Raw genomic sequence first — 41,271 nt, 5'->3', positions numbered from 1 at the left:
CCCCCAACCGTCGCCCCACCCACCAATCCCCACGAACACAGTCGGATTTGGTCAAAATTTGTGCTATATTCCGCGCCCGCGATTTCCCTGCACACCAGAACCGGTCACTGACATGCAAGCAGCCAAACCACTCTACGACTATCCCAAGTACTGGGCCGAATGCTTCGGGCCAGCACCTTTCCTGCCGATGAGCAGGGAGGAGATGGATCTGCTCGGCTGGGATTCCTGCGACATCATCATCGTGACCGGTGACGCCTACGTCGATCACCCGTCGTTCGGCATGGCCATCATCGGCCGACTGCTGGAGGCCCAGGGCTTCCGCGTGGGCATCATCGCCCAGCCGAACTGGCAGTCGAAAGACGACTTCATGAAGCTCGGCGAACCGAACCTGTTCTTCGGCGTGGCCGCCGGCAACATGGACTCGATGATCAACCGCTACACCGCGGACAAGAAGATCCGTTCCGACGATGCCTACACCCCCGGTGGCCTGGCCGGCAGCCGCCCGGACCGCGCCAGCCTGGTGTACAGCCAGCGCTGCAAGGAAGCCTACAAGCACGTGCCGATCGTGCTCGGTGGCATCGAGGCCTCGCTGCGCCGCATCGCCCACTACGACTACTGGCAGGACAAGGTGCGCCATTCGATCCTGATCGACGCCAGCGCCGACATCCTGCTGTTCGGCAACGCCGAGCGCGCGGTGGTCGAGGTGGCCCAGCGCCTGTCCAACGGCGAGAAGATCGAGACCATCACCGATGTGCGCGGCACCGCCTTCGTGCGCCGTGACACCCCCGAGGGCTGGTACGAGATCGACTCCACCCGCATCGACCGCCCGGGCCGGGTCGACAAGATCATCAACCCGTACGTGAACACCCAGGACACCCAGGCCTGCGCCATCGAGCAGGCCAAGGGCGAGGTGGAAGACCCGAACGAAGCCAAGGTGGTGCAGATTCTCGACAGCCCGCGGGTGACCCGCGACAAGTCGGTGATCCGCCTGCCATCGTTCGAAAAGGTGCGTAACGACCCGGTGCTGTACGCCCACGCCAACCGCGTGCTGCACCTGGAGACCAACCCGGGCAACGCCCGCGCCCTGGTGCAGAAGCACGGCGAAGTGGATGTGTGGTTCAACCCGCCACCCATCCCCATGAGCACCGAAGAAATGGACTACGTGTTCGGCATGCCGTACGCCCGTGTGCCGCACCCGGCCTATGGCAAGGCGCGCATCCCAGCCTACGAGATGATCCGCTTCTCGGTGAACATCATGCGTGGCTGCTTCGGTGGCTGCACCTTCTGCTCGATCACCGAGCACGAAGGCCGCATCATCCAGAACCGCTCGCACGAGTCGATCCTGCAAGAGATCGAGGACATGCGCGACAAGGTGCCGGGCTTCACCGGCGTGGTCTCCGACCTTGGTGGCCCGACCGCCAACATGTACCGCATCGCCTGCAAGAGCCACGACATCGAGAAGCACTGCCGGAAGCCGTCGTGCGTGTTCCCGGGCATCTGCGAAAACCTCAACACCGACCACAGCTCGCTGATCGAGCTGTACCGCAAGGCCCGTGCCTTGCCGGGTGTGAAGAAGATCCTGATCGCTTCGGGCCTGCGCTATGACCTGGCGGTGGAATCGCCGGAGTACGTCAAGGAGCTGGTCACCCACCACGTCGGCGGTTACCTGAAGATTGCCCCGGAGCACACCGAGCGTGGCCCGCTGGACAAGATGATGAAGCCGGGCATCGGCACCTATGACCGCTTCAAGCGCATGTTCGAGAAGTTTTCGAAAGAGGCGGGCAAGGAGCAGTACCTGATCCCGTACTTCATCGCCGCGCACCCGGGCACCACCGACGAAGACATGATGAACCTGGCCCTGTGGCTGAAGGGCAACGGCTTCCGCGCCGACCAGGTGCAGGCGTTCTACCCGTCGCCGATGGCCTCGGCCACGGCCATGTACCACTCGGGCAAGAACCCGCTGCGCAAGGTGACCTACAAGAGCGAAGGGGTGGAGATCGTCAAGAGCGACGAGCAGCGGCGCCTGCACAAGGCGTTCTTGCGCTACCACGACCCGAAGGGCTGGCCGATGCTGCGTGAAGCACTGCAGCGCATGGGCCGTGCCGACCTGATCGGGCCGGGCAAGCACCAGCTGATTCCGGCGCACCAGCCGCAGACCGATACTTACCAGAGTGCGCGCCGCAAGAACTCGACCCCGGCGGGTAGCCACAAAGTGGGCAAGGAGCAGAAGATCCTTACTCAGCACACCGGTCTGCCACCACGTGGTAGCGATGGCAGCAAGCCTTGGGACAAGCGCGAGAAGGCCAAGGCCGAGGCGTTTGCCCGCAACCAGCAGGCGGCCAAGGAGCGCAAGGAAGCGGCCAAGGGTGGCAAGGGCAACAAGAAGCCGCGTCAGCCAGTTATCCCGCGCTAACTGGGTGATTTTTGGGGCTGCTTTGCAGCCCATCGCGACACAAGGCCGCTCCCACATTGATAGGCGTACGCAGTGCCTTTGTGGGAGCGGCCTTGTGTCGCGAAAGGACCGCAACGCGGTCCCAAAAATCTCAGGATCAGTCGGGTTTCTTGTCGACCCACTTCGGCACCACTGGCGCGACAAAGCTGTCCATCCCGTCCAGTAGCTCATCCGGCTGCTGTCCCAGCAGCAACATCGCCCGATGTTGCGGTCGCACGAAGCCTTCTTCGACGATATGGTCGAGGAACCCGCCGAGTTTTTCATAGAAACCATTCACATCGAGCAGGCCCAGCGGCTTGGCGTGGTAGCCCAGTTGCCCCCAGGTCCATACCTCGAACAACTCTTCCAGCGTGCCCAGCCCACCCGGTAGGGCGATGAAGGCATCGCTCAGCTCGGCCATGCGGGCCTTGCGTGCGTGCATGCCGTCCACCACTTCCAGGCGGCTCAGGCCCTTGTGGCCGATTTCGGCATTCATCAGGCTTTCTGGGATGATCCCGATCACTTCGCCGCCCGCCGCCATGGCTGCGTCGGCGACGGTGCCCATCAGGCCGACCGCGCCACCGCCATAGACCAGGGTCAGGCCGCGGCGGGCGATAGCCTGGCCAAGCGCGACGGCCGCTTCACGGTAGGCAGGGTTGGCGCCGATGCTGGCGCCGCAGAACACACAAATGGAACGTACGGGCATTGCTCATCTCCTGTCACTCAGCGTGACAGGGTACGGCGCATGCCCGTCGCTTCCAAGCCCGGGTTCATTCCGGGCGGGAGAATTCGCAGATGGCACCCGTGGCACCGTGGGCATAGGCGGCGAGCAGGCTGTTCAAGAGGCTGGAGATGGGCATTTGGTATTGCTCCTAAATGAGAGGTTGTCCCATCGTCTAATAAAAGGGCATGATGTGCCCTTGAATTGGTTGTATACAATCGATTAAACAATTCTACTGGCTGGCCACTTGACACCCCCTTGACTCACATCAGCAAGGGGCTGAACGGTTTCAGGCAGTCTCGCAATTGATAAAACCCTGCCAAGGAGATTCATGATGTTTGCGAAAGCTGTAGCGGTATCCCTGCTGACCCTCGCCAGCGCGTCTGTCTTCGCAGCCGAGTGCTCGGTGACTGTCGACTCCACCGACCAGATGTCGTACACCACGAAAGAATTCACCGTCGACAAGAGCTGCAAGGAATTCACCGTCAAATTGACCCACTCCGGCAACCTGCCGAAGAACGTCATGGGCCACAACCTGGTGATCAGCAAGACTGCCGACATGCAGGGCATTGCCACAGAAGGCATGACTCAAGGCATTGAAAAGGGTTATCTGAAAGAAGATAACGCCAACATCATCGCCCACACCGCGATGATCGGCGCGCCAGAGAAAGAAACCGAAGTGAAGTTCGACACTTCCAAGCTGGAAGCCGGTGGTGACTACAGCTTCTTCTGCACCTTCCCAGGCCACATCTCGATGATGAAAGGCAAGGTCATCGTCAAGTAATGATGGTTGTGTAGGCCATTCGGGCCTATTCGCGGGCACGCCCGCTCCCACAGGATAATCACTGTTCTCAAGGGCAGTGAAAATCCTGTGGGAGCGGGCGTGCCCGCGAAGCTTTTTATGGGGCGAACGGCAGTTCGCGCTTGTGCTGGGTCTTGCGGTAGGTGGCGACGATGATGTCGAACGCTGCCTGGTCAACCGGCTGCCCATGCAGGAAGGCATCGATCTGCTGGTAAGTCACGCCATGCGACGCTTCGTCCGGCTTGCCTGGCTCCAGGTCTTCCAGGTCGGCAGTAGGCACTTTCTCCACCAGTGACTCCGGCGCACCAAAGCTGCGCGCAATTGCCCGTACCTGGTTTTTCACCAGCCCACTGAGCGGCGCCAGGTCGCAAGCACCATCACCGAACTTGGTAAAGAAGCCCATCACCGCCTCGGCGGCGTGGTCAGTACCAATCACCAGCCCCGCGCGGGCGCCGGCGATGGTGTACTGGGCGACCATGCGGGTACGTGCCTTAACGTTGCCGACGACGAAGTCCACCAGGGTCGGCGAGCCGTTCTTCAACTCCACCACTTCCGCCGCCAATGCCCGCACCGCCGGTGCGATATCCACGGTGTGCACTTCATCGGCCTTGATCACGTCCAGGCACGCCTGGGCGTCATGCTCGTCATGCTGTACCTGGTAGGGCAGCCGCACCGCGATGAAGGTGTAGGCCTGGTCCCCGGTTTCGGCGCGCAGCTCGTTGATGGCGCGCTGGGCGAGCAGGGCGGCGGTCAGCGAGTCGACGCCGCCGCTGATGCCCAGCACCAGGGTCTTGAGCCGGGCGTTGGCCAGGCAATCCTTGATGAATGCCACGCGCCGGGCGACTTCCACATCGAGCGCGGCGGCGTCGGCGAACGGCGGCTGTACCTTCAGCGCCTGGGCAATCTCTTGCTGAACCGCTTGCATGGGTTACTCCTTGCTGGGGACTTTGAATACGTGGCGCAGGTAAGCGACGAAGTTCTCGTCGCGGCACTGGGTCTTGGCGGCTTCGTCGGAGATCTTCGCCACCGGCGCGCCGTTGCAGTCGGTCATTTTAAGCACGATGCTCATCGGGGCCACGCCCGGGATGTCGCAGGTCAGGTTGGTGCCGATGCCAAAGCTGACGTTGATGCGACCGCGCAGGGCGCGGAAGATTTCCAGCGAGCGGGTCAGGTTGAGGCCGTCGGAGAACACCAGGGTCTTGGTCATCGGGTCGATACCCAGTTTCTGGTAGTGGGCAATGGCTTTTTCCGCCCAGGCCACCGGCTCTCCCGAATCGTGGCGCAGGCCGTCGAACAGCTTGGCGAAGTACAAGTCGAAATCGCCGAGGAAGGCATCCATGGTGATGCAGTCGGTCAGGGCGATGCCGAGCAGGCCGCGGTATTCGCGCACCCAGCAGTCGAGTGCGGCGATCTGGCTGTCGATCAGCCGCGGGCCGAGTTGCTGGTGGGCCATGATCCACTCATGGGCCATGGTGCCCAGCGGCTTGATATCCAGTTTCCATGCCAGATCGACGTTGCTGGTGCCGACGAAGCGCGCCGGGAAGTCGTCGCGCAGCACGCGTACCACTTCTTCCTGCACGCGGCTGGAAAAGCGCCGGCGGGTGCCGAAGTCGGCCACTTGCAGTTCCGCCAGTTCGTCGTCGCTGGCATGCGCGCGCAGCCAGTCGAACTTGCGGTACAGCTGGTCGCGGGCTTCGGCCAGGCGCATGCGTGGGTGCAGCTGGCGGTTGCGCACTTCACTGATGATCGCCAGCAGCGGCACTTCGAACAGGATCACGTGCAGCCACGGGCCTTTCAGGCGCAGGAACAGCTGGTCGTTTTCGATGCCCAGGTGCACATAGCGCAGGTTGAAGCGGAACAGCCGCAGAAAGCGCAGGAAGTCGGGCTTGAGGAAGCTGATGCGTTCGAGGAAGGCCAACTGGCCATCATCCAGGGTGAGGTCGCTGAGCAGTTCGAGCTGGCTGCGGATCTCGCCGAGGTAGGGGCGCAGGTCCTCGCCATTGCGGCAGCGGAATTCCCATTCGACGTCGGCGTCCGGGTAGTTGTGCAACACACCCTGCATCATGGTGAGTTTGTAGAAGTCGGTGTCGAGCAGGTTGTGCACGATGCGCTCGGCGAATGCGCTCTCGCTCATCAAAGTGGCTCCGGAAGCGGCGAATGGCGGACATTGTGCCAGCCTTTTGGGGCTTGTTGTGGCTGTTGCGGCCTCTTCGCGGGCTTGCCCGCTCCCACAGGAACCTCGCTGAGCACAAGAGCGGTGCAATACCTGTGGGAGCGGGTTCACCCGCGAAGGGGCCAGAACAGCCAAAACAGAGGTGTTTTTCCGTGCACCAGCTAGCCTTGAAACGGTGCGGCCTGTAGCAGTCGCGCACCAGCGGTGTGCAGTTCGGTGACGTCTGCTGTTACAGGGCGGTTGCACGTAAACACTTGCCGGGGTTGCAATGATGGCGCTCGACGGTTGCTCCTTGTCTGTACGTGTGGTGGCGCCTGCCGCGTGGCAGACGGTTGCACGCTCAATAAAGAAAAGGCCGTCGGTCGCCTGCAGGCGACCTGCACCGTGTGTTTTCCCGGAAGACAAAACCGATGGCACGGCCCTTGCTCTGAGCACAGGGCTGAGAAGTTGTAGTGCCAACCAAAAAAACTCAAGGAGCACCACCTCATGTCGCAGACGTTTTACAAGAAAGGTTTCCTGGCTCTGGCCGTAGCTACGGCACTGGGTGTTTCTTCGTATGTTCAGGCCGACGTCAAGATCGGTGTCGCGGGCCCCATGACCGGGGCTAACGCAGCGTTTGGCGAGCAGTACATGAAAGGTGCGCAGGCAGCGGCCGACAAGATCAACGCCGCCGGTGGCGTGAACGGCGAGAAAATCGTCCTGGTCAGGGGCGATGACGCCTGCGAGCCGAAGCAGGCCGTTTCCGTGGCCAACCGCCTGGTCGACCAGGACAAGGTGATCGGTGTGGTTGGCCACTTCTGTTCCTCCAACACCATCCCGGCCTCCGAGGTATATGACGAAGCTGGCGTGATCGCCGTTACCCCGGGCTCGACCAACCCGCAGGTGACCGAGCGCGGGCTGAGTGCCATGTTCCGCATGTGTGGGCGTGACGACCAGCAGGGCATCGTTGCCGGCGACTACATCATCGACGTGCTCAAGGCCAAGAAAGTCGCGGTGCTGCACGACAAGGACACCTACGGCCAGGGCCTGGCCGACGCGACCAAGGCGCAGCTGGAAAAACGCGGCGTCAAGCCGGTGCTGTACGAAGGCCTGACCCGTGGCGAGAAGGACTTCAGTGCCGTGGTCACCAAGATCCGCTCTACCGGTGCCGACGTGGTCTACTTCGGCGGCCTGCACCCGGAAGCTGGCCCGCTGGTACGCCAGTTGCGCGAGCAGGGCCTGAAGGATGTCAAGTTCATGTCCGATGACGGCATCGTCACTGACGAGCTGGTGGCCACAGCCGGTGGCGCGCAGTACGTCGATGGCGTGTACATGACCTTCGGCGCCGACCCGCGCCTGCTGCCCGACAGCAAGGCGGTGGTGGAGGAGTTCCGCAAGGCCGGTACCGAACCTGAGGGCTACACCCTGTACGCCTACGCCTCGATGCAAGTCCTGGCCGCTGCCTTCAATGGCGCCAAGTCGAACAAGGGCGAGGATGCTGCCAAGTGGCTCAAGGCCAACTCGGTCCAGACCGTCATGGGCGAGAAGAAATTCGACAGCAAGGGCGACCTGACCGTGTCGGACTACGTGGTCTACCAGTGGGACAAGGACGGCAAATACCACCAGCTGGAAAAACAAAAATAACAACGGCCGACGGCCCGGGTGCCCAAGCCCCGGGCCAAAGCCCCGCGGTACCTGTCTTTATCCGTAGATCTGCACAGTTCTGCGCTGCGAGGGCCGCTGCATAGGCGGCCCACCGTGGTCGGCGCTCGTGCAATCTCAATAGGTGAGATTGCGTTATGGATGGTATTTTCCTGCAGCAACTGGTCAATGGCCTGACCCTCGGGTCGGTCTATGGCCTGATCGCCATCGGCTACACAATGGTCTATGGCATCATCGGCATGATCAACTTCGCGCACGGCGAGGTGTATATGATTTCCGCCTACCTGGCGGCGATCAGCCTGGCATTGCTGGCTTACTTCGGCATCGAATCGTTCCCCCTGCTGATGCTGGGCACGCTGTTGTTCACCATCGTCGTCACCGCCGTATATGGCTTCACCATCGAGCGTATCGCCTACAAACCCCTGCGCAACTCCACGCGCCTGGCACCGCTGATCAGTGCCATCGGCATTTCGCTTATCCTGCAGAACTATGCGCAGATCAGCCAGGGCGCTCGCCAGCAAGGCGTGCCGACCCTGCTTGAAGGTGCCATGCGTGTCGAGGTCGGTACCGGCTTCGTGCAACTGACCTACACCAAGATCTTCATCCTGATCGCAGCCTTCGTCGGCATGGGCCTGCTCACCTACGTGATCAAGTACACCAAGCTCGGCCGCATGTGCCGTGCCACCCAGCAAGACCGCAAGATGGCCTCGATCCTGGGCATCAACACCGACCGGGTGATCTCCTACGTGTTCGTCATCGGTGCGGTGATGGCCGCCCTGGCTGGCGTACTGATCACCATGAACTACGGCACTTTCGACTTCTACGCCGGCTTCATCATCGGCATCAAGGCGTTCACCGCCGCGGTGCTCGGTGGTATCGGCTCGTTGCCTGGCGCCATGCTTGGCGGGATCATCCTGGGTATTTCCGAGTCGCTGTTCTCTGGCCTGATCAACTCCGACTACAAGGATGTGTTCAGCTTCTCGCTGCTGGTGATGATCCTTATCTTCCGCCCACAAGGCCTGCTGGGTCGCCCGCTCGTGGCTAAGGTGTGAACATGTCCATTGCCAAAATTGCCTCTGCCTCTGCAACAAGCAAAGGCTTCGATATCAAGAGCAGCCTGATCGAGACCATCATCGCCGGCCTGCTGGCACTCATTGTCTTCGGCCCGGTCGTAGGTGTGGTCCTCGATGGCTACAGCTTCAATGCCGAACCGCGCCGAGTGGCCTGGCTGGTCGGCGCCGTGATGGTCGGGCGTTTCCTGCTGAGCCTGTACGTACAGACTGCAGGTGGGCGGCGCATGCTCGAAAGCTTCGACAGCGGTGGCTCCGGCGTGCATGTACGTGCGCCAGGCTATGTGTCGCGCTTGCGCTATATCATCCCGGCGCTGGTGGTGATCGCCATCGTCTTCCCGATCTTCGCCAACAAGTACCTGCTGACCGTGGTCATCCTCGGGCTGATCTACGTGCTGCTGGGCCTTGGCCTGAACATCGTGGTCGGCCTGGCCGGCTTGCTCGACCTGGGTTACGTGGCGTTCTATGCCATCGGGGCCTACGGCCTGGCGCTTGGCTACCAGTATCTCGGCCTGGGCTTCTGGAGCGTGCTGCCACTGGCGGCCATCGCCGCGGCGCTGGCGGGGTGCATCCTCGGCTTCCCGGTGCTACGGATGCATGGTGACTACCTGGCGATCGTGACCCTGGGCTTCGGCGAGATCATCCGCCTGGTGCTGAACAACTGGCTGTCGTTCACCGGTGGCCCCAACGGCATGCCGGCACCGTCGCCAACCTTCTTCGGCCTGGAATTCGGCCGCCGGGCCAAGGACGGTGGGGTGCCGATCCACGAGTTCTTCGGCTTCGATTACAACGCCAACCTCAAGTTCGTGTTCATCTACGCGGTCTTGTTCCTAGTGGTGCTGGCCGTGCTGTACATCAAGCACCGCCTGACCCGCATGCCGGTCGGCCGCGCCTGGGAAGCACTGCGCGAAGACGAGATCGCCTGCCGCTCGATGGGCCTGAACCACGTGCTGGTCAAGCTCTCTGCGTTCACCCTGGGTGCCTCCACCGCCGGCCTGGCCGGGGTGTTCTTCGCCACCTATCAAGGCTTCGTCAACCCATCGTCGTTCACCTTCTTCGAGTCGGCACTGATCCTCGCCATCGTGGTGTTGGGTGGCATGGGCTCGACCGTGGGGGTGGTGATCGCGGCCTTCGTGTTGACCGTGGCGCCCGAGCTGCTGCGCAGCTTCTCCGAATACCGGGTGCTGCTGTTCGGTGTGCTCATGGTGCTAATGATGATCTGGCGACCGCGTGGGCTGATTCGCATCAGCCGTACCGGTGTGACCCCGCGTAAAGGAGTGGCGCCATGAGCGACGATATCATTCTGTCGGTCGACAACCTGATGATGCAGTTCGGTGGCATCAAGGCGCTCAGCGATGTCAGCCTGAAGGTCAGGCGAAACCAGATCTTCGCCCTGATCGGCCCCAACGGCGCCGGCAAGACCACGGTGTTCAACTGCCTGACCGGTTTCTACAAGGCCACTGGCGGGCGTATCGAACTGAACGTGCGTGGCAGCCATACCAATGTCATCCAGCTGCTCGGCGAGCGCTTCCAAGTGGCGGATTTCGTTTCGCCGGCGCGCTTTGCCAACCGCCTGTACTACAAGATGTTCGGCGGTACCCACCTGGTCAACCGCGCCGGCCTTGCGCGTACCTTCCAGAACATTCGCCTGTTCAAGGAAATGTCGGTGGTCGAGAACCTGCTGGTGGCCCAGCACATGTGGGTCAACCGCAACCTGCTGGCCGGGGTGCTCAACACCAAGGGCTATCGCCAGGCCGAGAGCGATGCGCTGGACCACGCGTTCTACTGGCTGGAAGTGGTCGACCTGGTCGACTGCGCCAACCGCCTGGCCGGCGAGTTGTCGTACGGCCAGCAGCGCCGCCTGGAAATTGCCCGGGCCATGTGCACGCGGCCGAAGATCATCTGCCTGGACGAGCCGGCGGCTGGCCTCAACCCGCAGGAAACCGAGGCCCTCAGCCGCATGATTCGCGTACTGCGTGATGAGCACGACATCACCGTGGTGCTGATCGAACACGACATGGGCATGGTCATGAGCATTTCCGACCATATCGTGGTGCTCGACCACGGCAAACTGATCGCCGAAGGCGCGCCGCAGGACATCCGTAACAACCCCACGGTGATCGCCGCCTACCTGGGTGCCGACGAAGAGGAACTGGTATGAGTGCACCCATTCTCGAGCTGAAGGACCTGGACGTGTTCTATGGGCCGATCCAGGCGCTGAAAAAGGTCTCGATGCACATCGACGAAGGCGAGACGGTAAGCCTGATTGGCGCCAACGGTGCCGGCAAGTCGACCCTGCTGATGTCGATTTTCGGGCAGCCGCGGGCGGCCTCGGGGCAGATCGTATACCGGGGTACCGACATCACCCGCAAGTCGTCGCACTACATCGCTTCCAACGGCATCGCCCAGTCGCCGGAAGGGCGCCGGGTGTTTCCTGACATGACCGTCGAGGAGAACCTGATGATGGGCACCATCCCCATCGGCGACAAGCATGCCGACGAAGACATGCAGCGCATGTACGAACTGTTCCCGCGCTTGAAGGAGCGGCGTAACCAGCGGGCCATGACCATGTCCGGTGGCGAGCAGCAGATGCTGGCCATTGCCCGGGCGCTGATGAGCCGGCCGAAGCTGCTGTTGCTGGATGAACCGTCGCTGGGGCTGGCGCCGATCGTGGTCAAGCAGATCTTCTCGACCTTGCGTGAGCTGGCCAAGACCGGCATGACCATCTTCCTGGTGGAGCAGAACGCCAACCATGCGCTGAAGCTGTCGGACCGGGCGTATGTGATGGTCAACGGGCAGATTCGCATGACCGGCACCGGGCAGGAGCTGTTGGTCAACGAGGAAGTGCGCAACGCCTACCTTGGCGGGCATTGAGTTGAATTCGGGGCCGCTTTGCGGCCCATCGCAGGCGAGCCAGCTCCCACAGGTACTGCGTTGCCCTCAGAGGTTACGGGATCCCTGTGGGAGCTGGCTTGCCTGCGATGGGCTGCAAAGCAGCCCATTCCAAATGTGGACAACTTGTCTTGCACCTGCCTCCATGTACATCACCATCCCTTCCCAAGCCCTTGTTTCCACAGGCCAGATCTTTTCCACGGATAATGTGGAACCGCCTGTGGAAAACATGGTGGCATCTCACTCAAGCCCTTTAATACCAAGCCTTGCAGAGGTATGATCATTTTTTGATCACATCCCCCTTGTGGATGATTTTCCCAAGCTTTTCAATGCCCTGCATGCCTTCAGCGTACTGCGCGAATCCTGTGGATAACTCTGTTGAAAAACCTTGGACAGACCGCTACAGGCGGCATGCTTGAAAGCCTTGCGCCATCACCGAAAAGATATCCACCGACCACGGATCACTGAAAGGGTTCCGCACAGTGGACAAGTTGCCCCCAATCCATGGGGAAAGTCTTGTGGATAACATGCGCATAGCTGGCGCCGAGCCCTCTGCCACAAGGGTTTGCCGTATATGAACAAAAAATGAACAGCGGCCTGAGCAGCTTGCTGCCAGCGCCCGGCGCGGGCATGCTGCAAAGCTGCCATGACACCCTACCGTGAGGAACACAGCATGACGTCCACCGTATTCATCACTGGCGCAACTTCCGGTTTTGGCGAGGCCACTGCCCGCCGCTTCGCCGAAGCCGGTTGGAAGCTGGTGCTAACCGGTCGACGCAAGGAGCGCCTGGACGCCCTGTGCGCCGAGCTGTCGGCCAAGACCGAAGTGCATGGCCTGGTGCTCGACGTGCGTGACCGCAAGGCCATGGAACAGGCCATCGCCAACTTGCCGGCCGGCTTCGACAAGCTGTGCGGCCTGGTCAACAACGCTGGCCTGGCATTGGGCGTGGATGCGGCGCAGAACTGCAGCCTGGACGACTGGGAAACCATGGTCGACACCAACATCAAGGGCCTGATGTACACCACCCGCCTGCTGCTGCCCCGCCTGATCGCCCATGGCCGTGGCGCGTCGATCCTCAACGTAGGTTCCGTGGCGGGCAACTACCCGTACCCGGGCAGCAACGTGTATGGCGGTACCAAGGCCTTCGTCGGCCAGTTCTCGCTGAGCCTGCGTTGTGACCTGCGTGGTACTGGCGTGCGCGTCAGCAATATCGAGCCGGGCATGTGCGAGAGCGAGTTCTCGCTGGTGCGCTTCGGCGGTGACCAGGCCAAGTACGACGCCACTTACGCTGGCGCCGAGCCGATCCAGCCGCAGGAAATCGCCGAAACCATCTTCTGGATCCTCAACCAGCCGGCACACATCAACATCAACAGCCTTGAGCTGATGCCGGTGAGCCAGGATTGGGCAGGGTTCTCGATCGACCGTTCGGCCAAGGGTTAAGTCTTGGGGGCCTCTTCGCGGGTAAACCCGCTCCTACAGGGTGCTGCGCAGGTTTCAGATGCGCCGCGATCCCTGTAGGAGCGGGTTTACCCGCGAATGCGTCAGCTCAGTCGCTGCAACCCTTCCAGGCAAGTCGCCAGATGGTAGGGTGTAGTCGAAGGCATATCATGCCGGCTGACATTGCCTTCCCGATCCCGGCACTCATACCAGCCCGCCTCCCGCAGGAACCGCGCTTCCAGCACCTGCAATTGCCCAGGCAGTTTTGCTTCACCCCCGGCACGCAACACCAACGCCCGCAGGTACTCCGCCTGCGCCCAGATCCGCTGCGTAGCGTCGAGCACCTGGCCATCCACATCCAGCATCGCCAGCACCGCCCCGTCCTTCACCCCGCACTGCTCGGCAAAGCCGAAAGCCCGGTCGATGGACGCATGCAGCGGCGTGTCACGCAGTAGCGGCGAGGTATGCAGCAGGTAGAACCACTCGAACTGGTGCCCCGGCTCGAACCAGTTATCCACAGCGCCGCGTGGCTTTTCCAGCATCAGGCCGTGGGTTGGATCGATGAAGTGTGCCTCGAGCGCGTCGCACAACTGCAGCAGCGACTGCCGGGTATGTTCGTCGTCACGTACCGCCAGCACCTGCAGGAACGCCTCGGCCAGGTGCATCTGCGGGTTTTGCAGCGGGCCGCTACTCAGGTCGGCCCAGTCTTCGCCAAGGCTGGCTTCGTACAGGCCATCGTCGCGGGCGAACTGCTGGTCGATGATGCCCAGTGCGGCGTTCAGGCTGGACTCCACCAGGCTTTCGCGCACTTTGCCCCAGTAGTGCGCGCAGGCGAAGACGATGAAGGCATGGGTATACAGGTCCTTGCGCCGGTCCAGCGGCTTGCCCTGGGCGTCGATGCTGTAGTACCAGCCGCCGTGTTCGGCATCGTGGAAGTGCTTTTGCAGCGAACGGAACAACGCTGCCGCTCGCTCGGCCGCGCCGGGTTGCTCGATACGGCTGCTGAACAGGTACAGCTGGCGTGCGCAGGCCATGGCCCGGTAGCGCTGCACCGGCAATGGCTGGTGCTGGGCGTCCAGCGCCTCGTAGGGCAGGGCCATGTCGGCGTTCCAGCCCGGGCCTTGCCACAATGGCACGATGCGTTCGGCGAAGTGCTGGTTGAAGCGGGCCAGTTCGGGCAGGGTGGGGCGGGGGTCGGACATTTCGGCGCTCGTCGCTGTCGGGCAGGGCGCCATGGTAGCAGAACTGGGGTTTTCGGTAGCTTGTGCTGGCCTCTTCGCGGGCAAGCCCGCTCCTACACCGGACCACAAAACCCCTGTAGGAGCGGGCTTGCCCGCGAAGAGGCCGGTACAGGCTACCGATCAGCCCGGGTTGCCGAGCCCTTGCCAATGCCGCGCCCCGACAAAGATGAAGCGCAACTGCTGGGTGATCTTTTCCTGCGGCGTCAGCGCCTGTGGATAACCCGGCTCCGGGCTGTCGATAAGCTCGGGCAGGGTAGCGAACACGGTCTTCACCACCAGGTCGGCCATCACCGCCAGCGCGGCGCTGTCCAGATGCTGCCAGCGTTTCATGCGCGCAAGGTCGGTGGCCAGGTCGTCACTGATGTCCTGGCGCAGGCGGGCAATGGCCTGGCGTACAGCCTGCGAACCGCCGTACTGCTCGCGGGCCAGGAACAGGAACTGGGCACGGTGGGCGGCCACCACGTCGAGGAAGATACGCACCGAGGCGTCGGTGATGCCGCCAAGTTCGAATTCGTTGTGACGCACCAGGCGGATGGTCTGGCGGAAGGTGGTGTCGACCTCGGCCACCAGGGCCAGGCCCAAGGCGTCCATATCGGAAAAATGCCGGTAGAAACCGGTGGGCACGATGCCTGCGGTCTTCGCCACTTCGCGCAGGCTGATACTGCCGAAACCACGGCCACTCTCCATGAGCAGGCAGGCGGCATCAAGCAGGGCCTGGCGGGTCTGTAGCTTCTGTTCGGCGCGCGGCAGCATGGTGCGGGCTTCTGTGACGGTAAGGCTGGGCACTCTAGTTAAAAAAACAAAGCCCGGTCAATGGACCGGGCCTGGAGGGGAGCAAGCGTTGTGACAGAGGTTGTTCTTTTCGGCCATGGCGATCAGCTCACACGGCTGATTTCAACCAGGCGATCAGAGCCACCTTCGGCGACGCGGCCAGCGCGTTCGATCAGGCGATCGGAACCACCTTCGGCGACACGGCCAGCGCGTTCGATCAGGCGATCGGAGCCACCTTCGGCGACACGGCCAGTGCGTTCGATCAGGCGATCGGAGCCACCTTCGGCGACACGGCCAGTGCGTTCGATCAGGCGATCGGAACCACCTTCGGCGACACGGCTAGTACGTTCGATCAGGCGATCGGAACCACCTTCAGCAACGGCTTTCAGCGGCTGGGCGATTTCGGCAGCGCTGGAGCGCGTTTCGGCGGTCAGGTGTTGCTCGGCACCTGGCAGGGCAAAAGCGTTGGCAGCCAGGATGGACAGGGTCAGGGTCAGCAGGTGGCGTTTCATGATTTCGGTGCTCCTCTCGGGGGCTGGAAAGTGGGTACGGAGCCAATGCTACGCCGGGTAACGCCAGAGAGAAGTTCATATGGGTAATGGTAACAATTGACCGTATTGATAGAGATTCAAAACGCCTCTAGAAAGCACATTACAAGTCGAATAATGGCAATTTGATTGTGCTGTTTGCAGGTAACACGCACAGTCTGATACGTCGAATTGCTGAGCAAAAGGCCAGGAAAAACTTCGCTATCATGGCGCCATCGATAAAACCCCACGGGTTTTCGTCAGTCCGACATATTGAGTGCCACCGCTGCGCCTGTTTTGTGTCATACCGCAAGGAGAATCACGCAATGACGCGTCCCGTCAGAATCCTCGTCTGGACCCTCACCAGCCTGCTGACCCTGTTGGCGATCCTGGTGGTGGTGATCGCCACCTTCGACTGGAACCGCGTCAAGCCGCTGCTCAATGAGAAAGTCTCCGAGGCCCTGCAGCGGCCCTTCGCCATCAATGGCAACCTCGCCGTGCACTGGCGCACCGAGCCGGAAGAGGGCGGCTGGCGGGCCTGGGTGCCATGGCCGCACTTCATTGCCGAGGACCTGACCCTGGGCAACCCCGAGTGGCTCAAGGAGCCAAGAATGGTCGGCCTGGAGCGTGTCGAGTTTCGCCTGGCACCGCTGCCGCTGCTGTTCCAGCAGATCAGCATCCCGCGCATCGACCTGACCAAGCCCACCGCCAGCCTTACGCGCCTGGCCGATGGCCGGGCCAACTGGACCTTCGATTTCGGCCCCAAGGATGAAAACGCAGAACCCTCCAAGTGGCAGTTGGATATCGGCGCCATCGGTTTCGACCAAGGCAATGTCAGCTTCGACGACCAAACCCTGAAAACCAGCATGAAGGTGCAGATCGACCCCCTGGGCAAACCGATCCCGTTCAGCGACATCGTCGGCAAGGCCAATGCCGAAAAGGCCGGCGCTGCGCAGGACTACGCCTTCGGGCTCAAGGCCCAGGGCCGCTACAAAGGCCAGCCGGTGTCCGGCACCGGCAAGATTGGCGGCCTGCTGGCCCTGCAGGACGCCAGCCAGCCGTTCCCGCTGCAGGCCGACGTGCGCATCGCCGACACGCATGTGGTGCTGGCCGGTACCCTGACCGACCCGCTTAGCCTAGGCGCCCTCGATCTGCGCCTGCGTTTGTCGGGCGCTAGCCTCGGCAACCTGTACCCGCTGACCGGGGTGACCTTGCCGGACACCCCGGCCTACTCCACCGACGGCCACCTCACTGCCAATCTGCATGCTCCGCAAGGCGCGACCTTCGACTACCAGGGCTTCAACGGCAAGATCGGTGACAGTGATATTCACGGCGACCTGGCCTTCGTTGCCAGCCAACCACGGCCCAAGCTGTCCGGTAACCTGGTGTCCAACCAGTTGCTGTTCAAGGACCTGGCGCCGCTGATCGGCGCCGACTCCAATGCCGAGCAGAAGGCCCGTGGCGGTGCCAGCAAGCAGCCGACGGGCAAAGTGCTGCCGGTCGAAGAATTCCGCACCGAGCGCTGGCGCGCCATGGATGCCGACGTGACCTTTGCCGGCAAGCGCATCGTGCATAGCGCGCAACTGCCCTTCAACGACCTGTCGGCCCATGTGATCCTGGACGACGGCCTGCTGCGCCTGGACCCGCTGCGCTTCGGCGTGGCCGGCGGCAACCTGGCCTCCAACATTCGCCTGGACGGGCGCAGCGTGCCGCTGCAGGGGCGGGCCCGGCTGACGGCGCGAGGCTTCAAGCTCAAGCAACTGTTCCCCACCTTCGCACCGATGCAGACCAGCTTTGGCGAGTTGAACGGCGATGCCGACATCAGCGGCCGCGGCAACTCGGTGGCTGCCCTGCTGGGCACCGCCAATGGTGACTTGCGCATGCTGATCAATGACGGCGCTATCAGCCGCGGCCTGATGGAGATTGCCGGGTTGAACGTGGGCAACTACGTGGTCGGCAAGCTGTTTGGCGATGAGGACGTGAAGATCAACTGCGCGGCGGCCGATGTGGGCATCAAGAATGGTCTGGCGACTACGCGCCTGTTCATCTTCGATACCGAGAACGCGATTATCTACATCAACGGCACGGCCAATTTTGCCAGCGAGCAACTGGACCTGAAAATTACCCCGGAATCGAAAGGCCTGCGGTTGTTCTCGTTGCGTTCGCCGCTGTATGTGCGTGGGCCTTTCGCCAAGCCGAGCGCCGGTGTGCAGGCGGTGCCGCTGGCGTTGCGTGGCGCGGGGATGCTGGCGCTGGGCGTGGTGGCCGGGCCGGCGGCGGGGTTGCTGGCGTTGATTGCGCCCAGCAGCGGGGATGATCCCAACCAATGCACACCGCTGTTGCAGCAGATGAAGGCGGGCAAGGCGCCGGCGGCGGTGAAAGGGCGGAAATAGCAGAGGGCTGCTTTGCAGCCCATCGCGACACAAGGCCGCTCCCACAGGTATCGCGCAAACCTTGAGGTCTGTGGGAGCGGCCTTGCGTCGCGATAGGGGCGCAAAGCGCCCCCAGCAATTACAAGCCTTGCAACAAATCGGACATATCGTCCGCGTGCTCTTCCTCCTGCGCCAGGATGTCTTCGAAGATGCGCCGGGTGGTCGGGTCCTTGTCGCCAATGTACTGAATGATCTCACGGTAGCTGTCGATGGCGATCCGCTCGGCCACCAGGTCCTCCAGCACCATCTCTTTCAACGAATTGCCCGCCACGTACTGGGCATGGGAGTTCTTGGTCAGGTTATCCGGGTTGAAATCCGGCTCCCCGCCCAGTTGCACGATCCGCTCGGCCAATTTGTCGGCGTGTTCGGCCTCCTGGTTGGCATGCTCGAGGAATTCATCGGCCGCCACGCTGGCCTTGATGCCGCTGGCCATGAAGTAGTGCCGCTTGTAGCGCAGCACGCAGACCAGCTCGGTGGCCAGCGACTCGTTGAGCAGACGCAGGATTTCCTTGCGGTCGGCGTGGTAACCCTCGGTCACCGCGCCTTGCTCGACATGCTGGCGGGCACGTTCGCGCAGGGTTTGCACATCGGTCAGTTCAGTCGCATTCATGTTCGTCTCCGGAAGCATCAGGGTGGTCATGGGAATGTTCTGGAAGGCTTACGCGCCATCGACGGCGTCGCTGTCTTCTTCGCGTTGTTTGCAGGTCTTGAAGCCCTTGGCATCGACATGGCCAGTGGCATCGAAGCGCACGTAGTAGGGCTGCTGATGGCCGTCGCGGTTGAGGATGTAGTCGTTACAGGTACCGCCATGAGGCAGGTCCATCACGCTAGACGGGCTACCGCCGATCGCGATGACCTTCTGCATGGTCATGCCGTGTTCCACCTGCTTGACCAGCGGCTCCTCGCGGTAGGTGACGTAATCCACCGGGTTTTCCGGGCGGCTGCCGCAGGCGGCCAGGGTGGCGCTTGCCAGAAGGATTGCCAGGGTCTGCTTGTACATGTTCCCGCTCCTTGCAAAGGGTCTGTCTGGTTTGGAACCACAGCGCGCGCCGGGAGTTCGATTGCGATGGTCATCCTGGCCGCTGTAGTGTTGGCTGGTCGTCCATGGAAAGGGGCTGGGACAATGCAGCAGGAATTGGCCACGCGATACCCGCTGGTGCTGGTGCCGGGCATGCTCGGCTTTGTGCGGGTACTGCTTTATCCCTACTGGTTCGGTATCGTCCCGGCCTTGCGCAAGGGCGGGGCGCAGGTGTTTCCAGTGCAGGTTTCGCCGCTGCACTCCAGCGAGGTGCGCGGCGAGCAGTTGCTGCTGATCATCGAAGACATCTGCCAGCGCACGGGCGCGGAAAAGGTCAACCTCATCGGCCATAGCCAGGGCGCCTTGAGCGCGCGCTACGCTGCGGCCAGGCGGCCCGGGCGGGTGGCTTCGGTCACCTCGGTGGCAGGCCCCAACCATGGCTCGGAGCTGGCCGACCACCTGGAGCGCACGGCGCCCGGTGATTCACCCCAGGGGCGTATCCTCAAGGCTGTACTGCATGGCTTTGCCGTGCTGCTGGTGTGGCTGGAAACCGGCTGGCGCCGCGACCCGCTACCCATAGATGTGCACGCCTCGCACCAGTCGCTGACCAGCGCCGGGGTGGCGCTGTTCAACCAGGCTTATCCACAAGGGTTGCCGCAGACCTGGGGCGGGGAAGGGGACTATGAAGTCAACGGCGTGCGCTACTACTCATGGTCCGGCACCTTGCAGCCCGGCCTGACCGACCAAGGGCGCAACCGTTTCGACGGCAGCAGCCGCTTCTGCCGCCTGTTCGCGCGCAGTTTCGTCAAGGAAAAGGGCCACTGCGACGGCATGGTCGGGCGCTTCAGCTCGCACCTGGGGCAGGTAATCGGCGACGATTACCCGCTCGATCACCTGGATATCGTCAACCAGTCGCTTGGCGCGGTGGGCAAAGGTGCCGAGCCGGTGCGGCTGTTCACCGAACATGTCGCCCGGCTCAAGGCCGCGGGGCTTTAACGGCGGATCGGCGTAGTCCAGCGCTCGGCCAGTACCACGCCGGCCAGGGTCAGCAGGCCACCGACCAGGTGGTAGCTGGCCAGTTGCTCGTTGAGCACCACGGCGGCGATCAATGCGGTGACCAGTGGCAGCAGGTTGAAGAACAGTGTGGTACGGCTGGGCCCCAGGCGGTGCACGGCCTGCATCCACACCAGTGGCGCGATCATCGAGGCCAGCACGCAGGCATACAGCACCAGGCCGATGTTGCGACTGTTCAGGCCGGTCTTGTCCGACAGCAGGAACAGCGGCAGCAGCACCACGATCGCCACCAGCACTTGCAGGTACAGCAACTGCATGGGCGGCAGGCGCAGTTGCCATTTCTTCAGCAGGAAGCTGTACAGCGCGTAGGCCAGGGTGGCCACCAGCATCAGCAGGTCGCCGCCGTTCAGGCCCTGTTCCAGCAGGCTGGCGGGGTGGCCGGCGCTGACCACTTCGAGCACGCCGAAAAACGACACCATGGCGCCCAGCAGGGCACCATAGCTGAGGCGCTGGCCCAGCCAGGCGATGGACAGCGCCAGGGACATCAGCGGCATCAGCGAGAGGATGATGCCCATGTTGGTGGCGCTGGTGATGCCGGCGGCGAAGTAGGCCAGGCTCTGGTACAGCGCCATGCCCAGCACGCCCAGCACGAACACCTTGGCCAGTTGCGGGCGGATGGCTGCACGGTTGCGCCACACGGCGGGCAGCAGGAACGGGGTGAACAGCAAGGCCGCCAGCAGCCAGCGGTAGAAGCCAATCTCGGCGGGTTGGATGGCACCGGCGGACATCTTGGTGACCACGGTGTTGCCGGCCCAGATGAGGATGGCGGTTAGGGGGAACAGGTAGTTCATGGAGCGGGATACTCGTTTTGGACTGGTTGGGGCTGCTTTGCAGCCCTTCGCGGGCTTGCCCGCTCCCACTGGGATGTCACTGGCCCGGAGACCGGCGCAAATCCTGTGGGAGCGGGCAAGCCCGCGAAGGCCTGCAAGGCAGGCCCTCGATCGGTCTGTATTATCGGTTGTCCGTTCACAAGCCTATACTCCTATCCAGACAACCCGCCCCGCAAAACAGTCAGCATGCCGCGCAAATACCTCGACATCCCCCAGTTCAACCAACTCCCGGCCTTGGTGTACTTCCGCCACGACGAGTTCGGCGCCGACACCCATAGTGCCTTGCACCAGCACGCCTGGGGCCAGCTCAACTACACCGCCCACGGGGTGATGCACCTGGATGTCGCCGGCCAGCGCTTCCTGTCGCCACCGCACTACGCTGTGTGGGTGCCTCCCGACACTGTGCATGGCTGCTACAACCCGCAGGCGATCGTCTACCGTTCGATCTATCTCGACCGCAGCCTGTGCGCCGCGCTGCCGCAGCAACCCTGCAGCCTGATGATCAGCGACATTCTCAAGGCGATCCTTGCCGACTTCGCCCGGCGCGACCTCAAGGTGGCCCACGACGAACGCGACCAGCGCCTAATGCAGGTGCTGCTCGACCAGTTGTTGCTGGCGCCCACCCAGGCCTGCTACTTGCCCTTTGCGCACAGCGATGGCCTGTGCCAGGTGCTCGACGCCCTCAGCGCCGAGCCCGGGGACAACCGCCCGCTGGCCGCCTGGGCCGCCCGGGTACATGTCAGCGAGCGCACCCTGGCCCGCCAGTTCCTGCGCGAGCTGGGCATCAGTTTTGGCGAATGGCGCCTGCGCCTGCGCTTTCTGCGCGCCATCGAAGCGCTGGAAGCCGGCCTGCCGATCCAGGCCATCGCGTTCGACCTGGGCTACAGCAGTGCTTCGGCATTCATCGCCATGTTCCAGCGCCAGGCCCAATGCACGCCCGAGCAATACCGCCGCCAGGCGCGGGCAGGGCGCTGAGAATTATTGACTACACTCAGCGCGACCCCCGTGCATCGGGCGCGGAGCCAAGGAGACCACTCCATGAAATTGCTGCAAATTCCCTTGCTGGTACTGGCGGTGTTGTTCAGCGCCCAAGGCTTCGCCGCCAATACCGCTCAGCAGGAAAAGATGAAAACCTGCAATGCCGACGCCACCGCCAAGGCCCTCAAGGGCGATGAACGCAAAGCCTTCATGAGCACCTGCCTGAAGAAAGACGTGCCACAAACCCAGCAAGAGAAGATGAAAACCTGCAACGCCGACGCCACCACCAAGGCGCTCAAGGGTGACGAGCGCAAGGCGTTCATGAGCGACTGCCTGAAGAAGAAATGACCTGCGCCTATGCCTGTAGGCATAAGGCTGGCAGACTGCGGGTCTTTTCCGTTGTCTGCCGTTGAGGCTGTATGACCTTCACCCCCCGCCAGATCACCCTGGCCAGTTGGATCATCGTGTTTGCCGGTCTGTTGCTGGCGCTGCCGATGAAGTTACTGCCGAGCCTGCTGGCCGGCCTGCTGGTGTTCGAGCTGGTCAACATGCTCACGCCGCGGCTGCAGCCGCTGATTGCCGGGCAACGCGCCCGCTGGCTGGCCGTGGCCCTGCTTGGCACGTTGGTGGTCAGCACCCTGACGCTGCTGATTGCCGGCGCCTTCAGCTTTCTGCTGCACGAAGCGGAAAACCCCGGTGCTTCGCTGGACAAGTTCATGGCCTTGGTCGAGCGTGCCCGCGGGCAACTGCCGCCCTTCATCGAGGGCTACCTGCCGGCCAGCGCGGCGGAGTTCAAGGTGGCTATCGGTGATTGGATCAAGAGCCACCTGAGCGACCTGCAACTGGTCGGCAAGGGCATGGCGCACATGTTCGTCACCCTGCTGATCGGCATGATCCTCGGGGCCATCCTCGCCCTGCAGCGCATCCCCGACATCTCCCGGCGCAAGCCGCTGGCAGCGGCATTGTTCGAGCGTCTGAGCCTGCTGGTGCAGGCGTTTCGCAACATCGTCTTCGCGCAGATCAAGATCTCGCTGCTCAACACCACCTTCACCGGCATCTTCCTGGCTGTGGTGCTGCCGATGTTCGGCGTGCACCTGCCGCTGACCAAGACGCTGATCGTGCTGACCTTCCTGCTGGGCCTGCTGCCGGTGATCGGCAACCTGATGTCCAATACCCTGATCACCATCGTCGGCTTGTCGCTGTCGATCTGGGTGGCGGCGGCGGCGCTGGGGTACCTGATCGTCATCCACAAGGTCGAATATTTCCTCAACGCGCGGATCGTCGGCGGGCAGATCAGTGCCAAGTCGTGGGAATTGCTGCTGGCGATGCTGGTGTTCGAGGCGGCGTTCGGGCTGCCTGGGGTGGTGGCGGGGCCGATCTATTACGCGTACCTGAAGAGTGAGCTGAAGCGGGCCGAGCTGGTCTGATCCATCATCAGCCTGTGCCGGCCTCATCGCCGGCAAGCCAGCTCCCACAGGGACCGCACAGAATCCAAAACCTGTGCAGTACCTGTGGGAGCGGGCAAGCCCGCGAAGAGGCCGGTACAGGCTAAAGAGATGCCTCAGGCAGCGCCGTACCGCTTGCGCGCCTCGATGGCCAGGCCGCTACCGATGCTGCCGAAGATATTGCCTTCCACATGCCGCGCGTTCGGCAGCATCGCCGCCACGCTGTTGCGCAGCGCCGGAATCCCGCTGGAACCGCCGGTGAAGAACACCGTGTCGACCTGGCCTTCGCTCACGCCAGCCTTGGCCAACAGTTCGCTCACGCTACCGCGCACGCGCTCCAGCAGCCCTTCGATAGCGCCCTCGAACAGCGCCCGCGACAGGTCCACGCCCAGCTCGTGCTCGATGCGGCCGAGGTCGACGCGGCGGCTCTGCTGCTCGGTCAGCTCGATCTTGCTGGCCTCCACTTCCATTGCCAACCAGTGCCCGGCACGCTCTTCGATCAGCTTGAACAGGCGGTCGATGCCCAGGGTGTCCTCGATGTCGTAGCGCATGCTGCCCAGGGCCAGCTGCGACTTCTGCGAGTACAGGGCGTTGATGGTGTGCCAGGTAGCCAGGTTGAGGTGGTAGCTGGTGGGCATCAGTGCGCCGCTCTTCATGCGGCTGCCATAGCCGAACAGTGGCATCACGCCTTGCAGGCTCAATTGCTTGTCGAAGTCGGTACCGCCGATATGCACGCCACCGGTGGCGAGGATGTCGCTTTGGCGCTCGGCCACCTGGTGGCGCTCGGGCGACAGGCGGATCAGGGTGAAGTCCGAGGTACCACCACCGATGTCGACGATCAGCACCAGCTCTTCGCGGCTGATGCCCGACTCATAGTCGAAGGCCGCGGCAATCGGCTCGTACTGGAACGACACGTCCTTGAAGCCGAGCTTGCGCGCTACCTCGGCCAGGGTGTCCTCGGCCTCCTGGTCGGCAGCCGGGTCTTCGTCGACGAAGAACACCGGGCGGCCCAGCACCACCTGCTCGAATTCGCGACCAGCGGCGGCCTCGGCGCGCTTTTTCAACTCGCCGATGAACATGCCCAGCAGGTCCTTGAACGGCAGGGCGCTGCCCAGCACGCTGGTGTCGTGCTTGATCAGCTTGGAGCCCAGCAGGCTTTTCAGCGAGCGCATCAGGCGGCCTTCGTAGCCTTCCAGGTACTCGTGCAGCGCCAGGCGGCCATACACCGGGCGACGTTCCTCGATGTTGAAGAACACCACCGAAGGCAGGGTGATCTTGCCGTCTTCCAGGGCAATCAGCGACTCGACGCCGGGGCGATGCCAGCCGACGGTGGAGTTGGAGGTGCCAAAGTCGATGCCCAGGGCACGGGCCGGGGATACGTCAGACATGGGAAATGAGCTTCCGGAGGGCAAAACGGCCGCGCAGTGTATGCCAGTTGGCTACAGAATCAAGACCAGTCGTCTGCCATGGGGCAAAGCCAAGGCGGTCTTGAAAGGCTATGCTTGACCCCTATCTTCTGTTGCAACACGTACATTCACATTGGTGATCCATAGATGGACTTCAAAGACTATTACAAGATACTCGGCGTAGAGCCCACGGCGGACGAAAAGGCGATCAAGGCCGCGTACCGCAAGCTGGCGCGCAAGTATCACCCCGATGTCAGCAAGGAGCGCGACGCCGAGGAAAAATTCAAAGAGGCCAACGAGGCCTACGAAGTGCTGGGCGACGCGCAGAAACGTGCCGAGTTCGACGAGATTCGCAAGTATGGTGGCCAGCATGGCCGGCCATTCCAGGCACCACCGGGTTGGGAGAACCGTGGCGGTGGCGGCGGCTTCGAGGGCGGCGATTTCTCCGACTTCTTCAGCTCGATCTTCGGCGGGCGGGGTGGCAACCCCTTCGGTGGTGCTCGGCAACAGCAACGCAGTGCCGGCAGGCGAGGGCAGGACGTGGAGCTTGAACTGGCGGTATTCCTTGAAGAGACCCTGAACAAGGAGTCCAAGCAGATCAGCTTTCAGGTGCCGCAAACCAATGCCCTGGGCCAGCGCACCGGTTTCACCACCAAGACCCTGAACGTGAAGATCCCGGCCGGGGTGGCCGACGGCGAGCGCATTCGCCTCAAGGGCCAGGGCGCGCCGGGCAGCGGTGGCGGGGCCAACGGCGACCTGTTCCTGACCATTCGCATGGCACCGCATCCGCTGTTCGATGTCGAAGGTCATGACCTGATCATCACCGTGCCGCTGGCACCGTGGGAGGCGGCCTTGGGCGCCAAGGTGGCGGTGCCTACCCTGGACGGCAAGATCAACCTGACCATCCGCCCCGACAGCCAGAGCGGCCAGCGCCTGCGCGTGCCGGGCAAGGGCCTGGCGAACAAGCAGGGCGAGCGCGGCAACCTCTACGCGCAGCTCAAAGTGGTTATGCCGACGACATCCGACGAGTCTACCCGTGAACTGTGGGCCAAGCTTTCCGAAAAGGCCGCGTTCAATCCGAGGACACAATGGAGTAAGTAACCATGAGCAGCACCCTGATCGTTCAACTGGACATGCGTACCCTGTGTCAGGAGGCCGATATCACGGCTGACTGCGTGATCGAGATTGTCGAGCACGGCATTGTCGAGCCTTCCGGGCGAACGCCGGAGGACTGGCTGTTCGACGATCAGGCCCCGCTGCTGGCCAGGCGCGCGGCGAAGCTGCACCAGGACCTGGAGCTGGAATGGGAAGGGGTGGCGCTGGCGCTGGAGTTGTTGGAGGAAGTGCAGCAGTTGCGCAGTGAGAACAGCATGTTGAAGCAGCGGCTGGGCCGGTTTATCCAGATGTGAGTCAGCGCACCGGCCCATGTGGGAGCGGCCTTGTGTCGCGAAAGGGCTGCAAAGCAGCCCCGGCGATATTGAGGTGGAACAGAGATCTGGGGCTGCTACGCAGCCCTTTCGCGACACAAGGCCGCTCCCACATGGGCTCGCATTTCAGCTTGGCTCGGCGCCTGGGTTCAACAGCAGTTGCATGAAGGTCAAATCCAGCCAGCGGCCAAACTTCACCCCCACCTGCGGCATCTGCCCGGTCACCACGAAGCCCAGCCGCTCATGCAGGCGCACCGACGCCGCATTGCCACTCTCGATGGCTGCCACCATCACATGCTTGCCACAGCCCTTCGCACGCTCGATCAGCGCCGCCATCAGCAGAGGCCCCAACCCCTTGCCACGCTGGTCGCCACGAACATACACCGAATGTTCCACGGTAAGGCGAAAGCCCTCGAACGGCCGCCAGTCGCCAAACGAGGCATAGCCCAGCACGCCAGTCTCATCCACCGCCACCAGGATCGGGTAACCCTGCTGGGCCCGTGCTTCGAACCAGGCCTGGCGGTTGGCCAGGTCGACCGGGGTTTCGTTCCAGATCGCCGTGGTGTTGCGCACCGCGTCGTTGTAGATGTCGAGGATGCCCGGCACGTCGATAGGCAGGGCGTCGCGGATTTCATAACTCATGACAGCGTCTCGCAGGGTCGTTGTTTGCAGATTAAATGGTTACCAGCCCCCGCACACCTTCGGCTTGCATGTTTTCGCCGCGGCCACGCTGGACGATTTCGCCACGGGCCATGACCAGGTACTGGTCGGCCAGTTGTTCGGCAAAGTCGTAGAACTGCTCCACCAGCAGGATGGCCATGTCGCCGCGTTCGGCCAGGCGGCGGATCACTGCGCCGATTTCCTTGATCACCGAGGGCTGGATGCCTTCGGTCGGCTCGTCGAGGATCAGCAAGCGCGGGCGGCTGGCCAGGGCGCGGCCGATGGCCAGCTGTTGCTGCTGGCCGCCGGACAGGTCGCCGCCACGGCGCTGCTTCATCTGTTCCAGTACGGGGAACAGCTCGTAGATGAAGGCCGGTACTTCGCGGGCCTCGCGGGCGGGGAAGCGCGACAGGCCCATCAGCAGGTTCTCCTCGACGGTAAGGCGCGGGAAGATCTCGCGGCCCTGGGGCACGTAGGCGATGCCGGCCTGGACCCGTTGCTGGGGTTTGAGGGCGCTGATCGGCTTGCCTTCCCATTCGATACTGCCTTCGCGGGCCGGCACCAGGCCCATCAGGCAGCGCAGCAAGGTGGTCTTGCCCACGCCATTGCGACCCAGCAGGCAGGTGACTTCGCCGACCTTGGCCTCGAAGGACAGGCCGCGCAGGATGTGGCTGCCGCCGTAGTACTGGTGCAGGGTGTCGATCTTGAGCATGTTGGTGTTCCTGAAAGGGTTGCTGTGCCTGTGCTGGCCCTTTCGCGGGTGAACCCGCTCCTACATGGACCGTGTAATGCCACGGGTGTAGGAGCGGGTTTACCCGCGAAGAGGCCAGCGCAGGTTTCCATGTCTAGCGGCCCAGATACACCTCGACCACCCGCTCATCCGCCTGTACCTGCTCCAGCGACCCCTCCGCCAGCACGCTGCCCTGGTGCAGCACGGTCACATGGTCGGCAATGCTGCCGACAAAACCCATGTCATGCTCCACCACCATCAGCGAATGCTTGCCAGCCAGGCCCTTGAACAGCTCGGCGGTGAACTCGGTCTCGGCATCGGTCATGCCGGCCACCGGTTCGTCGAGCAACAGCAATTGCGGCTCCTGCACCAGCAGCATGCCGATCTCCAGAAACTGCTTCTGCCCATGCGACAGCAAGCCTGCCTGGCGCTGGGCCAAGGGCAGCAGGCGCAAGGTGGCCAGCACCTCTTCGATACGCTGGTGTTGCTCATCGCCCAAGCGGGCTGCCAGGCTGGCCCACACCGACTTGTCGGTCTTCAACGCCAGCTCCAGGTTCTCGAACACCGTCAGTGCCTCGAACACCGTGGGCTTCTGGAACTTGCGGCCAATGCCGGCCTGGGCGATCTGGTACTCGCTCATGCGGGTCAGGTCGAGGGTGTCGCCAAAGTAGGCGCTGCCAGTGTCGGGGCGGGTCTTGCCGGTGATCACGTCCATCATCGTGGTCTTGCCGGCGCCGTTGGGGCCGATGATGCAGCGCAGTTCACCCACGCCGATGTACAGGTTGAGCGCGTTTAGCGCCTTGAAGCCATCGAAGCTGACGCTGATGTCCTCCAGGCTCAGTACCGTGCCGTGGCGGGTGTCGAGGCCGGCCTTGCGGCTGTGGCCCAGGCCGATCGCCTCACGGCTGTTGCCGAGGTTGTCGAACACCGGCTCGAGCATGAATTCAGGGTGGACCGGGGGCACGCCTCTCATGGCTGGCTCCTTTTCTTCAACAGGCCGACCACGCCCTTGGGCAGGTACAGGGTGACGAGGATGAACAGCGCGCCGAGGAAGAACAGCCAGAACTCCGGGAAGGCCACGGTGAACCAGCTTTTCATGCCATTGACCAGGCCGGCACCGAGCAGCGGGCCGATCAGCGTGCCACGCCCACCCAGGGCCACCCACACGGCGGCCTCGATAGAGTTGGTCGGCGACATCTCGCTGGGGTTGATGATGCCTACCTGCGGCACGTACAGCGCACCGGCCAGGCCGCACAGCACGGCGCTCAGCACCCACACCAGCAGCTTGAAGCCGCGCGGGTCGTAGCCGCAGAACATCAGGCGGTTCTCGGCGTCGCGCACGGCCGTGAGCAGGCGGCCGAACTTGCTGCGGGTCAGGCGCCAGCACAGGTACAGGCTGGCCAGCAGCAGGCCGAGGGTGAGCAGGAACAACACCGCGCGGGTGCCCTGGGCAGCGATGTCGAAGCCAAGGATGGTGCGGAAGCTGGTGAAGCCGTTGTTGCCGCCAAAGCCGGTTTCGTTGCGGAAGAACAGCAGCATGCCGGCGAAGGTCAGGGCCTGGGTCATGATCGAGAAGTACACGCCCTTGATTCGCGAGCGGAAGGCGAACCAGCCGAACACCAGCGCCAGCAGCCCGGGCGCCAGCACCACCAGGCACAGGGCCCAGGCGAAGTGCTGGGTGCCGGCCCAGTACCAGGGCAACTCGGTCCACGACAGGAAGGCCATGAACCCCGGCAGGCCGTCACCGGCCGCCTGGCGCATCAGGTACATGCCTATGGCATAGCCACCAAGGGCGAAGAACAGGCCGTGGCCCAGCGACAGCAGCCCGGCGTAACCCCAGACCAGGTCCAGGGCCAGGGCGACGATGGCGTAGCAGAGGATCTTGCCGACCAGGGTCAGGGTGTAGGCCGAGACTTGCAGGGCATGGTCCGCCGGCAGCAGTGACAGCAGCGGCAGGGCGAGCAGGGCCAGGACGACGATGGTACCGATGGCCAGCGACAGGCGCGGCCCGGCTTTTTGCGTGGCGGTGACAAGCAGTGGCTGGTTCATCAGTCGATTACCCGTCCCTTGAGGGCGAACAGGCCTTGCGGGCGCTTCTGGATGAACAGAATGATCAACGCAAGGATGAGGATCTTGCCGAGCACGGCGCCAATCTGCGGCTCCAGCAGCTTGTTGGCGATGCCAAGGCCAAACGCCGCCCACAGGCTGCCCGCCAGTTGCCCGACACCGCCAAGCACCACCACCAGGAACGAGTCGATGATGTAGCTCTGGCCCAGGTCCGGGCCAACGTTGCCGACCTGGCTCAGGGCCACGCCGCCAAGCCCGGCGATACCCGAGCCGAGGCCGAAGGCGAGCATGTCGACGCGCCCGGTGGACACGCCGCAGCAGGCAGCCATGTTGCGGTTCTGGGTGACTGCACGCACGTTCAGGCCCAGCCGCGTGCGGTTGAGCAGCAGCCAGGTGAGCAGCACCACGGCCAGGGCGAAGCCGATGATCACCAGGCGGTTGTACGGCAGCACCAGGTTGGGCAGCAGCTGGATGCCGCCCGATAGCCATGCCGGGTTGCTCACTTCGACGTTCTGCGCGCCGAACAGCAGGCGGATGGCCTGGATCAGGATCAGGCTGATGCCCCAGGTGGCCAGCAGGGTTTCCAGCGGGCGGCCATACAGGTGACGGATCACCGTGCGCTCCAGCGCCATGCCGACCCCGGCACTGACGGCGAAGGCCACCGGCAGGGCGATCAGCGGGTAGAACTCGATGGCGCCCGGGGCGTAGCGCTGCAGCAGCACCTGGACCATGTAGGTGCTGTAGGCGCCAAGCATCAGCATCTCGCCGTGGGCCATGTTGATCACCCCGAGCAGGCCGAAGGTGATGGCCAGGCCGAGCGCCGCCAGCAGCAGGATCGAACCCAGCGACAAGCCGCTGAAGGCCTGGCCGAGCAGTTCGCCGACCAGCAGTTTGCGCTGGACCTGGGCCAGGCTGGTTTCGGCGGCGGTGCGCACGCCTGGGTTGGTTTCTGCGTCGGGTTGCAGCAGCGCTTCGAGACGGGTACGGGCCAGTGGGTCACCGGTTTCACCCAGCAGGCGCACGGCGGCCAGGCGCACTGCCGGCTCACTGGCGCCCAGCTGCAGGTTGGCCAGGGCCAGGCCCAGGGCGGCGTGCACGGCGGCGTCGGGTTCGCTGGCGAAGCGCCGGTCGAGGAAGGCCATTTGCGCCGGTTGTGCGCTTTTTTGCAGTTGCTGGGCAGCGGCCAGGCGGGTGTCGCTGTTGTCGCTGAGCAACTGGTGGCTGGCCAGGGCGTTGTCGATCAGGCCGCGCAGGCGGTTGTTCAGGCGCACCTTGCGGGTGTCGTCGGCGGCGATGCGGCCTTGGCGCAGGTTTTCCAGCAGTGGCAGGCGTGCGGCATCGGGTTGTGCTGCCCAGCTTTCGAGCAGGCGGGCCTGCTCGGCGGGCTTGGCGCTGAGGAAGAACTCGCCCTCGTTGGCCTGGGTTGCCAGGGGGATTAGCAGCAGGAGAGTGAGCAGGAGTCTGAGCATGCGGGTAATCCTGGAAATCGGCGGTGGATTCTTCGCGGGTGAACCCGCTCCTACACAGGTACGGCGCAAGGTTTGAAACCTGCGCGATCCCTGTAGGAGCGGGTTCACCCGCGAATGGGCTGCAAAGCAGCCCCAGTGCACTCAGTTACCTTTCACTGCATAGTCCGGGCGCTTGTCGTTGCCCGGAATGAACGGGCTCCACGGCTGCGCCCGCAGCGGCTGCTCGGTTTCCCATACCACGCTGAACTGCCCGTCATCCTGGATCTCGCCGATCATCACCGGCTTGTGCAGGTGGTGGTTGCTCTTGTCCATGGTCAGGGTGAAGCCCGACGGTGCCTCGAAGCTCTGCCCGGCCAGTGCCTCGCGCACCTTGTCGACGTCGGTGGACTGGGCTTTCTCCACTGCCTGCGCCCACATGTGGATGCCCACGTAGGTGGCCTCCATCGGGTCGTTGGTCACTGCCTTGTCGGCACCTGGCAGATTCTTGGCCTTGGCGTAGGCCTTCCAGTCGGCAACGAACTTCTGGTTCACCGGGTTATCCACCGACTCGAAGTAGTTCCACGCTGCCAGGTGGCCCACCAGTGGCTTGGTGTCGATGCCGCGCAGCTCTTCTTCGCCCACCGAGAACGCCACCACCGGCACGTCGGTGGCCTTCAGGCCCTGGTTGGCCAGTTCCTTGTAGAACGGCACGTTGGAGTCGCCATTGACCGTGGAGATGACCGCAGTCTTGCCACCGGCGGAGAACTTCTTGATGTTGGCGACGATGGTTTGGTAATCGCTATGGCCGAACGGCGTGTACACCTCTTCGATGTCCTTGTCGGCCACGCCCTTGCTGTGCAGGAAGGCGCGCAAGATCTTGTTGGTGGTGCGCGGGTAGACGTAGTCGGTGCCCAGCAGGAAGAAGCGCTTGGCGTTGCCGCCGTCTTCGCTCATCAGGTATTCCACGGCGGGGATGGCCTGCTGGTTGGGCGCGGCGCCGGTGTAGAACACGTTCGGCGACATCTCTTCACCCTCGTACTGCACCGGGTAGAACAGCAGGCCGTTGAGTTCTTCGAACACTGGCAGTACCGACTTGCGCGACACCGAGGTCCAGCAGCCGAATACCACGGCGACCTTGTCCTGGGTCAGCAGCTGGCGGCTCTTTTCGGCGAACAGCGGCCAGTTGGAGGCCGGGTCGACCACCACCGGTTCGAGCAGCTTGCCATTCACGCCCCCCTTGGCGTTGATCTGCTCGATGGTCATCAGCGCCATGTCCTTGAGCGACGTCTCGGAAATGGCCATGGTCCCCGACAGCGAATGCAGGATGCCGACCTTGATGGTCTCGGCGGCCTGGATACTCCAGCTCAGGCCCATTGCGGCAATCGATGCGCTGAGGGTAAAGGCCTTGATCAGACTGCGACGCTTCATGTGCTCTCTCCGCTGGGTTTTTATGTGTTGGGCAAGCGGGGAGGGGCGTTGCAAGGGGTGTGCCTAATGGCGGGAAGGGCGGGATAGAGGGGTTGTGCGAGCTGTTGGGGCGTATGGGAGGTCCAGGTTGGTGCCTGGTATTTTGGTGTGCACAGGATTGGGGCCGCTGTGCGGCCCATCGCGACACAAGGCCGCTCCCACATTTGACGGCGTACACCTTGTGGGAGCGGCCTTGTGTCGCGAAAGGGCTGCAAAGCAGCCCCCTGGGCCATCAGCCGTTATGCACAGCTGTGCGCAAATGGCGCTTGCTGCGCACGAACTGGTAGGTCACCGCCAGCAGCAGGAACCAGATCGGCGTGACGACCAGTGCCGAACGGGTATCCGCCTCCAGGCTCAACAACACCAGAATGAAGGCAAAGAACACCAGGCACACGTAGCACATGAAGCGCCCGCCAGGCATCTTGTACTTCGACGCCTGGTGCAGCGCGGCGCGGTGCTTGCGGTACTTCAGGTAAGACAGCAGGATCAGCGTCCAGACAAACATGAACAGCACTGCCGACACCGTGGTGACCAGGGTGAACGCCTCGACCACGTTCGGCACCAGGTAGATCAGCACCGCCCCCAGCAGCAGGCAGGTGCAGGAGAAATACAGGCCGTTGGCCGGCACCGAGCGGCTCGACAGTTTCTCGAACGCCTTGGGTGCATCACCTTCCTGGCTCAAGCCAAAGAGCATGCGGCTGGTGGAGAACACACCGCTGTTGGCCGACGAGGCCGCCGAGGTCAGCACCACGAAATTGATGATGCTGGCCGCCGCTGGCAGGCCGGCCAGCACGAACAGCTCTACGAACGGGCTCTTGCCCGGCACCACGTCGCGCCATGGGGTCACGGCCATGATCGCTACCAGGGCCAATACATAGAACACGATGATCCGTACCGGGATCGAGTTGATCGCCCGCGGCAGGGTACGCTCCGGGTTTTTCGCTTCGGCGGCGGTGGTGCCCACCAGCTCGATGCCGACGAAGGCGAACACCGCGATCTGGAAGCCGGCGAAGAAGCCCATCAACCCATGGGGGAACATGCCGCCGTCATTCCACAGGTTGGCCAGTTGCGCGGTACGCCCGCTGGGCGAGGTGAAACCGCTGATGACCATGTACAGGCCGGTGGCGACCAGGCCGAGGATGGCGACGATCTTGATCAGGGCGAACCAGAACTCCATCTCACCGAACATTTTCACGGTCACCAGGTTCAGCGACAGCAGCAACGCCACGCAGGACAGCGCCGGTATCCACTGCGGCAGGTCGGGGAACCAGAACTGCGTGTAGGCAGCGATGGCGACCACATCGGCGATGCCGGTGACCACCCAGCAGAACCAGTAGGTCCAGCCGGTGAAGTAACCAGCCCAGGGGCCGAGCAGGTCGGCGGAGAAGTCGATGAACGACTTGTAGTTCAGGTTCGACAGCAGCAGTTCGCCCATGGCGCGCATGACGAAGAACAGCATGAAGCCGATGATCATGTAGACGAAGATGATCGACGGTCCGGCCAGGCTGATGGTCTTGCCCGAGCCCATGAACAGGCCGGTGCCGATCGCGCCGCCAATGGCGATCAACTGGATGTGGCGGTTGGTGAGGTTGCGCTGCAGATGCTGTTCATCTGGCGCTGTGGGTGAGGTCATAGGCTGCATTCCCTTGAAAGGTCGGTCTTCTTGTCAGAGGTAGCCGGCTAGGCTAACACGCGCGTTCCAGTTCGGCGCGCGACAGATCGACTCGACTTTTGGGTAGCAGTGTTCTACCTGTACCGGCCTCTTCGCGGGCAAGCCCGCTCCTACAAGGGCAACGCGGTCCCTTGTAGGAGCGGGTTTACCCGCGAAAGGGCCGGCACAGGCAATACAAGGCTCAAGCGCTGGCCAGCACCCGGCGGCGCCTTACCACCAGACTATCCACCACCCACATCACCACCATCGACACCCCCACCAGCGGGAACATCACCCCCAATACCAGCATCACCCCCACCGCCGTCTTCCAGCGCGGCAGGTCATGGCGCAAAGGTGGCACTCCCAGCCCACCCTCGGGCCGGCGCTTCCACCACATCACCAGCCCGCTCACCGAACCCAGCAGGATCATCAGGCACACCAGCAGGATGATGACCTGGTTGAGCGCCCCGAACATCTTGCCTTCATGCAGCATCACCCCCAGCTCGGTAGCGCGAGCGACCGGGCTGTAGTCCTGCCAGCGCACATCGGCCAGCACCTTGCCGGTGTACTGGTCGACATGCAGGGTGGCGTCGTTGCGCGGGTCGTCGGCGAACACGGCGATGGTGAACACACCCTCTGCCGTGGTGGGCAGGGTAATGCTGTAGCCCGGCTCGACCTGGCGCGAGGTGGCGATGTCTTCGACTTGCTGCACGCTCACCTGGGGCGCAGCCGGCATGTTCGACATCATGTGGTGCCCGGCGTGTTCGGCGTGCGCGCCGGACTGCGGCATCGGCGTGTTTTCCATTGCCCAGGGCACGGTCTGGCGGTGCGCGCTGTTCAGTTCGCGCGCCTGCTGGTCCGACTTGGGCACGTCGTTCCACATGGCCGCCGGGAAGCGGTTCCACAAATCGGCGTACTGCTTGCCCCACAGGCCGGTCCAGGTCATGCCGCTGACCAGCATCAGCAACAGCAAGGCCGAGCCCCAGAAGCCGGTAACCGCGTGCAGGTCGCGCCACAACAATCGGCCGCGCGCCGACAGCCTTGGCCACAGCACGCCAGCGCCATTGCGCCCACGCGGCCACCACAAGTACAGGCCCGACACCACCAGCACGATGCCCCAGCCGGCGGCCAGTTCCACCAGGCGGTCGCCGACCGTGCCGACCATCAACTCACCATGCAGGGCACGGGCGATGGCCTGCAGGTTCTGCTTGCCGTCTTGCTCACCGAGCACCTTGCCGCTGTAAGGGTCGACGAACACGTTCAGTTCACGCCCGCCGTCATGCACCACGAACTGCGCACTGCGCTCGGCATTCAACGGCGGCAGGTACTGGCCGACGTGGCCGTTGGGGTAGGCCTGGCGCACTTCGGCCAGCATCAGGTCGGCACCCTGTCGGTGGTGGCCGGCTTCCACCACCATCAGGTCGCGGTACAGCAGCGGGTCGAGCTGTGGCTTGAACAGGTAGATGATCCCGGTGATCGCCAACAGGATCATGAACGGGGCGACGAACAGCCCCGCATAGAAGTGCCAACGCCAGGCCAGGTTATAGAAATTGATGCGTGTTCCTCTCATGGGAACCTCCTGTTTGACCAGCAGATGGGCGCCACCGAAGCTGCGCCCGTTGTTGTTGTCAGAAGCTGAAGTCGACCTTGGTCCAGAAGGTCCTGCCTGGCTCATTGACCGGCTGTGGATCGGTTGCCGGGTAGCCGAACCCGGCGTTCCCGGCCAGGTTCAAGTGCTCGGCGTAGGTTTTGTCGAACAGGTTGTCGACCCCTGCGCTGAGCTTGAGGTTGTTGTTCACCTTGTAGGCGCCGTTGAACGAGAACACGCCGAAGCCGGCGCTCTTGTCGTAGTCCTTGCCGACCACGTTGCCCTGGTTCTCGGCGATGCGGTTCTGCGCCGCCACCAGCCGCCACAGCGCACCGACGCTCCACACGTCGCGGCTGTAGGTCAGGCCCAGGCGGCTTTCCAGGGGAGGCATTTGCGGTAGCGCTTTGCCATCACTGCTGTTCTTGCCCCAAGCGTAGGCCAGCGTGGCATCGGCCTTCCAGTTTTCGCTCAGCTGGTAGGCGGCGCCCAGTTCGCCACCCATGATGCGGGCGTCGATGTTCTGTGCCTGGGAGGTGCTCATGCCCATCATGCCGGTGCGGTAGTCGAACAGGATGTAGTCGCGGATCTGCCCGACATAGCCCGAGGCCCAGGCTTCCAGGCGCTCGTCGCGGTACTGGATGCCGAAGTCGAGCTGGGTGGTCTTTTCTGGCTTGATACCGTCGAAGGCATTGGCCGCACCGGGCGGTGCCAGCTTGGGCGAGAACAGCTCCCAGTAGTCGGGGAAGCGCTGGGCATGGCCGAGGCCGATGTAGGTGGTGGCCGGGATGGCTGCCAGGTCGTGCTCGTAGCGGATGAAGCCGCTGGGCAGAGTGTCGGCGCGGGTGTCGCCTTCGGTGGCGCTGCCTTGGCGGAAGTCGCGGGCCGAGGCGCGATCCAGGCGGGCGCCGGTGATCAGGCGGTCTTCACCGCTGACGTACCAGGTCAGTTCGCTGAAGGCACCGTAGTTGTGGAAGTCGGCGTCCTTGGTCCAGGCCTGGCCTTTGTGCGCGTCCACACCCATGCCGCCGCGCTGGCGATGTTCGTTGGTCTGCGCGTCGATGCCGCTGATCAGTTGCACGTCGGCCCAGCGCCAGGTGGCCTTGATGCGCGCGCCCATGGTGCGACGGTCGACGTTGCTGACCATCGGCATGCCCATCATGCCGCTGCCCGACGGCGTGCGCAGGCTGTAGTTGTCCATCACATGGTCGGCGTAGTTGTAGTAGACCTGCGCCTCGACCTTGTCCAGCACCTCGCCGAGGTTGGACTTTTCAAAGCGCAGGCCCAGGCTTTCGCGCTTGAACTGCGAGCCGTCCATGCCGCGCCCGGCATAGCGGGCTTCGCCATCGCCCTTGCCGGCAGTCAGTTCCAGCAGGGTGTCCTGGTCGGGCGTCCAGCCGAGGGTGACATCGCCGTTCCATTTGTCCCAGCGCGACGGCACGGTGTCATCGTTGCCGTCGTGGTAGTCGTCCGAGCGCGACTGGTTGCCGACGAAGCGGGCATAGCCCTGGCTGTTGCCGGCAGCGGCGTCCAGCACCTTGTCGAAGCGGCCGTTGGAACCGGCCAGCAGGCTGGCGTTGACGCGGCTGCCGAGGGTGCCGAACTTCTCCGGTTCGCGCTCGAAGAGGATGGTACCCGCTGAGCCGCCCGGGCCCCAGATCACGCTTTGCGGGCCTTTGATCACGGTCAGGCGGTCGTAGGTTTCCGGCGAAATGTAGGACGTGGGGGCATCCATGCGGTTGGGGCAGGCGCCGAGCATCAGGCCGCCGTTGGTGAGGATGTTCAGGCGCGAGCCGAACATGCCGCGCAGTACCGGGTCACCATTGGTGCCGCCGGCGCGGATGGCCGAGAAGCCGGGGATGGTCTTGAGGTAGTCGGCGCCGTCGCTGGCCGGCACCGGCTGGCGCGGGTCTTTCGGGTTGGTGACCACGGTCAGCGGCGAGCTCGGGGCCACGGCGGTGATCACCGTCGGGCTCAGCTCGGGTGCGTCGTGCGTGTGGCCTTCATGGCCAGGGTCGGCGGCCAGAGCCACGGGCGCGAGCAGCGAACCGCACACGGCGGCAATGGCCCCACGCAGGGACAAGGCAAAAACAGGGGTGCAGCCGGACATAATGATTCCAGTCGATCAGTCATGAGTTAGCGCGAAGCCTCCTGGCTCCGTGCGCAAAAAAGTGTGTTCAGACGCTGATCGAGGAAGGCGGGGCGCGGCTGCGCGCACCAGGGAATACAGCCTGCCGGGCATGGCCCTGGTGCGTTGGCGCAAGCAGGTGGAGGGAAGGGATGACGCTGCCGGCACTCAGCGGGCTGAGGGCCTGGGGCAGGGCCGGGCAGTTGAACAACAGGCTGCAGTAACCGCACTTTTCCCACATCACGTGCAGCTGGCCATCACCGCCGTGGCCGTGATGGGTGTCGCCGCCATGCTGATGGGCAGCCGCCACCGGCATCTCCATCGGCATGCTCATGCCGGCGTGGTGATCCATCGGCATCGACTGGGAAATCAGCGGGCCGATGAAGATCATCCACATGGCGAACAGGCTCAGCCATCCGCCACCGGCGCGCCTGCGGTCAGGGCGGGTGGTACGGCTGATGCTGTTGCGCGGCAGGCTCATGGCGAGTGCCTTTCAGCGGGTGGTCAGTGCGCGTGTTCGTGGGCTTGCGGCTGGTCCGTTGGGGCCTGCTTCTGCACGGCCACCTCGACGGTGATGTCGCCGGCCTTTTCGAAGTGCAGGGTCAACGGAAAGCGCTTGCCGTCGCTGAGCAGGCTGCGGTCCTTGGGCTGCATCAGCATCACATGGTAGGCGCTGGGGGCGAAGGTCAGGTCCTTGCCGGCGGGCACCACCACGCTGGGCACCTGCTGCATCTTCATGGCGCCGCTGGCGCTCATGGCATGTTCATGCAGTTGCGCATCATCGCTGATGGGGCTGTCGACGCTCAGCAGGCGGTCGTCGGCCTTGCCATTGTTATGCACCACGAAATAGGCGGCGACATTGGGTGCGTTGGGGGGCAACTGCAGCGACCAAGGGTGGGCGATGTGCAGGTCACCCACGGTGTATTCGTGAGCGTTGGCAAAGGCACCGGGCAGCAGCAGGGCGGCCACGACGAGGGCGTGCTTGAGCATGATGAATCTCCGTTGTGTTCAGGTTCAGGCAAACAGCGTGATGAACTCAGGCCAACGGAGAGGCACGGGGGTTGAGCGCAGGCCGGAGTTGGCGCGGCGTCGGTTGGTAGTCGGCAGGTGGCGGCAGCAGCCCGGCGCGCAGCGCTGGCGGGTTGTGCAACTGCGGCGGGTAGCCGGGCAGGGCCAGCAGCGGTGCGGCACCGGAGCAGCACCAGCAATTCATCATGCTGGCGCTGTCGTCGCTTTGCGGGCCGAGGTCGATCTTGGCCAGGGCCTGGACGTCGACCTTGGCCTTGCTGGCCATGCTGGAACAGAAAGCCCCCCACAGCAGCTGCTCGGCCGGGCCTTTGGGCACAGCTGAGGCCAGCGGCATGGCCAGCAGGTTGAACAGCACTGCAAGGCAGGCTATCCAGGCGATGTGCCGACGTGGGGGCATGGAGAGATCCGGTCAGGAATCGTGGTGGCTATTGTAAGGCCGAGTATAGGTAAAAATGGCGGGGTGCGGTGAAGTGACGCAGGCAGTTGAAGTGATGTCGCCTGCTTCGCGGGCATGCCCGCTCCCACAGGATTGCCTACAGCCTTGAGAGCTGTGCAGTACCTGTGGGAGCGGGCGTGCCCCCGAAGCAGGCCAAATCAATCTCAAGCCTTGTTGCGACCCATCAACCCGCGCACGGTCTCTTGCAGGTCTGCCGGCAACACCACCACCTTGGCATTGCTGCTGCCCGCCAGGTTCTCCATCGCCCCCACATAGCGTTCACCCAACAGGTACATTGCCGGCACGGTCTCGTTGCCCACCGCGTCCTTGACCAGCGAAATCGCCCGCGCCGAGGCCTCGGCCAGGCTGATCTGCGCCTCGGCATCCAGCCTGGCTGCCTGCAGGCGTGCTTCGGCCTCGAGGATCGCCGCCTGCTTGGCCCCTTCGGCGCGGGTCACGTCGGCCTTGCGCTCACGTTCGGCGGCTGCCTGGCGCTCCATGGCCAGTTGCATGTTTTCCGACGGCTTGATGTCCTGGATCTCCACCGAGCGCACGGTCACGCCCCAGTCTTCGGTCTGCTCGGACATCGCCTCGCGCAGGCGTGCCTTGATCTGCTCGCGGCTGGACAACGCTTCGTCCAGGTCCATGGCGCCAACGATGGCGCGCAGCGAAGTCATGGTCAGGCTGGTGACGGCGAACGAGAAGTTCTGCACGCCGTAGGAGGCTTTCTGCGGGTCGACCACCTTGGCGAAGCACAGGGCGTTGGCGACGATCACCGCGTTGTCCTTGGTGATGATTTCCTGTTCCTGCACGTCGAGGATGATGTCCTTGGTTGGCAGGCGGTAGGCGACCACGTCCATGTACGGGATGACGATGTTCAGGCCGGGCTTGAGCGTGCTCTGGTAGCGGCCCAGGCGCTCGACGATCCATTCCTCGCCCTGGGGCACGATGCGCACGCCCTTGAACACGGTGATCAGGACGAACAAGGCGATGGCGCCGACGATGATGAGGCTGGTCATGATGCAAACTTCCTTTTAATGCGGATTCAGGCCCGGATGACACGGGCGGTGTTGCCCTCGATGGCGGTAATGCGTACCCGCTCGCCGGCCGGGATTTCGCCATCGGCGATGCAGGTCCATTCTTCGTTGCCGAGGATCGGCTTCTGGAAGCGCACGCGGCCTTTCTGGAACTCCGAGACGCCAGTGGTCAGCAAGCCCACTTCGCCGATCACGCTGTCGGCGGTCCAGCGCACATCCGGCTGCTTGCGCCGGAACAGCTTGAACCACAGTGCAGTGGTGACCGATGACAGCAGCACCCACAGCAGCACCTGCATGTCCAGTTGAAGGCTGGGGGCGGCGAGCGAGACCAGCGAGACCAGCACGGCACCGATGCCGAACCAGAGGATGAAGAACGTCGGCAGGACCAGTTCGAGCAGGATCAGGGCGATGCCGAAGACTAGCCAGATCCACCATTGGATTTCCATATGGGTAGCGCCTTCCAGGGAGAGGGGCCGAGTTTAAGGCAGTGGAGCGGCACAGGGCCACTTGCAGAGTTGAAGGAAAAGGCTGAAAGGGCTGTAGGGCAACCGCCTTACCCGATTTTCGAAGGCTAGCGGGGTCACCTGTGGGAGATTCTATGGTTTCTGGCAAGGACATCAGGGTTGCCGGGTGCTCGCCACAGCAGCTTCAGCGCCTGTGAGATCGAGCGCCGCCCGCGCGGCGCATCGCGAGCTGGCGCTCGCTCCTACGTTTGT

General features: G+C 63.4%; 39 protein-coding genes. 15 read left to right on the top strand and 24 right to left on the bottom strand.

The window, feature by feature from the left end:
• Positions 1-112 precede the first annotated feature (112 nt).
• A complete protein-coding gene (locus TZ03_RS26500) occupies positions 113-2,413 on the top strand; it encodes a YgiQ family radical SAM protein (RefSeq protein ID WP_051101294.1) in 2,301 nt (766 codons plus the stop codon).
• 136 nt (positions 2,414-2,549) lie between these two features.
• Here TZ03_RS26500 and TZ03_RS26495 read toward each other — a convergent pair whose 3' ends face one another.
• Positions 2,550-3,137, bottom strand: a complete 588-nt coding sequence (locus TZ03_RS26495; protein ID WP_051101293.1) for a TIGR00730 family Rossman fold protein — start codon at positions 3,135-3,137, stop codon at positions 2,550-2,552.
• A gap of 349 nt (positions 3,138-3,486) precedes the next feature.
• On the opposite strand from TZ03_RS26495, the gene azu reads away from it, so the two are divergent.
• Entirely contained in the window at positions 3,487-3,936 is a 450-nt protein-coding gene (azu, locus tag TZ03_RS26490) for an azurin (RefSeq protein WP_051101292.1), read from the top strand.
• Between the two features lie 115 nt (positions 3,937-4,051).
• On the opposite strand, the gene nadE is transcribed toward azu, so the two are convergent.
• Positions 4,052-4,879, bottom strand: a complete 828-nt coding sequence (gene nadE / locus TZ03_RS26485; protein ID WP_051101291.1) for an ammonia-dependent NAD(+) synthetase — start codon at positions 4,877-4,879, stop codon at positions 4,052-4,054.
• Positions 4,880-4,882: 3 nt separating this feature from the next.
• Positions 4,883-6,088 carry a nicotinate phosphoribosyltransferase gene (gene pncB / locus TZ03_RS26480; RefSeq protein ID WP_051101290.1) on the bottom strand — a complete coding sequence of 402 codons (1,206 nt, stop codon included), beginning with the start codon at positions 6,086-6,088 and terminating at the stop codon, positions 4,883-4,885.
• A 525-nt stretch (positions 6,089-6,613) separates the two neighbouring features.
• Here pncB and TZ03_RS26475 point away from each other — a divergent pair.
• From TZ03_RS26475 to TZ03_RS26450, 6 genes are all read left to right on the top strand, one after another.
• Positions 6,614-7,750, top strand: a complete 1,137-nt coding sequence (locus TZ03_RS26475) for a branched-chain amino acid ABC transporter substrate-binding protein (protein ID WP_051101289.1) — start codon at positions 6,614-6,616, stop codon at positions 7,748-7,750.
• A 155-nt stretch (positions 7,751-7,905) separates the two neighbouring features.
• Positions 7,906-8,820: an ABC transporter permease subunit gene (locus tag TZ03_RS26470; protein ID WP_051101288.1), complete on the top strand. Its 915-nt coding sequence runs from the start codon at positions 7,906-7,908 to the stop codon at positions 8,818-8,820.
• 2 nt (positions 8,821-8,822) lie between these two features.
• Complete coding sequence (livM, locus tag TZ03_RS26465) at positions 8,823-10,127, top strand: high-affinity branched-chain amino acid ABC transporter permease LivM (RefSeq protein WP_051101287.1); 1,305 nt, start codon at positions 8,823-8,825, stop codon at positions 10,125-10,127.
• A complete protein-coding gene (locus TZ03_RS26460) occupies positions 10,124-10,999 on the top strand; it encodes an ATP-binding cassette domain-containing protein (protein ID WP_051101286.1) in 876 nt (291 codons plus the stop codon). The genes livM and TZ03_RS26460 overlap by 4 nt, the downstream gene beginning before the upstream one ends.
• Positions 10,996-11,712 carry an ABC transporter ATP-binding protein gene (locus TZ03_RS26455; RefSeq protein WP_051101285.1) on the top strand — a complete coding sequence of 239 codons (717 nt, stop codon included), beginning with the start codon at positions 10,996-10,998 and terminating at the stop codon, positions 11,710-11,712. The genes TZ03_RS26460 and TZ03_RS26455 overlap by 4 nt, the downstream gene beginning before the upstream one ends.
• Positions 11,713-12,403: 691 nt before the next feature.
• Positions 12,404-13,171 (top strand): SDR family oxidoreductase, encoded by a 768-nt coding sequence (locus TZ03_RS26450; RefSeq protein ID WP_051101284.1) that lies wholly within the window; start codon positions 12,404-12,406, stop codon positions 13,169-13,171.
• A 101-nt stretch (positions 13,172-13,272) separates the two neighbouring features.
• Here TZ03_RS26450 and TZ03_RS26445 read toward each other — a convergent pair whose 3' ends face one another.
• From TZ03_RS26445 to TZ03_RS26435, 3 genes are all read right to left on the bottom strand, one after another.
• Positions 13,273-14,370, bottom strand: coding sequence for an AGE family epimerase/isomerase (locus TZ03_RS26445; protein WP_051101283.1), 1,098 nt, complete (start codon positions 14,368-14,370; stop codon positions 13,273-13,275).
• Positions 14,371-14,529: 159 nt separating this feature from the next.
• The gene (locus tag TZ03_RS26440; RefSeq protein ID WP_051101282.1) at positions 14,530-15,162 is read right to left on the bottom strand and encodes a TetR family transcriptional regulator; all 633 of its coding nucleotides are present in this window, start codon (positions 15,160-15,162) and stop codon (positions 14,530-14,532) included.
• 122 nt (positions 15,163-15,284) lie between these two features.
• A complete protein-coding gene (locus TZ03_RS26435; protein WP_051101281.1) occupies positions 15,285-15,692 on the bottom strand; it encodes a hypothetical protein in 408 nt (135 codons plus the stop codon).
• 341 nt (positions 15,693-16,033) lie between these two features.
• Here TZ03_RS26435 and TZ03_RS26430 point away from each other — a divergent pair, with 341 nt between their 5' ends.
• Positions 16,034-18,100, top strand: coding sequence for an AsmA family protein (locus TZ03_RS26430; RefSeq protein WP_051101280.1), 2,067 nt, complete (start codon positions 16,034-16,036; stop codon positions 18,098-18,100).
• Between the two features lie 118 nt (positions 18,101-18,218).
• Here the strand turns inward: TZ03_RS26430 and TZ03_RS26425 are convergent, their stop codons facing one another.
• Together TZ03_RS26425 and osmE are read right to left on the bottom strand one after the other, a co-directional pair.
• A complete protein-coding gene (locus TZ03_RS26425; RefSeq protein WP_051101295.1) occupies positions 18,219-18,749 on the bottom strand; it encodes a ferritin-like domain-containing protein in 531 nt (176 codons plus the stop codon).
• A 48-nt stretch (positions 18,750-18,797) separates the two neighbouring features.
• Positions 18,798-19,139: an osmotically-inducible lipoprotein OsmE gene (gene osmE / locus TZ03_RS26420; RefSeq protein WP_051101279.1), complete on the bottom strand. Its 342-nt coding sequence runs from the start codon at positions 19,137-19,139 to the stop codon at positions 18,798-18,800.
• 123 nt (positions 19,140-19,262) lie between these two features.
• Here osmE and TZ03_RS26415 point away from each other — a divergent pair, with 123 nt between their 5' ends.
• Positions 19,263-20,153, top strand: coding sequence for an esterase/lipase family protein (locus tag TZ03_RS26415; protein ID WP_051101278.1), 891 nt, complete (start codon positions 19,263-19,265; stop codon positions 20,151-20,153).
• Here TZ03_RS26415 and TZ03_RS26410 read toward each other — a convergent pair.
• Positions 20,150-21,022, bottom strand: coding sequence for a DMT family transporter (locus TZ03_RS26410; RefSeq protein ID WP_051101277.1), 873 nt, complete (start codon positions 21,020-21,022; stop codon positions 20,150-20,152). The two genes, TZ03_RS26415 and TZ03_RS26410, sit on opposite strands and share 4 nt — an antisense overlap.
• Positions 21,023-21,247: 225 nt before the next feature.
• On the opposite strand from TZ03_RS26410, the gene TZ03_RS26405 reads away from it, so the two are divergent.
• The 3 genes from TZ03_RS26405 to TZ03_RS26395 all read left to right on the top strand — a co-directional run bounded on the left by TZ03_RS26405 (position 21,248) and on the right by TZ03_RS26395 (position 23,466).
• Positions 21,248-22,036 carry an AraC family transcriptional regulator gene (locus TZ03_RS26405; protein WP_051101276.1) on the top strand — a complete coding sequence of 263 codons (789 nt, stop codon included), beginning with the start codon at positions 21,248-21,250 and terminating at the stop codon, positions 22,034-22,036.
• 63 nt (positions 22,037-22,099) lie between these two features.
• On the top strand, positions 22,100-22,387 hold the full coding sequence (locus TZ03_RS26400) for a PsiF family protein (RefSeq protein WP_051101275.1): 288 nt from the start codon (positions 22,100-22,102) through the stop codon (positions 22,385-22,387).
• Positions 22,388-22,458: 71 nt separating this feature from the next.
• On the top strand, positions 22,459-23,466 hold the full coding sequence (locus TZ03_RS26395) for an AI-2E family transporter (RefSeq protein ID WP_051101274.1): 1,008 nt from the start codon (positions 22,459-22,461) through the stop codon (positions 23,464-23,466).
• Between the two features lie 134 nt (positions 23,467-23,600).
• On the opposite strand, the gene TZ03_RS26390 is transcribed toward TZ03_RS26395, so the two are convergent.
• A complete protein-coding gene (locus TZ03_RS26390; RefSeq protein ID WP_051101273.1) occupies positions 23,601-24,872 on the bottom strand; it encodes an Hsp70 family protein in 1,272 nt (423 codons plus the stop codon).
• Positions 24,873-25,037: 165 nt separating this feature from the next.
• Here TZ03_RS26390 and cbpA point away from each other — a divergent pair, with 165 nt between their 5' ends.
• Positions 25,038-25,991: a curved DNA-binding protein gene (cbpA, locus tag TZ03_RS26385; RefSeq protein ID WP_051101272.1), complete on the top strand. Its 954-nt coding sequence runs from the start codon at positions 25,038-25,040 to the stop codon at positions 25,989-25,991.
• Between the two features lie 2 nt (positions 25,992-25,993).
• Entirely contained in the window at positions 25,994-26,299 is a 306-nt protein-coding gene (locus tag TZ03_RS26380) for a chaperone modulator CbpM (protein ID WP_051101271.1), read from the top strand.
• 144 nt (positions 26,300-26,443) lie between these two features.
• Here the strand turns inward: TZ03_RS26380 and TZ03_RS26375 are convergent, their stop codons facing one another.
• From TZ03_RS26375 to TZ03_RS26310, 14 genes are all read right to left on the bottom strand, one after another.
• On the bottom strand, positions 26,444-26,959 hold the full coding sequence (locus TZ03_RS26375) for a GNAT family N-acetyltransferase (protein WP_051101270.1): 516 nt from the start codon (positions 26,957-26,959) through the stop codon (positions 26,444-26,446).
• Between the two features lie 31 nt (positions 26,960-26,990).
• The gene (gene urtE / locus TZ03_RS26370) at positions 26,991-27,689 is read right to left on the bottom strand and encodes an urea ABC transporter ATP-binding subunit UrtE (protein WP_051101269.1); all 699 of its coding nucleotides are present in this window, start codon (positions 27,687-27,689) and stop codon (positions 26,991-26,993) included.
• 133 nt (positions 27,690-27,822) lie between these two features.
• Positions 27,823-28,680: an urea ABC transporter ATP-binding protein UrtD gene (gene urtD, locus TZ03_RS26365; protein WP_051101268.1), complete on the bottom strand. Its 858-nt coding sequence runs from the start codon at positions 28,678-28,680 to the stop codon at positions 27,823-27,825.
• Positions 28,677-29,756 (bottom strand): urea ABC transporter permease subunit UrtC, encoded by a 1,080-nt coding sequence (gene urtC, locus TZ03_RS26360; RefSeq protein WP_051101267.1) that lies wholly within the window; start codon positions 29,754-29,756, stop codon positions 28,677-28,679. The genes urtD and urtC overlap by 4 nt, the downstream gene beginning before the upstream one ends.
• On the bottom strand, positions 29,756-31,243 hold the full coding sequence (gene urtB / locus TZ03_RS26355) for an urea ABC transporter permease subunit UrtB (protein WP_051101266.1): 1,488 nt from the start codon (positions 31,241-31,243) through the stop codon (positions 29,756-29,758). Before urtB ends, urtC begins: the two co-directional genes overlap by 1 nt.
• Before the next feature lie 141 nt (positions 31,244-31,384).
• Complete coding sequence (gene urtA / locus TZ03_RS26350; protein ID WP_051101265.1) at positions 31,385-32,650, bottom strand: urea ABC transporter substrate-binding protein; 1,266 nt, start codon at positions 32,648-32,650, stop codon at positions 31,385-31,387.
• A gap of 271 nt (positions 32,651-32,921) precedes the next feature.
• Complete coding sequence (gene cycA / locus TZ03_RS26345) at positions 32,922-34,322, bottom strand: D-serine/D-alanine/glycine transporter (protein ID WP_051101264.1); 1,401 nt, start codon at positions 34,320-34,322, stop codon at positions 32,922-32,924.
• A 220-nt stretch (positions 34,323-34,542) separates the two neighbouring features.
• The gene (locus TZ03_RS26340; protein WP_051101263.1) at positions 34,543-35,910 is read right to left on the bottom strand and encodes a PepSY-associated TM helix domain-containing protein; all 1,368 of its coding nucleotides are present in this window, start codon (positions 35,908-35,910) and stop codon (positions 34,543-34,545) included.
• Between the two features lie 58 nt (positions 35,911-35,968).
• Positions 35,969-38,035: a TonB-dependent copper receptor gene (locus TZ03_RS26335; RefSeq protein ID WP_051101262.1), complete on the bottom strand. Its 2,067-nt coding sequence runs from the start codon at positions 38,033-38,035 to the stop codon at positions 35,969-35,971.
• Positions 38,036-38,102: 67 nt separating this feature from the next.
• Positions 38,103-38,534 carry a DUF2946 domain-containing protein gene (locus TZ03_RS26330; RefSeq protein ID WP_051101261.1) on the bottom strand — a complete coding sequence of 144 codons (432 nt, stop codon included), beginning with the start codon at positions 38,532-38,534 and terminating at the stop codon, positions 38,103-38,105.
• Positions 38,535-38,557: 23 nt separating this feature from the next.
• Entirely contained in the window at positions 38,558-39,043 is a 486-nt protein-coding gene (locus tag TZ03_RS26325; RefSeq protein ID WP_051101260.1) for a copper chaperone PCu(A)C, read from the bottom strand.
• Between the two features lie 46 nt (positions 39,044-39,089).
• On the bottom strand, positions 39,090-39,479 hold the full coding sequence (locus tag TZ03_RS26320) for a DUF2946 domain-containing protein (protein WP_051101259.1): 390 nt from the start codon (positions 39,477-39,479) through the stop codon (positions 39,090-39,092).
• 203 nt (positions 39,480-39,682) lie between these two features.
• Positions 39,683-40,537, bottom strand: coding sequence for an SPFH domain-containing protein (locus TZ03_RS26315; RefSeq protein WP_051101258.1), 855 nt, complete (start codon positions 40,535-40,537; stop codon positions 39,683-39,685).
• A 26-nt stretch (positions 40,538-40,563) separates the two neighbouring features.
• Positions 40,564-41,001: an NfeD family protein gene (locus tag TZ03_RS26310; RefSeq protein WP_051101257.1), complete on the bottom strand. Its 438-nt coding sequence runs from the start codon at positions 40,999-41,001 to the stop codon at positions 40,564-40,566.
• Positions 41,002-41,271: the final 270 nt, after the last annotated feature.

This window comes from Pseudomonas sp. 10-1B, from assembly GCF_000935045.1.
Lineage (GTDB): Bacteria > Pseudomonadota > Gammaproteobacteria > Pseudomonadales > Pseudomonadaceae > Aquipseudomonas.
Note: the sequence above shows the minus strand (reverse complement) of the source record. Positions and strands in the feature narration are given on the sequence as shown.

Excerpts from the sequence above, each read along its gene's own strand:
- TZ03_RS26455 (WP_051101285.1), top strand. The coding sequence starts at position 10,996 with ATGAGTGCACCCATTCTCGAGCTGAAGGACCTGGACGTGTTCTATGGG.
- TZ03_RS26395 (WP_051101274.1), top strand. The coding sequence starts at position 22,459 with ATGACCTTCACCCCCCGCCAGATCACCCTGGCCAGTTGGATCATCGTG.
- livM (WP_051101287.1), top strand. The coding sequence starts at position 8,823 with ATGTCCATTGCCAAAATTGCCTCTGCCTCTGCAACAAGCAAAGGCTTC.
- TZ03_RS26315 (WP_051101258.1), bottom strand. The coding sequence starts at position 40,537 with ATGACCAGCCTCATCATCGTCGGCGCCATCGCCTTGTTCGTCCTGATC.
- TZ03_RS26375 (WP_051101270.1), bottom strand. The coding sequence starts at position 26,959 with ATGAGTTATGAAATCCGCGACGCCCTGCCTATCGACGTGCCGGGCATC.
- TZ03_RS26450 (WP_051101284.1), top strand. The coding sequence starts at position 12,404 with ATGACGTCCACCGTATTCATCACTGGCGCAACTTCCGGTTTTGGCGAG.
- TZ03_RS26400 (WP_051101275.1), top strand. The coding sequence starts at position 22,100 with ATGAAATTGCTGCAAATTCCCTTGCTGGTACTGGCGGTGTTGTTCAGC.
- TZ03_RS26495 (WP_051101293.1), bottom strand. The coding sequence starts at position 3,137 with ATGCCCGTACGTTCCATTTGTGTGTTCTGCGGCGCCAGCATCGGCGCC.
- pncB (WP_051101290.1), bottom strand. The coding sequence starts at position 6,088 with ATGAGCGAGAGCGCATTCGCCGAGCGCATCGTGCACAACCTGCTCGAC.
- urtA (WP_051101265.1), bottom strand. The coding sequence starts at position 32,650 with ATGAAGCGTCGCAGTCTGATCAAGGCCTTTACCCTCAGCGCATCGATT.
- urtE (WP_051101269.1), bottom strand. The coding sequence starts at position 27,689 with ATGCTCAAGATCGACACCCTGCACCAGTACTACGGCGGCAGCCACATC.
- TZ03_RS26430 (WP_051101280.1), top strand. The coding sequence starts at position 16,034 with ATGACGCGTCCCGTCAGAATCCTCGTCTGGACCCTCACCAGCCTGCTG.
- TZ03_RS26435 (WP_051101281.1), bottom strand. The coding sequence starts at position 15,692 with ATGAAACGCCACCTGCTGACCCTGACCCTGTCCATCCTGGCTGCCAAC.
- nadE (WP_051101291.1), bottom strand. The coding sequence starts at position 4,879 with ATGCAAGCGGTTCAGCAAGAGATTGCCCAGGCGCTGAAGGTACAGCCG.
- TZ03_RS26415 (WP_051101278.1), top strand. The coding sequence starts at position 19,263 with ATGCAGCAGGAATTGGCCACGCGATACCCGCTGGTGCTGGTGCCGGGC.
- TZ03_RS26500 (WP_051101294.1), top strand. The coding sequence starts at position 113 with ATGCAAGCAGCCAAACCACTCTACGACTATCCCAAGTACTGGGCCGAA.
- urtC (WP_051101267.1), bottom strand. The coding sequence starts at position 29,756 with ATGAACCAGCCACTGCTTGTCACCGCCACGCAAAAAGCCGGGCCGCGC.
- cbpA (WP_051101272.1), top strand. The coding sequence starts at position 25,038 with ATGGACTTCAAAGACTATTACAAGATACTCGGCGTAGAGCCCACGGCG.
- cycA (WP_051101264.1), bottom strand. The coding sequence starts at position 34,322 with ATGACCTCACCCACAGCGCCAGATGAACAGCATCTGCAGCGCAACCTC.
- TZ03_RS26470 (WP_051101288.1), top strand. The coding sequence starts at position 7,906 with ATGGATGGTATTTTCCTGCAGCAACTGGTCAATGGCCTGACCCTCGGG.
- osmE (WP_051101279.1), bottom strand. The coding sequence starts at position 19,139 with ATGTACAAGCAGACCCTGGCAATCCTTCTGGCAAGCGCCACCCTGGCC.
- TZ03_RS26405 (WP_051101276.1), top strand. The coding sequence starts at position 21,248 with ATGCCGCGCAAATACCTCGACATCCCCCAGTTCAACCAACTCCCGGCC.
- TZ03_RS26475 (WP_051101289.1), top strand. The coding sequence starts at position 6,614 with ATGTCGCAGACGTTTTACAAGAAAGGTTTCCTGGCTCTGGCCGTAGCT.
- TZ03_RS26425 (WP_051101295.1), bottom strand. The coding sequence starts at position 18,749 with ATGAATGCGACTGAACTGACCGATGTGCAAACCCTGCGCGAACGTGCC.
- TZ03_RS26410 (WP_051101277.1), bottom strand. The coding sequence starts at position 21,022 with ATGAACTACCTGTTCCCCCTAACCGCCATCCTCATCTGGGCCGGCAAC.
- TZ03_RS26325 (WP_051101260.1), bottom strand. The coding sequence starts at position 39,043 with ATGCTCAAGCACGCCCTCGTCGTGGCCGCCCTGCTGCTGCCCGGTGCC.
- TZ03_RS26460 (WP_051101286.1), top strand. The coding sequence starts at position 10,124 with ATGAGCGACGATATCATTCTGTCGGTCGACAACCTGATGATGCAGTTC.
- urtB (WP_051101266.1), bottom strand. The coding sequence starts at position 31,243 with ATGCTCAGACTCCTGCTCACTCTCCTGCTGCTAATCCCCCTGGCAACC.
- TZ03_RS26445 (WP_051101283.1), bottom strand. The coding sequence starts at position 14,370 with ATGTCCGACCCCCGCCCCACCCTGCCCGAACTGGCCCGCTTCAACCAG.
- TZ03_RS26335 (WP_051101262.1), bottom strand. The coding sequence starts at position 38,035 with ATGTCCGGCTGCACCCCTGTTTTTGCCTTGTCCCTGCGTGGGGCCATT.
- TZ03_RS26310 (WP_051101257.1), bottom strand. The coding sequence starts at position 41,001 with ATGGAAATCCAATGGTGGATCTGGCTAGTCTTCGGCATCGCCCTGATC.
- TZ03_RS26440 (WP_051101282.1), bottom strand. The coding sequence starts at position 15,162 with ATGCTGCCGCGCGCCGAACAGAAGCTACAGACCCGCCAGGCCCTGCTT.
- TZ03_RS26330 (WP_051101261.1), bottom strand. The coding sequence starts at position 38,534 with ATGAGCCTGCCGCGCAACAGCATCAGCCGTACCACCCGCCCTGACCGC.
- TZ03_RS26390 (WP_051101273.1), bottom strand. The coding sequence starts at position 24,872 with ATGTCTGACGTATCCCCGGCCCGTGCCCTGGGCATCGACTTTGGCACC.
- azu (WP_051101292.1), top strand. The coding sequence starts at position 3,487 with ATGTTTGCGAAAGCTGTAGCGGTATCCCTGCTGACCCTCGCCAGCGCG.
- TZ03_RS26380 (WP_051101271.1), top strand. The coding sequence starts at position 25,994 with ATGAGCAGCACCCTGATCGTTCAACTGGACATGCGTACCCTGTGTCAG.
- TZ03_RS26320 (WP_051101259.1), bottom strand. The coding sequence starts at position 39,479 with ATGCCCCCACGTCGGCACATCGCCTGGATAGCCTGCCTTGCAGTGCTG.
- urtD (WP_051101268.1), bottom strand. The coding sequence starts at position 28,680 with ATGAGAGGCGTGCCCCCGGTCCACCCTGAATTCATGCTCGAGCCGGTG.
- TZ03_RS26340 (WP_051101263.1), bottom strand. The coding sequence starts at position 35,910 with ATGAGAGGAACACGCATCAATTTCTATAACCTGGCCTGGCGTTGGCAC.